We start from the raw sequence: 57671 nt of genomic DNA, 5'->3' as shown, positions 1-57671 counted from the left end.
CACCGAGGTGGTGGGCGTCGACGAAGGCGTCCCGCAGGCCCCGGCTGCCGCTGATGTGGTCGACCACCGCGCGCAGCCACACCGGCAACGCCGCGCCGGCCGGTTCGGCGGCGCGCATCTGTTCGGCCAGCACACAAAGCGCGCCGATGCGCGCTTCGTAGACGGCGTCGATCAGCTGCTGCCGCGTCGGGAAGTGGCGGTAGAGCGTCGCGTTGCCGACGCCGGCGGCGCGGGCGATGTCGTCCAGGGACGCGCCCGCGCCGCGGGTGTTGAAGGCGCTTTCGGCGGCCGCCAGCAGGTTCCGGCGGTTGCGCTGGGCGTCGGCGCGGGGCTCGGGCATCGGACACCTCTTGCCGATCCGGGGACAGTCCCCGTATCGTACCGGCAGCGTACCGGGGACAGTCCCCGTTACCTGCTTCCCGTGAGGAGACCGAGCCGATGACCCCACCGTCGAGCCCCGCCGAGGTGAACCGGGCGATCCTCGCCGCCCGCGCCGCGGGCGACCTGGACACCGCGTTGAGCTACATCGCGCCCGAATCGCGGGACCAGGGCCACCGCGTCACCCACGCGGACTGGCGGCGGAAGTGGGAGGGCCTGCTGGCCGGGGTTCCGGACTTCGACGTCGTCGTCGAGGCCGACGTCGAGAACGGCGAGTGGGTCGCCCACCGCTACACCGTCCGCGGCACCCACACCGGCGACTTCTTCGGCAGGCCACCGACCGGTGACCGGTTCGAGGTCGCGGGCATGGACATGATCCGGGTGGTCGACGGCCGCCTGGTCGAGCACTGGATGGTCGCCGAACCGTTCTGAGCCGAGCGATCGCGCCGCCGCCTCCTCTTCGGAGACGGCGCCGCGATCAGTTCGGCGTGGGTCAGGCCAGAGTGAGGCCGTAGGACGAAAGCTCACGGGTCAGCGGGTAGAAGTAGCTGACGGTCGTGTTCCCGCCGGACAGGGTGCCGAGGCCCTTGGAACCGTCGTAGGCCGGGCCGCCGGAGTCACCGTGGTCGGTGTGGGCGGTGGTCCCGAACTCGTGGTTGAGCACACCGACGTCGAAGTTGACCGACTGGTCGACCGACGTCACCTGGCCGGTGCCGCCACCGGTGGTCGAGCCCTGCTTGGAGATGCGCTCGCCGACCCGCGGCGCGGCCGCGCTGGTGATGGTCTGGCCGGTGTTGATGCGGCCGGGACCGGAGCCGTTCGGCCGGGTCAGCAGACCGGAGTCCGCGCCGGGGCAGTCACTCCGGACGACCCGCGCGCCGCTGACGTCGCCGCCGGACCAGGTGCCGCCGAGGTTGGTGCAGTGCCCGGCGGTGAGCAGGTACGGGGTGCTGCCGCTCTTGACGTTGAACCCGAGCGAGCAGCGCGCGCTGCTGTTCTGGATGGCGTCGCCGTCGGCGATGTACAGCTCGAGCTTGCCGGTCTTGTACTCGACGCGGGCGCTGTCGCCGTACTGCTTGGCGGCGGTGGCGACCTTGTCCGCGGTCGCCTTGGTGGCGGCCGAGAAGATCGTCACGACGACCTGGTTGGTGGAAGTGTCGATGCCCCAAGAGGTTTGCGGCACGTTGCGCACGTTGTCGAGGGCGTTCTTGACCCCGGTCAGCGCGGCGAAGGTGTGGGTGACCTTCTTGGCGGTGAGACCGGCCGCTTCGACTTTTTGCGCACCGGCGTCGTCCAGGACGTTGACGATCGCCTTGCCGTTGTCGAGGTAATACCCGCCCGACGCGGCACCGAGCGCACCGGTCACCTGGTCGGCCTGGGTCATGGCATTGCCCTGGGCAAGGGTGAAAGCAGCCTCGGCCGACAACGGCGCGGCGTGGGCAGCCGGAACGCAGAGCGCACAGGCCAGGGCGGCCGAGGCGAATGCGGTGAAGCCGGCGAGTTTCCGGGAAGTCATCAAAATCCTCCGGGTCGTCTTTGGGGGGAAGACTGGCGTGAGGGGTACTTGCCACGGTGGAACACTGCGTGACGATCCAGCTTCCGCGGGTGATACACCACCGACGAAGGTTTGTTTTCAACCGAAAGCCCACTTGGAAAACGGACAAACGAGAGTTTAGTCGAGTAATCCACCAGCGATTGTCCGGCGAGATCACCGGACCACTCCGTCGCGCGGTCGCTTCCCGGCAACCCCGGACGTGGCACCATCCCGGGTCGCACTTTCCTGCCGCTGCCGCAGTGCGGGCCGCAGGCAATGCGCTCAGCGATCCGAGAGCCCCGAGTCGGGAAGCGCGGGATCCAGCTCCGTCCGGGGCCATGACTCCGGCGCGGGACCGAACGCGCGTCGGGCGGCCCGGACGGCCAGGGCTGCGACAGTGGCGTTGGCGCCACCGCCGATCACCGCGCCGATGCCGAACGGAGCCACCCGGCCGAGCACGATGATGCCCTGCTTGGTGCCGTACTTGGTGACGAAGTTCTTGCCCAGGACGCCGTTGATCTGTTTCAACGCCGTCGAGGGCACCTTGCTGACCAGCTGGCGGGCCCAGTGCTGGCCGGTGCGCTCGGCGGCCTTGCCGACGATGGTCGAGGAACCCGACTGGCCGAGCAGGATCCCCATGACCAGCGTCCGCCGGCGTTCGATCTCGTCCAGCGGAACGCCGTGGACCTCGGCGACCGAGAGCACGAACAGGGCGCTCAGTTCGAGCGAAGAGAAGGCCTCGCCCGCCGACAACGCCAGTGCGATCCCGGTGCCGACGGCGGGTGCGGCCGCGGTGGCCCCGACCGCGGCCCCGCTGCCCGCCAGGGTGCTGACGTACATCCGCTCCAGAGTGCGCACGACCTCCGCCGGCGTCGCCTCCGGGTTGCGCTGACGGGCCCGGGCGATGTTCTTGCGCACCAGCGGAGTCTGCATGCCGATGGCCTTGTCCAGCAGCGCAAGGACCGGTTGCCCCGGCCCGCTCGACGCCGGGACCGGTCCTTCGAGGGCATCAGAGGCCACAGCGAGCTCCTTCGCGTCGTCAAGTTGCCGCACAGTCTCGCACCCGCGCGGCCGGAGCCCACCGATCCCCACGCCCGCCGCGTCACGTGCCGGAGTCGCGCGGGGTTTCGCGCCGATACGTCGTCAGTCGGATTCGAGGATTTCCGCCAGCCGGAGCGTGTCTTCCAGGTAGCGCTCGTAAGGGAACCCCGCGGCGACAAGCCCAGCGCGGAACTCGTCGTAAAGCGGCTTCCCGTTGACCTGGAATGCCTTCCGGCCCGTCTCGGTAAGCGTGACCAGCCGCCGACGCGCGTGGGCGGGGTCGACGACCACCTGCACCAGGCCGTCCGCCTCCAGGGACCGCAGTGCCCGGCTGATCGCCGGGTCCGAGACCGACATCGCCTGCGCCAGCCGGTGCTGGGTTGCCGGCTCGATGGCCTCCAGGGTGCCGAGCAGCCGGATCTGGCTGTAGGTCAGGCCGTCCTGGCCATCGGTGCGCCGCCGGGCCGCGTCGCCCAGGAGCATGACCACTCGGTGCAGCAAGTCTGCGAGTCCTTCGTCCACGTGGTCAGCCTAACAGAGTGTTGACTAGTTAATGTTAACCATGCAAGATTCACGGCATGGACAACTTCGGTTACCTCGCCCAGTCAGCCTTTCCCCTGGTCTGGATCCTGGTCCCGGCCATCGGCGCCTACGTCCGCGGCCGCCACGCCGCCTCCGCCCGGGAGCGGCTTGAGATCTGGCAGCGCTGGTGGGCCATCGGCGCCTTCGGCATCGGCAGCCTGTGGATGACGGTCGCGTTCCTCGCCTTCCCGGACGTGATGGCCACCGCGATCGGCTTTCCCCGCACGCCGTTCCTGTTCGAGATCGCCTTCGCCAACCTCGGGCTGGCCATCATGGGCTTCCGCGCCGCTTCGGCGTCGGCGCGCGAGCGCATCACCATCGGCCTCGGCGCCGGCATGTTCCTGTGGGGCGCGCTCGTCGGCCACGTCTACCAGTGGTTCGCGAACGGCGACCACGCCCCCGGCAACACCGGCGGCGTCCTCGTCAACGACCTGCTGATCCCGGCGGTCATGATCGTGCTCGCCGTGCGGTCCCAGCGCCTGGCCGTCACGCCCTCGCCGACCGTCGCCGCCTGAACCCGCGGGAGCCGACCACCGTGGGAACCCAGCACAGCGAGAGCGAGACCGGCGAAGCACGCACGGCCGCCGCCGACCGGCTCACCACGTTCGTCGACGCGGTGATCGCGATCGCCCTCACCCTGCTCGCCCTGGAACTGCCCGTCCCCACCGGCGACACCACCGACGCCATGCTGAGCTCGGCGTTGGCCCACGGCAAGGAGTACCTGGCCTTCGCGCTCAGCTTCACGGTGATCGCCGCCCACTGGCGCGCCCACCACGAGATCTTCCGCTACGTCGGCTCGCTGAGCCCCCGCCTGACCAGCCTCACCCTGGTGTGGCTGTTCATGCAGGTCGTGATGCCGTTCGCCACCCGGGTGCTCACCGCCGACGGCGCCTTCCCGCCCCGGTTCAGCTTCTACGCGCTCGTCCAGGTCTTCGCGTCCGCGACGTTCGCGCTGATCATCCGGGAGATCCGGCGCGAACGCCTGTACCGCACGGACGTCGCGCCGCCGGAGTTCGCCCAGAGCCTGGTGCGCAGCATCTGCCTGGCCGCCGTCTTCGGGCTGTCCGTTCCCCTCTCGTTCCTGATCACCGGCACCGGCGCGTACCTGTGCTGGCTCGCGGCGCCGCTCGTGCTCGCCGCCGCCCGCCGCGTCCAGAGCCGCGCCGTCCGGTGACGCCCTACTCCGGCTTCCGGAAGCCGCCGATCTCCCGCTCCAGCAGTTCGGCCAGCCGCAGCGGCGTGCGGTCCTCGAACATCGGGCCGATGAGCTGCACCCCGACCGGCAGGCCCTCGGGAGACCGGCCCGCGGGGACGGCGGTGGCGGGCAACCCGGGCATGGTCGCCAGGCCCGCCCAGACGAGCTGGTCGAAGTACGGGTACTCGACGCCGTCGACGTCGACGCGCCGGTCCAGCGGATTCGGGTGGTGGTCGTGCGGGAACGCGGGTGTCGGCGTGATCGGGCACACCACGGCGTCGAACTCGGCGAACAGCCGCCGCCAGCCGTGGCGGTGGACCTCGCGGCGGTTGCTCGCCACCAGCCAGTCGCCGTGGCTGAGCACCATGGCGCGCAGCCGCACGGAGTCCAGGCTCCGGTCGTCCGCGCTCAGTCCGGCGACGCGGGTCCGCAGCTGCTCGAGCGTTTCGACGGGAAACCGCGCGGGCGAACCCGAAATCAGCAGCTGCATGTAGAGCGTCGCGGCTTCGGTCAGATCGGGCAGCAGCGGGCTGTGCCGGGCGACGCGGGCGCCGCCGTCGACGAGCGCGGCCGCCACCCGATCCACGCCCGCCCGCACGGCGGACCCGGTCGCGATGAGCGGGTGCTCGTCGAGGACCAGGACCCGGAAGTCGCCGAGCCGCTCGTGGCGGGCGGGCGGCAGGGCCAGCCGGTGGGCCACGCCGGACGTCAGCGGGTCCGGTCCGGCCATGACGTCGAGCAGGAGCGCGAGGTCGCGGGCGGTGCGCGCCATCGGACCGACGACGGCGAGGTCGAGGTCGGCCGGCAACGCCGGCTCGACCGGCGGGACCATCCCGCGACTGGCCGCCAGTCCGAGCGACGGCTTGTGCGCGTAGACGCCGCAGAAGTGCGCGGGAGTGCGCAGCGAGCCGGCGATGTCGGAGCCGATGGACAGCGCGCCGAACCCGGACGCCAGCGCCGCCGCCGACCCGCCGGAGGACCCGCCCGCCGTGCGGCCGCGATCCCACGGGTTGGTGGTGGTGCCGTAGATCTCGTTGAAGCTCTGGATGTCCTGCAGCCCCAACGGCACATTGGTCTTGCCGAGCACCACCGCGCCCGCGGCCTTGAGCCGCGACACCTGGACCGCGTCCTCGCCCGGCACGTGGTCCCGGTGCGGCGGCATGCCCCAGGTCGTGGGCAGCCCGGCGATGTTGTACGACTCCTTGACCGTCACCGGAACGCCGAGCAGCGGCCGGTCCTCCCCCCGCGCGCGGGCTTGGTCGGCCCGGCGTGCGGCCGCCCGCGCACGGTCGAAGTCCGGCACGCAGATCGCGTTGATCACCTCGTCGTCACGCTCGATGCGGGCGATGGCCTCGTCGGTCAGTTCCACCGACGTCACCGCACCGGCACACAACGCGGCAACGAGTTCTTCGGCCGGTTGAAAGCTCCATTCCATGAATTCGAAGCTATCGACCTGTCACCGAAGACACGAAATTCCGGTTCACGCAACGGGGGCTCACCTCGTTCCACCATCAAAGGTGGCCCATCGCAGGTCACAGGGCCAAAAGGGGGAAACGCAACCCGCTCAGGCCATCAAATGCCGCATCACGCAACAGGATGGATGTCTCAATTCCCGGCCGCCGGCCATTGATGTTCCCGATCACCCATGGGAATGGGACCGGCGCTGGAGCAGCGGCAGCAGGATGTCGTCGACGATGTGCTCGACGAAGCTCCGGTCGCTGGGCTCCCCCACGACCACGAGCCGGTGCACGATGAGCGCCGGGACGATCTCGGCGAACAGCTTGTCCGCGCCGGGGACGAGGTGGTCGCCCCGCGCGCCGTCGAAGGGCCGCTCGGTCATCGCCGCTTCGTCGCGCCGCAGGATCCGCCGCATCTTCGCCGCCAGGTCCGGATCGCCACGCATGCCGGCGAACAGCGCGCCGAGCAGCCCGACCTCCTGCTCGGCGATCTGCTCGGCCAGCCATCCCACGGTCCGCACCAGGTCCTGCCGCAGATCACCGGTCCCGGTCGCGGGCGGCGCACTCGCCGCGCGGTGCTCGACCGCCGCGGCCACCAGCGCGGCCTTGCCGGCGTAGCGCCGGTAGATCGTGGGTTTGCCCACGCCGGCTTCGGCCGCGACCGCCTCGATGGACAGCTGGTCGTAGCCGACCTCGACCAGCAGCCTCAGTGTCGCGTCGAGGATCGCCAGGTCCAGGCCGGTGTCACGCGGCCTGCCCCGAGCGGGCCGCGCGTCGCGGGCACCGGGCACACCCACCTCCCATTTACGAAACGAAACCGGTTCGTAATGAAATGTGGTCCCACCGCAGCGAGGCGGGAGCGCGAGCAGTTACCCGGCAGCGTCTTGGAGTCCGGCGGCGAGCAGTTCCCGCAGCGCGTCGGACAGCGACGCGAACATCGGGACACCCGCGGCCAGGCCGGTGATGCGGAACAGCCGTGCGAGCGTGCGGCTGCTCGCCACCAGCCCGAAATGACGCCCTTCGGCCCCGGCGCGTTCGGCGGCCGCCGCCAGGGCGCGGGCGCCGGCGAGGCCGACGAACGCGATCTGGGTGAGGTCCACCAGCGTCGTACCCGGTGGGGTGTCGCGCAGCTCGCGCTCCAGGATCGGGACGGTCAGGGCGTCGATCTCCCCGGCGAAGGTCAGGATCAGCAGGCCGGGACGGTACTCCGTCCGGCGCGCCGCGAGGGGGCGCGGGCCGGAGACGGGGATCGGTGGCTGAGGGGACACGGGTTCGGCAGGCCTTCCGCGCCGGCGGGCCGGCGTCGCGGGGAAGTGATCAAGGACGGGAACTTGATACCCAAACCTCCGGCCGGGAAACGCGCTATCCGGGTGGGGATTGACCACCCTAGGCTGCACACCGTGATCGCTGGTGGCTGGGACTGGGATCCGTCGCTGTATTCCGGCAGCGCGGCGTACTACGCGCGCGGCCGCGCCGCCTATCCGGACGCCCTCGCGGAGGCGTTCACGGCCGAGCTGGGCCTCGACGGAACCGGCCGGCTGCTCGACGTCGGCTGCGGGCCCGGGTCGCTGACCTTGCTGTTGGCCGGCAAGTTCGGCGAAACCGTCGGCCTGGACGCCGATCCGGACATGCTCGCCGAGGCGGCCCGGCGCGCGGCGGACGCGGAGATCGGCACCTGCCGGTGGGTGCACCGGCGGGCCGAGGAGCTGCCCGCGGATCTGGGCGAATTCCGTTTGGTCACCTTCGCCCAGTCGTTCCACTGGCTGGACCGGCCGGCGGTCGCGGCGGCCGTGCACGGGATGCTGGCCGCCGGCGGCGTCTGCGCCCACGTCCACGCCACGACGCACCAGGGCGTCGATCCGGGAGACCAAGCACCGCCGCACGACGCGATCACCGATCTGGTGCGGCGGTACCTCGGCTCGGTGCGCCGCGCGGGCCAGGGCGTGCTCCCGGACGGCACGGCGGCGGGCGAGACGGAGATCTACCGCGCGGCCGGGTTCCACGGACCACGGCGGTTCGAGGTCCCGGGCCGGGTCGTCACGAAGGACGCCGACGCCGTCGTCGCCGCGGTCTTCTCGTTGTCCAGCGCGGCACCGCACCTGTTCGGCGACCGTCGCGAAGCGTTCGAGGCCGACCTGCGGCAGCTCCTGCACGAAGCCAACCCGGCGGGCGTCTTCACCGAGCGGCTGCGCGAGATCGCCGTCGACCTCTGGTGGCCCTGAGCCGTTCGGAGCACCGCGTACGGCCAGATCGCGGGACACAACCGGCCTGCCTATGGACAGCCGTCGAACGCCTGTGCTCTGATCACCACCACCAGATTTACAACGTTGTAAGCGGTCCCGGGAACGGAGCAGCCCGTTGGCATCGAACGGTTGGCGGAGGTCCTGCGCGGTCGTCGCGGTCCTGAGCACGGTGGCGGCCTTGACGGTCGCCGGATCCGGACCGGCGGCGGGCACGTCCCGGCCGCGAACGGTGTCCGCGGGCGACGCGCGCTTCCAAGTGCTCTCCCCCACCCTGATCCGGACCGAGTACGCCGCCGACGGCAAGTTCCTCGACCGCCCCACCTTCACCGCGATCGGCCGTGACGCGTTCGGGCCGACGTCGTTCAGCTCGACCACTTCCGGCGGCTGGCTGACGATCCGGACGAGCGCGGTCACCCTGCGGTACCAGCTCGGTTCGGGGCCGTTCACCGCGCAGAACCTCGTCGTGCAGGAGAACGCCGGCCCGGCGCCGGTCACCTCGACGCCGTGGCAGCGCCTGACGTGCGCGGCCGGCGCGCTGTGCGAGGCGGAAGACCTGCAGTACAGCGGGCTGGCCGTCGCCGCGGACCACACCGGCTACACCGGCGGCGGCTTCGTGGCCGGCTTCGAAGGCACCGGCAACTCGCTCTCCGCCGACGTCGACGTCCCCACGGCCGGCGCGTACCGCTTCGACACCCGCTACGCCAACGCCGTCGCCGGGGACGGCCAGCACGTCACGCGCACCCTGTCCCTGTCGGTCGACGGCGGCGCGAGCCGGACAGTCTCCTTGCCGGTGACCGCGGACTGGGACACGTGGAGCGTGGCGTCCGTCCCGCTGCAGCTCGCGGCGGGCCGGCACACGGTCACCCTGACGCGCGCGGCCGCGGATTCGGGCAACGTCAACGTCGACAGCGTCGCGCTCCTGAGCCCCGACGCAAGTTACCCGCCGGCGTCGGCGAAAGCGATGCTGGACTGCCGTTACGGCGTCGACTGCGAGGCGGAGTCCGCGCGCACCGCGGGCTCGGCGAAGCTCGCGTCCGACCACGCCGGGTACGCCGGCCAGGGCTTCCTCGCGGAGCTGAACCAGGGCTCGAGCCTGACCCAGCGCGTGGTCGCCGTGCCCGCCGACGGCGCGTACTCGCTGCAGGTGCGTTACGCCAACGGCGTCGGCGGCGACGGCCTGCACCAGACGCGCACCGCGACGGTCTCGGCCGGCGGCGCCACGCAGGTGCTTTCCCTGCCCGCGACGGACAACTGGGACACCTGGGGCACCGCGTCCGTCCCGGTCGCGCTCAAGGCCGGCACGAACGACGTCACCCTCGGCTGCCCCGACCCCGCCAGCTGCCACGTCAACCTCGACACCCTCGCGGTGACGCCCGCCGGGGCACCCGCGCCGGCGCCGCACCTCGCGCTCGGCGGCTACCGCCGCGGCCTCGACGGCGTGAACGGCGACAACGGCGACCCGAAGACGGTCCCCGGGCTGCTCTACCGCGACGGCTGGTACCTCCTCGACGACACCGTCTCGGCGGTCTACGACCAGCGGGCCGGCAAGCCGACCCCGCGCGGTGACCACGGCGGCAAGCCGTACCGCGACGGCTACGTCTTCGGGTACGGCCACGACTACCAGCGGGCGCTGGGCGACCTGGCCACCCTCACCGGGCCGCCGGAGCTGCTCCCCCGCTGGGCCTACGGCGTCTGGTACTCGGAGTACATCGACCGCACCGCGGCGGACTACGAGAACACCATCCTGCCGCGGTTCCGCGCGGAGGGCGTCCCGCTGGACGTCCTGGTCACCGACACCGACTTCAAGGCGCCCGACACGTGGAACGGGTGGGATATCGATCCCGCGAAGTTCCCCGACCCGAAGGCGTTCTTCGACTGGTCCGCGGCGCAGGGCCTGCACAACACGTTCAACACGCACCCGAGCATCCGGAGCACCGACCCGCAGTTCGCCCAGGCGCAGGCGACGGCCAAGGGCAAGCTCACGAAGACGGCCAACTGCGGGTCCGGCGGGGGCGGCGGCGGCTGCTACTCCTTCGACTGGGGCGACCCGAACCAGCTCAAAGCCTACCTGGACCTGCACAAGACGATGGACCGCCAGGGCGTGGACTTCTGGTGGCTGGACTGGTGCTGCGACGGCTCGCAGTCCTCTTTGGACGGTGTGACGCCGGACGCGTGGATCAACCAGCAGTACGCCGACGACGCGGACCGCGCGATCGGCCGCGGCTTCGTCATCTCCCGCGCCTACGGTTCGCTGCAGTCGGGCGGCTACGGCAACCCGGCCGCCGTGCCGACCGGCCCGTGGGCCGACAAGCGCTCGGCGATCCACTTCACCGGCGACACGTCGTCCACCTGGGGCACGCTGCGCATGGAGGTCGGCTACACCCCCGGCGAGGCGGCCGCGACCGGGATGTCCGCGGTCAGCCACGACATCGGCGGGCACAACGACACCACCGGCCTGCCCGGCTCCGAGACCTACGACGGCGGGCGCACCAAGAAGCTGCCGGACGACCTGTACGCGCGCTGGGTGCAGCTCGGCACGTTCCAGCCCATCGATCGCCTGCACAGCAACCACAGCGACCGGCTGCCGTGGCAGTACGGGCCCGAGGCGAAGGCGTCGGCGACGAAGTTCCTCAACCTGCGCGAGAACCTCGTGCCCTACACCTACACACTCGCCCAGCAGGCGGCCACGACCGGCATCCCGGTGACCCGGCCGCTCTACCTCGACTACCCCGAGGAGCCGAACGCCTACCAGCTGGCCGGCAGCGAATACCTGTACGGGCCGGACGTGCTGGTCGCGCCGGTCACCACCCCGGGCACGACCGCGACCACGAACGTCTGGTTCCCGCCGGGTCAGTGGACGGACTACTTCACCGGCAAGACCTACGCCGGCGGCACGACCCAGGCGGTCACCACCGACCTGAGCACGATGCCGGTGTTCGTCAAGGCGGGCGGGATGGTGCCCAGCCGGACCAGGAACGTCACCGACGACGTCCGCAACCCGCTCGACGCCCTGACGCTCACCGTCGCCGAAGGCGCGTCGAGCACGTTCACCCTCTACGACGACAACGGCAGCAGCGGCCGGAGCGCGACCACCAAGGTCCGCTACAGCGCGGGCAACCACACCGTGCGGATCGACCCGTCCGACGGCTCTTTCCCCGGCCAGGTACGGGATCGCCGGTGGACGGTCACGTTCCTCGGGGCCACCGCACCGAAGACGGTCACGGCCGGCGGTGACCGGCTACCGGCCAGCGCGTACCACTGGGACGCTGTAACGCACACCCTGACCGTCACGCTCCCGCCGCGGAGCGTCCACGCGCCGGTGACGGTCGCCTACCGGTGAGTAGACTGTGCCGACAGCGGGGTCGTCATGAAGGTGTAGTCGCCGGCCGGGCGCTGACGGCGTCCAGGCTGTCTTCGAGCACGGTCTCTTCATTCCTAAGCGACATCAGGGAAGTCGGCACCACGGGACACGGCCTCATCCGCGCGGACGGCGTCGAGGGTCTTTTGCAGCTTCGACGTGACCTTGTCGAAGGCCGGGCCGCCGAGGACGAGCCGGTGCGGCGGGTCCGGCCGTTCCATGGCCGCCAGCACCGCGCGCACGCCGCGGGCGGGATCGCCCGGCTGACGGCCATCCTGCTCGACGAAGGCGGTGCGCACGGCGTCGAGCAACGGCGCGTAGGCGTCGACGGTCTCGCGGACCGGCTCGGCCGAGAAGCCGGCGTAGGCGTGCGTCCGAAAGGCCCCGGGCTCGACCAGGAGAACCTTGACCCCGAACGGCTCGACCTCCTGGCGCAGCGCGTCGGACAGGCCTTCGACCGCGAACTTCGCCGCGCTGTAGTAGCCGAAGCCCGGGACGGCGTCCATCCCCGCGGCCGACGACATCGTGACGACCCAGCCGGAGCTGCGGGCGCGCATGCCCGGCAGCACCTCGCGCAGCACGGTCACCACGGAGAAGAAGTTCAGCTCGAACGAGGCGCGCACGACGTCGTCGCCGGTGCCCTCGACCGAGCCGTACCAGCCGCGGCCGGCGTTGTTGACCAGCACGTCGATCTCGCCGAAGCGTTCGCGCGCCGCGGCGACGGCCCGCCGGACCTCATCGGGCGCGGTGACGTCCAGCCGCACGGCGTGGGCGCGATCGCCGTGCTCGGCGACCCATTCCTTCAGTTCCTCGGGACGCCGGGCCGTCAGCACAACCCGATCGCCCGCTTCGAGCGCGGCGTCGGCGTACGCCATGCCGAACCCGCCCGGCGTGCCGCCGGTGATGAACCAGTTCCTCATGTACCCACCTCCACTACAGACGCTATAGAGTTTACTATAGCACCGTGTAGCTTCACGGTCGAGACGTCAGCTCACAGGACGAACCCGGTCGGGAACGGGTCGGCCGGATCGAGCAGGTAGGTCGCGGTGCCGGTGATCCACGCGCGGCCCGAGAACTCCGGCACCACCGCGGGCACGCCGCCGACCGTGGTCTCGGCGACCAGCTCGCCGGTGAACTTCGTGCCGATGAACGAGCTGTTCTCGAACGGCGTGTGCAGCGGCAGCTCGCCGCGCGCGTGCAGCTGCGCCATCCGCGCCGACGTGCCGGTGCCGCACGGCGACCGGTCGAACCAGCCCGGGTGGATGGCCATGGCGTTGCGCGACGCGCGGGCGTCCGACCCCGGGGCGAGGAACTGGACGTGCTTGCAGCCGCCGATCAGCGGGTCGGCCGGGTGCTTCGGCGGCCGCTGCTCGTTGATCGCGTCCATGATGGACAGCCCGGCCTTCAGGATCCTTTCCTTCTCCGCTCGTTCGAACGGAATGTCCAGTGTGGACAGGTCGAGGATGGCGTAGAAGTTCCCGCCGTAGGCCAGGTCGTAGCGCACCTCCCCCAGCCCGGGCACGTCCACGACGGCGTCCCGCTCGGCCAGGAACGACGGCACGTTGCGGAGTTTGACGCGCTCGGCATGGCCGTCGCGCACGGTGACCTCGGCGTGCACGAGCCCGGCGGGGGTGTCGAGGCGCACGACGGTCGTCGGCTCGGTGACCGCGACCATGCCCGTCTCGACCAGCACGGTGGCGACGCCGATCGTGCCGTGGCCGCACATCGGCAGGCAGCCGGAGACCTCGATGTAGACGACGCCCCAGTCGGCGTCCGGGTGGCACGGCGGCTGCAGGATCGCGCCGCTCATCGCGGAATGGCCACGGGGCTCGTTCATCAGGAACAGCCGCAGGTCGTCGAGGTGCTCCAGGAAGTACCGGCGGCGTTCGGCCATCGTGTCGCCCGGGATGACGGCGACGCCACCGGTCACGACCCGCGTCGGCATGCCCTCGGTGTGCGAGTCGACGGCGGTGATCGCGCGCGAGGACCGCATCACGCCACGCCCAGCGCACTCAACGCGCGGTTCATGTCTGCCTCGACCTGCGCGCGGTTCTCGTCGGTGAGCGGCCCGCGCGGCGGGCGGCACGGGCCGCCGTACCGCCCGACCAGGTCCATGCCCAGCTTGATGGCCTGGACGAACTCGGTGCGCGAATCCCAGCGGAACGCGGCCACCAGCGGCTCGTAAAGCGCTTTCGCCTCGGTGAGCTTGCCGGACGTCGCCAGGTCGAACAGGCGCGCCGACTCGGCCGGGAAGACGTTCGGGAAGCCGGCGAACCAGCCGGTGGCGCCCATCAGCAGGCTCTCCAGCACGACGTCGTCGGCGCCGCTGACCACGGCCAGCTCCGGTGCGCGTTCGCGGATCTCCAGCACGCGCCGGACGTCACCGGAGAACTCCTTGACGGCCACGACGTTGTCGATCCGCGCGATCTCGGCGAGCAGGTCGGGCGTGAGGTCGACCTTGGTGTCGAAGGGGTTGTTGTAGACCATCACGGGCAGCCCGACCGAGGCGACGGCCTCGAAGTGGGCCAGCACTTCGCCGCGGTTGGCGCGGTAGAGCGTCGGCGGCAGGCAGAGCACACCGTCGGCGCCGTCCTCGGCGGCGGCTTCGGCCCACTGTTTTGCTTGGTGCGCACCGGGCCCGTGGACGCCGACGACCACGATCCCGTCGTCCCCGACGGCCTCGATCGCGGTGCGGGCGACGCGGCGGCGTTCGACGTCGGTGAGCGAGGAGTACTCGCCGAGGGAGCCGTTGGGCCCGACGCCGCGGCAGCCGTTGGCCACCAGCCAGCGGCAGTGCTCGGCGTAGGCGTCGTAGTCGACGGCGAGGCCGGCGGGGGCCGCGTCGTCCGGCCGGTAGGGCAGCGCGGTGGCGACGACGACGCCACCGAGGTCACGGGTGCTCATGGGGCTCCTTGGGTTCGTGCTCGTGCTCGGGCTCGGCGAGTTCGCCGAGCCGGATCGGCTGGGCGATCGGACGGTGATGGCGTTCGGTACCCCCGCAGAGTTCGGCGACGGCCGGGCCGCACATCCGGCCCTGACACGGTCCGAGCCCGGCACGGGTGCCGAGCTTCAGCGCGTGCGAACCGGCTCGAACGGGATCACTCGCGGCCTTGCGCAGATCGGCAACCGTGGTCTCCTCACAACGGCAGACGATCGTGTCGGGCCGCAGCCACCCGGACCAGCCGTCGCCGATCGGATGGGCCGCTGCCAGCCTCTTGGCGAACTCCCGGGCGTGATCCCGGGCGCGACGCAGGCCCCGATCCGGCCCGCCTCCCGCAGCCGCGTGCCCCGCGACCGCCCCCTCGGCCGCGGCGGCGATCGCCCCGCCGATCCCGGTGATCTCCCCGGCGACGAAGACGCCTGCCACGGTGGTGCGCTGCTCGTCGTCGACCCGCACGAAGCCGCCGTCAAGCACACAACCCGCGGCGACGGCGAGTTCGGGCTGCGGGACGAAGCCGTGCCCGACGCAGACCGCATCGACCTGGTAGATCCGTTCGGTGCCGGGGATGACCGACCAGTCGGGGTTGAGCCGAGCGGTCACGACCTCACGGACCCGGTCGTCCCCGCGGGCTTCGATGACGGCGCGGCCCATCCGGTACGGCACGCGATGCCGGGCGAGCGTGGCGGCATAGCGGAGGAGTTCGGTGGCTTTGGTTAGGTGACGCGCCAACCGCCACGGCTGCCTGGACCATCCTTTTCGGACAGTCGCGTTGGGATTGGCCTCCAGTATCGCGACGACCTCAGCCCCGACGCCCAGCAGCGACTCGGCAACGGGCAGCAGAAACGGCCCACTCCCGGCGACAAGCACCCGCCGCCCGACGGCGACACGCTCACCTTTGGCAAGGGCTTGCGCCGCACCGGCGGTGAAGACGCCCGGAAGTTGCCAGCCGGGAAAGGGCAGAGTCCGGTCGTGCGCACCGGTGGCCAGAACAAGCGCATCGGGGGCGAGGACGTGCCGCTCCCGGGCGGAACCGTCGGCGGGACCCCGAAGCACGTGAACCCGAAGCGCGAGATCGGCTTCCAAACGAACGAGAGCCCAGACCGTGCTGTTCGGCCACCACCGGCACCTCGGGTGTTCCAGCACCCGCCGCCGCTGCGCGAAATCGGCCCCGTCGTGCGGCTTTCGGGTCTCGTACGCCTCCGGCAGCGTTCGGTGGTATTGCCCGCCCGGGACCTCGGCCTGGTCAAGTACCGTGACCTCCGCACCAGCCCGCAGCGCCTGTTCGGCCGCGGCCAAGCCCGCGGGGCCCGCGCCGATGACGACCACGTGGCGGGTCATGACTTCTCCTGGCGGGTCTGGGTGCGGATCTCGTCACCGTCGGTTGCGCGGCGGCGGCAGGCTCGGACGTCCGGGACTCCGTTCACCGTCAGCACGCAGTCGAAACACGCGCCGATGCCGCAGAACACGCCCCGTGGTGCGCCCGATCGCGTGGTGCGCCACGACAATCGGCCCGACGCCAGCAGGATTCCTGCCACCGTCTGGCCTTCGATGCCCGAAAGCGGCTCGCCGTCCACCACAATGCGGATCGGGCGGCTCATGCCAGCACCGCCGGACGGTCCACCGTGAACTCCTCCACCGGGCAAGAAGGGGCAACTCCGGTCAGCATCTCCCGCAGCAGCAGCGCCGTCCCCACGCTCAGGCCGATGCCCGCCCCCTCGTGGCCGGTCGCGTGCCACAGGTTCGGCAGCCTCGGATCGGGGCCCAGCACCGGCAGGTGGTCGTCCACGTACGGCCGGAACCCGCCGTACGCGCGCATCACCGCCGCGTCCGCCAGCGCCGGGAACAGGCGCAGCGCCTTCGCCGCGATCGCGCCCAGCACGTCCGGCCGGAGCGTGTCGTCGAACCCCACCTGACGCCGCGACGAGCCGATCAGCACCGTGCCACCCCACGTCGACTCCACGACGGCGGACGTCTGCAGCTCGCCGCTGTCCGCCCCGACCGCGCCGACGTAGTCCGCGTCGTACACCTTGTGCCGCACCACTCCCGGCATCGGCGTGGTCACCAGCACCTCACCCCGCCGCGGCCGGACGGCGATCGGGGCACCGAGCCGCGCGGACACGATCCCGGCCCACGGGCCCGTCGCGTTCACCACGACGTCGGCGTCGATCACCTCGCCCGGGACGCGGACGCCGGTGATCCGCCCGCCGGTCACGACCGCGCCGATCACCTCGGTGTCCGCCCGCAGCCGGGCGCCGTGCGCGAGGGCCGAGCCCAGCAGCGCCAGTGTCGCGCCGGCCGGCTGCACCTGCGCGTCCTCCGGGTAGTGGACGGCCGCGACGACCGACCGGGTCAACGCGGGCTCGAGAGCAGCCACTTCAAGAGCAGTCAACGACTTCGTGACTACTCCGGCGGCGGACTGCGTCTCGGCGAACGCCGTGAGCGCGGCGGCGCCGGCCGACGTGGTGGCGACGACGATGCCGCCCTTGGCGTCGAACTCCGTCGCGGCCGCGGCACGCGGGTCGTCGGCTGCGATCTCGGCGACGACGCGCGGCCACAGCCGGGCCGACAGCCGCGCGAGCGCCAGCTCGGCACCCGGCCCCTTGTCGGAGACGAGCACGTTGCCTTCGCCGTGCGAAGTGGTCCCGCCGGCCGGCCGGCCCCGGTCCACGACCACGACGTCGAAGCCGGCCAGGCTCAGCTCCCGGGCGCACGCGGCACCGACGACCCCGGCCCCGAGCACGACCACCCGCGTTCCGTTCATCGATCCTCCGCGTTCGTCAAACCGAACGCTAGGTTCTCGGACGGACCGTGTCAACGCCCGGTCGGCAGCACCGGGTGCGGGCGGCCGTCGAGCCGTTCGTCCGCGCGGTACTGCAGCAGCAGCACCGAGTGCACCGGGGCCGCCAGCGCGGTGTAGCAGTGCGGCTCGCGGGCGTCGAACGCGACGTAGTCGCCGGGGCCGGCGTCCACCGTCCGGCCGGCCACCTCCACGCGCAGGCTGCCGGTCTGCACGATGGTGTGCTCGATCCCGACGTGCCCCTGCGACCGCTGCGGCGCGTCCCCGCGCACGACCTGGTCGTAGACCTCGAAGACGCCGTCGCCGGTCTCGATCCGGCGCAGCGGGCGCAGGTCGACGCCCTCGCCGCGGAGCACTTCGACCTCGGCCGCCCGCACCACCGTGAGCGCGCCGCCCGCCCGCTGGTCGAGCAGGTCGGAGATGGCCACCTCGAGCACCCGCGACAGGCTGAACACGGTCTCGATCGTCGGGTTCCCGCCGCCCGACTCCAGCTGCGAGAGCGTGGCCTTCCCGATCCCCGACCGGCGGGACAGCTCGGACAGCGACAGCCCCCGTGCCGTCCGCGCGGCCCGCAGGTTGACGGCCAGCATGTCCCGGATCGACGGCGTCGAGTCCTCCACCGCAGCTCCCTTTCGTTCGGCAAACCGTACGATCGGCCCGGCGAATCGTTCGCTTTACCGATCGGACGTCATCATGCCACGCGGACCCAGGCCTCGACCTCCTCGGCCGTGGAGGGGAACGCCGAGGACAGCAGCTCGTACCCGGCCGCCGTGACCACGACGTCGTCCTCGATGCGCACGCCCAGGCCGCGCAGCTCGGGCGGCACCGTGAGGTCGCCGGCGTGGAAGTACAGGCCGGGCTCGACGGCCAGCGCCATCCCTTCGGCCAGCGGCCCCGCCCGGTAAGCCTCCGGGCTCGCGGCGGCGCAGTCGTGCACGTCCAGCCCGAGGAAGTGGCCGGTGCCGCAGACGATGTACCGGCGGTGCTGCTGCCCGTCGGGCGAGAGCGCCTCGTCCACCGACACCGGGAGCACGCCCCAGTCGTGCAGCCCCTTCGCGAGCACCCCCAGCGCGGTCGTCTGGAACGCGGCGAAGTCATTGCCCGCGCGAACCTCGGCGAGCGCGGCGACGTGGGCCGCGTGCACCAGGTCGTAGACGTCGCGCTGGGCCGCGGTGAACTTCCCGGAGACCGGGAACGTGCGGGTGATGTCGGCGGTGTACAGCGAATCCAGCTCGACGCCCGCGTCGAGCAGCACGACGCTGTCCTCGGCCACCGGCCCGTCGCAACGCGTCCAGTGCAGCACCGGCGCGTTCCGCCCGGCCGCGACGATCGACGTGTACCCGGGGCCGGTGCCCTCGGTGCGGGCGCGCCGGTCGAACGTGCCCTGCAGCCAGCGTTCCCCGCCGCCGCGCACCGCCTCCGGGAGGGCGGCGAGCACGTCGGCGAACCCGCGGGCGGTGGCGTCGACGGCGGCCCGCAGCTGGCCCACCTCCCAGTCGCCCTTGAGCCGCCGCAGCTCCGCGAGGACCGTGCGCAGCCGCTCGCTGTGGCCCTGGCCGTACGCGTCGAGCACCGGGTCGACCCCGGCGGCGACCAGCACCTGCGGGTGCCGGCCGCGCAGGCCGCGGGGCAGGTCCTCCAGCGGGCGGCACTCGAGGCCGAGCGCCTCGGCGTACGCGCCCGGCGTGGCCGCGGAGCCGACCCACAGCGGGCTGGTGTCGGCGTCGCCGATGAAGTCCGTCTCGTCCGGCTCGGCCGGGCGCGGGACGTAGAGCGTCGCGTGGTGGCTGTCGCCGGCCGGGGTCAGCACCAGGATCGCGCCTTCGCGCTGGCAGCCGGTCAGCCAGACGAAGTCGCTGTCGGCGCGGAAGCCGTGGAAGGTGTCGTTGGACCGCACCACGGCGCGGCCAGCCGCGAGCGCGATCCGGTGCCCGGGCAGCGCCGCGGACAGCCGGGCCCGGTGCGCGGCGGCGGCCTCGGCGGTGCCCGCCGGCACCTCGACGACGTCGGCGGCGGGCTCCCAGCTGTCGCGGATCCAGTTCCGGAACCCCTTCGCGTTCAGCAGCGCGCGCAGGTCGGGCCGGGTTCGGTCGCCGGTCATCGGCTCCCCTTCCAGGTAATAGCGGACAGGCTTTCGCACCGAGCCTCACACCGTGGACGCCCGGGCGGTAATGGCTCGCGGCGATAGACTCCGGCTATGGCCCTGGAGATCCGGCAGCTGCGGGCGATCTGCGCGATCGCCGAGGCGGGCAGCCTGTCGCAGGCGGCCGCCGCGCTGGGCGTGTCCCAGCCGTCGCTGACGTCCCTGCTGCAGCGCTTCGAGCGGCAGATCGGGACGCCGTTGTTCGTCCGCAGCCACACCGGCGTCACGCCCACCCCGGCCGGCGAGCAGACGCTGCGCCGGGCTTTGGTGCTGCTGCTGGACTTCGACCGGTTCGAGGCCGACCTGCTCGGCTCGACCGGCACCGGGCCGCTGCGGCTGGGATCGTCCCAAATGGACTGTCTGCCGACGTTCGTCGAGCGGCTGGACGACGCATTGCCCGGCGTCGAGGTGACCGTCCACTTGGAACCGTCGAGCGCGGTGCTGGCCCACTCGCTGGCGCGCGCGACCCTCGACGTCGCCGTCATCTCCATGTCGGACGACCAGGAGGTCCCGCTGGCCAAGCACCTCGGGCACCGGGTGCTGCTCCCCTGGATCCCGGTCTTCATCGGCCTGCCCGCGCGCCACCGGCTGGCCGGGGCGACCGAGGTCGAGCTGGCCGACCTCGCGGACGACGCCTGGATCGGCCCGCCGGGCCCCGAGGACGGTTCGCTGACGTCGTTGCGCGCGGCGGCCCACCGCGCCGGGTTCACCCCGCGGATCCGCTTCGAGTGCCCGAACGGCGGCGGCCGTCAGCTGGTCGCGGCCGGCCAGGCGGTGCAGCTGGTCGAGCCGACCGCGCCCGAACAGCCCGGCATGGTCGTCCGGCCGCTGGCCGGCGACCCGATGCGGATGCGGCTGGTGCTGGCCTGGCGCAAGGAACGCGTCACGTGGGACCAGGCCGAGCAGGTCTACCGCGCGGCGATGACGTCCTACACCCGGCACGCGATGGCGCCGGGCCCGTTCCGGTCGTGGTGGACGCGCAGGCGGGACGAGCGGTCCTGGGACAGCCTGGTCGGCTACTTCGGCGACGGCAGCTGAGCGTCAGAGGTCGAAGTCCTCGGGCCGGATCCCGTCGAGCTCGGCGCGGAAGCGGGCGACCTCGGCCTCGGTGTCGAGCGCGTCGGTCGCCGGGCCCTCGGCCTCCTGCTCCACCTCGAGCTGCACCGACGCGACGTCGAGCACCTCCTCGGCGACCCGGATCGGCGCGCCCTGGCGCAGGCCGAGCGCGACCGCGTCGCTGGGCCGGGCCGACACGCGGGTGCCGTCGACGAGCACGAGGTCGGCGTAGAAGATGCCGTCGCGGACCTCGGTCAGCTCGACGGCCGCGACGCCTTGGCCGAACGCCGCGAGGACGTCGCCGAGCAGCTCGATCGTGCCGGGCCGCGGCTGCTCGATCTGCTCGCGCGCCCGCACCAGGGCCTCGGCCTCGCCGTAGCCGATCATGATCGCGAGCCAGCGGCGCGCCCCGTCCGGTTCGCGCAACAGCATCAGCGGGGCTTCCCCCGGCACCGGGACGGCCATCCCCACGACCTCGATCGGGATCACGCTGACCACCGCTCCCTCCGTGTAAGGACTCCCCCGCGCGCGAAGTACCCAGAAAGTCCGGGTTTACACCCTGCTTTCGGCCGCAACTTTTTCACCAACTCGGCCTACCGCGCCTGACCACCCTGAACAACCGGCTCTCCTGCGCTGCGGACAACGCCGGATCCCCTTGCCGGGTGGTGCCGGCCGCTGTCACCGTCACGGGTGTGGAGCCGACGATTTCGCGCAGCATCGACGTTCCGGTGGATGCGGCCACGGTGTGGTCGTGGGTCACCGACCTGCCGCGGATGGGCGAGCTGAGCCCGGAGAACGTCGGCGGCCGCTGGCTCGACGGCACCGGCCCGGCACTGGGCGCGCGATTCCGCGGCCGCAACCGCAACGGCGAGCTGCGCTGGTGGACGCGGGTGCTGGTGGTCGCCTGCGAGCCGGACCGCCGGTTCGCCTTCGACGTCCGGACGCCGCTCGGTTCGCGCGTGTCGCGGTGGGAGTACGTGCTGACGCCGACCGCGACCGGCTGCGTGGTCACCGAGAACTGGTACCGGATCGGCAGCTGGGTCGTGCGGAAGTTCATGGGGCCGAAGGTCACCGGCCGCGTCGACCGGCCCGGGTACAACGTCGAGTCGATCGAACACACCCTCGCGGCGCTCAAGGCGCGGGCAGAGCTGCGGGCCGCGGCGTGAGCTAGGTCGCTCCGAACTGGTCAGTCTCTTGTTGAAACTCACTGTCCCGGCTAGGTTGCTTTTTCAAACCTAGGAGGGTCATGACGGACATCGCGCCGAAGCCGGGACTCGTGCTGCTGGTCGTCTCGACGGCGGCGTTCCTGGCCAGCCTCGACACGTTCATCGTCACCATCGCCTTCCCCGGCATCCGGGCCGCATTCCCGGGCGACGACCTCGCGACGCTGTCGTGGGTGCTCAACGGCTACACGGTCCTGTTCGCCGCCTGCCTCGCGCCCGCCGGGCGGCTCGCCGACCGCTACGGCCGCAAGCGGCTGTTCCTCATCGGCGTCGCGGTGTTCACGCTCGCCTCGGCCGCGTGCGCGATCGCGCCGTCGATCCCCGTGCTGATCGGCTTCCGCGCGGTGCAGGCGATCGGCGCGGCCCTGGTCATGCCGACGTCGCTGGCGCTGCTGCTGACGGCGTTCCCGCCGCACCGGCGGCCGATGGCGGTCGGCGTCTGGGCGTCGGTGGGCGCGGCCGCCGCGGCGCTCGGCCCGCCGGTCGGCGGCCTGCTCGTCGAGGCCTCCTGGCGCTGGGTCTTCCTGGTGAACCTGCCGATCTGCGCGCTGACGCTGCTGGCCGGCCCGCGCGTGCTGCGCGAGTCCCGCGACACGAGCACCGGCGTCCCGGACCTGCTCGGCGCGGCCGGGCTCCTGGTCGGCGTCGGCGCGCTGGCCTACGCGCTGGTCGAAGCGCCCGACCGCGGCTGGGGCTCACCGGCCGTCGTGGCGGCGTTCGTCGTGGCCGTCATGGCGCTGGCGTGGGTGCCGCTGCGGTCGGCGCGGCACGCCGTGCCGGTGCTGGACCTGCCCGCGTTGCGCGTCCCGACGTTGTGGCTGGCGTGCGTGACGACCGGGGTGTTCGCCGCCGGGTTCGCCGCGATGCTGTTCGGCAACGTGCTGTTCCTGACGTCGATCTGGCACGACTCGGTGCTGCTGGCCGGGCTGTCGCTGGCGCCGGGACCGCTGATGGTGGTGCCGGTGTCGATCCTCGGCGGCCGGTTCGTGCACCGCTTCGGGCCGGGCCCGATCGTCGCGCTCGGCGGCGTCTCGTTCGGGCTGGGGGTGCTGATCTGGTTGCTGTGCATGGATTCCACGCGCGACTACGCGAGTGCGATGCTGCCGGGGCAGCTGCTGACGGGCATCGGCGTCGGCCTGATCCTGCCGTCGCTGTCCGGCGTCGTGGGCACGGTCCTGCCCGCGGCCCGCTGGGGCGCGGGGTCGTCGATGGTCAACACGACGCGGCAGATCGGCACGGTCCTGGGCACGGCGGTGCTGGTCGCGATCTTCGCGGGCACCCCGGACCTGACGGACTTCCGCCACGGCTGGCTCCTGATCCTCGCCACCGCGGTGGCGACGTCAGCCGGCGGCCTCCTCATCGCCGCGCGGCGCCGGACCGACCACCACGTCGAACCACCCAGCCCTGCCGCACCGGTCGTGAGTGTTTAGGGCGGTTAGAACCGCCCTAAACACTCACGAGACCCAGGCACGGTCCAACGCCGCGAGCCCGTCGTCGATCCGCTCCACGGGGATCGCGCCGTAGCCCAGCACCAGGCCCTGCCCGGGGTAGCCGCCGCAGAGGTCGGAGAGGGTCTGGACTTCCGCTCCGGCAAGGGAAGCGCGGGCCGCGACCGGCTCGAGGTCGTCGTCGGACAGGGCGCACAGGTGCAGGCCCGCCGCCGACGGGATCAGCCGCAGGCGGCCCGCGAACACCCTTTCCAACGTCGACGTGATCCGCTCGTGCCGCTCGGCGTACACCTTCGTCGCGCGGCGGATGTGGCGGGCGAACAGGCCTTCGTCGATGAACCGGGCCAGCGCGGCCTGCGCGGGCAGGTCGCCGTGCCAGTCCGAGAGCTGACGCGCGTGGCGCAGCGCGTCACGCAACGACGCCGGCGCGACCAGGAAACCCAGGCGCAGCATGGGAAGCAGCGTCTTGGAGAACGACCCCACGTAGGCGACGCGGCCGTCGCGATCGAGGCTCTGCAACGGCTCCAGGGGCCGGTCGGAGAACCGGAACTCGCTGTCGTAGTCGTCCTCGACGATCACGGCGTCCGCGCGCTCGGCCCACGCGAGCAGCGCCGTCCGCCGCGACAACGACATCGGCGTGCCGAGCGGGAACTGGTGCGACGGCGTGACGTACACCAGCCGCGTCCGCGGGGGCAGCGCGGCGACGTCGAGACCTTCGCCGTCCACCGGCACGCCGACGACTTCGGCGCCGTGGGACGCGAAGAGGTGCTTCGCCAGCCGGTAACCGGGTTCTTCGATCGCCACCCGGTCCCCCGGCACGAGCAGCACTCGGCACAGCAGGTCGAGCGCCTGCTGGGCGCCTTGGGTGACGAGGACGTCGTCCGCGTCGGCCCGCACCGAACGCGCGACACCGGCGTGCCGGGCGATCGCCGCGCGCAGACCCTCGTACCCGCCGGGGTCGACGTAGTGCGCGAAGCCGACGGCGTCCCGCAGCTCGCTCGCGAGCAGCCGCCGCCACGTCTCGAGCGGGAACAGCGCGGCGTCGGGGATGCCGACGCGGAAGTCGTACTCCGGCGCCCGCGCCACCGGAGCGACCGGCGGCGGCAGCGACCGCCACACCGCTTTGGGCTGCGGCCCGGCCCCCGAAGGCGCCTTGCGTGACCTGGTCCGCGTGGGAAGTTCCGCGCACACGTAGGTGCCGGCGCCGACGCGCCCGGCGAGGAACCCGTCGGCGGTCAGCCGGTCGTAGGCCACCGCGACGGTGTTGCGCGAGACGGCCAGCCGCCGCGCCAGCTCGCGCGTCGGCGGCAGCCGCTCGCCCTCGCGCAGCCGGCCGTCGAGGATGGCGTCGCGCAGCTGCCGGTAGATCCGGACGCTGAGGTCGCCACGCCCGGCCAGGCTGACGTGGAAGTCCATCCGGCGACCCTACATTGGCCCAGTGCACAAGGCCATAATTGGATCTGGGATCGGGCCAACCCGGGCCCTAACGTAACTCTCATGACGGTGACTCTGGAACGCCCCGCGAAGGCCCCGAAGACGGCGCCCGGACGGCTGCTCGCGGCCGCCCAGCTGGCCGGCTCGCTCGGCGACGGCGCGTTCCTGACCTGCTCGGTCCTGTTCTTCACCCGGATCGTCGGCCTGAGCCCGGCCCAGGTCGGACTCGGCCTCACGCTCGGCTGGGCCGTCGGCTCGGTCGCGGGCGTCCCGCTCGGGCACCTCGCCGACCGCCACGGCGCCCGCGGCTCCGCGGTGCTGCTCGCCCTGGCGACGACCGTGTCGATCCTCGCCTTCACGGTCGTCCGCTCGCCGCTGCTGTTCGTCCTGGCCGCCTGCCTCTACGGCAGCTGCCAGACCGGCCTCGCCGCCGCCCGCCAGGCGCTGCTGGCCGCGCTCGCCGACCCGGAACACCGCACGCGCATCCGGGCGCAGCTGCAGTCCGCGGGCAACGCCGGTCTCGCTGTCGGCGCCGGGCTGGGCGGGCTCGCGCTGTCGGCCGACACGGCGTCGGCGTACCTCACGGTCTTCGCGCTCGACGCCGTGAGTTTCCTGGTCACCGCGGCACTGCTCTGCGGACTCCCGACCGTGGCGCCGTCAGCGCTCCCCGAAACCGGCGAGCCGAAACTGGCCGTGCTGCGCGACCGGCCCTACGCCGTGGTGACGCTGCTGAACGCGATCCTGTTGCTGCGCATGCCGTTGCTGAGCGTCGCGATCCCGCTGTGGATCGTGGAACGCACCGCCGCACCGGGCTGGACGGTGTCCGCGCTGTTCGTGCTCAACACCGTCGTCGTGGTGGTGCTGCAGGTCCGCGTGGCCGGCCGGCTGGCGAGCATCGGCTCGGCGGCGCGGATGGTCCGCCGGTCCGGGGTGCTGCTGTTCGCCTCCTGCGTCGCCTTCGCGTTCTCGGCGCTGGGCACCTCGCCGTGGGTCGCGTTCGCGGTGCTGGTCGTCGGCGCGCTGGTGCAGGTGCTCGGCGAGATGCTGCAGTCGGCGGGCTCCTGGGAAATCGGCTTCGCGCTCGCGCCGGCCGACAAACAGGGCCAGTACCAGGGGTTCTTCGGCACCGGGGTGTCGGTGGCGCGCGCGATCGGGCCGGTGCTGCTGAGTACGGTCGTCATCGGCTGGGGCCTGCCCGGCTGGCTGCTGATGGGCGCGATCTTCCTGGCCGCGGGCTTCGCGATGGGCCCGGCGGTGCGCTGGGCCCACGACAACGCTACGACTTCAGCTGCCGCGCGTTGAGCCCGTACTGCGCCATCTTGCGGTAGACCGTCGCCCGGCCCACGCCGAGTTTCGCGGCCGCGTGCACCACCGTCGCGCCCGGTTCCGACAGGCACCGCACGATCTCGTCGCGTTCCAGGGCCTGCAACCGGCTCAGCCGGTGCCCCGTCCCGCTGAAGACCTCCGCGGGCAGGTGCGGGGTGTCGACGACGTCCGAGCGCGCGGCGGCTTCGCGCATCACGCGCCGAAGCTGCTTCGCGTTCTCCGGCCAGTCGTAGGCCATCAGCGCGCGCGACGCCGCCGACGTGAAGGTGACGTCGCGGCCGCGGTCCCGCCGGGCGAAGTGGTGCGCCAGCGGGAGGACGTCGTCGGGGCGGAACCGCAGCGCCGGCACCTCTACGACGCGGTCGACCAGCGGGCTCAGCGCCGCGGGCAGCGCGTCGGCGTCCTCCGCGGTCAGCACGAACGGGACCGGGCCGCCCGCGTGCCGCGCCTCGGTGAACAGCCGCGCCAGCTCCCCCGCTGCCCACGCGGGCAGCGCGTCCACGCCCGACACGATCACGCATGTGTCGTCCTTCGTCAGTTCGGGCGTCCAGAGCGTGAGCCACGTGTCGACGTCGTCGGGTGCGGGCGGGCGCGCGTTGAGCACGCGGTCGCGGGGCCGCACCTCCCGGTGCGCGAGCGACGCCAGCGCCGTCTTGCCCGCGCCCGGCTCGCCGACGACGGCGACGACCCGGCCGCCGGTCAGCGCCGCCCGCGTCTCGGCGACCGCCGTGGTCCAGGCGGGTGAGAGCCGCGGCAGGTCACCGGGGTCGACGCGGTCGGCGTACACGCGGAACACCTCGCCGCGCGGGGTCGGGCGGGCGATCCGGCCGGACGCGCGGGCCAGCATCAGCGCCGCGGTGTTCCCGGCCGCGGCCTGGGCCAGCGCCAGCAGCAGCTCGGACGACTGCTCCGACCACGTCGTCAGGTTGACGCTCCCGGCGAGCGTGCCGGTGATCGGGTCCAGCACCGGGACCGCCGCGCACGTGTAGCCACGCAGGTCGGTGCAGTAGTGCTCGCCGCCGCGCACCAGCGACGGCGCGCGGTCGGCGAGCGCCAGGCCGAGCCCGTTGGTGCCCGCGTTGCGCTCGGCGTAGTAGAAGCCGGGCGCCAGGTGCACCTTGTCGAGCGAGCGGCTGATCGAGACGTCCGTGCACAGCCGGCTCAGCACCAGGCCTTCGCTGTCGGTGATCATCAGGCTGATCGGCTCGTTGGCCAGGGTCGCCTGCAGGCCGCGCAGCACCTCGGTGCCGCATTCGTAGAGCAGCGAACCGGTGTCGACCGCGCCCGAGAACACCGGCAGGACCTCGTCCTCGGGCACGCCGTAGCGCACGCTGCGCTGCCAGGACGCCCGCAGCCGGGGCGCGATGGCGGCGGCCCCGCGCACGTCGAACGACCGCGTGACCTGCACCTGCGGGTTCTCCACCTCGACCTCCGCTGCGTCGGACTCCCCCCAGGCTAGGGCCGCCGGCCGCGCCCGCCTGTCTCATATCGAGACACCGGGTGGGTCCCTGACCAGGGTCGACGTGCCTACCGTCGCCAGCACGGGCCAACGGCGGTCACGAACGCGGAGGACGCACATGTACAGCAAGGACGGCGAAAACTACTTCATCGTGGACGCCCACGTGGCGCTCTGGGACGCGCGCCCGGAGAACCAGCGCAACATCCACGGCAAGCAGTTCATCGACTGCTTCTACGACTACCACCGCAACCTCAGCCCGGAGTCCGAGGTGTGGCCGTACGAGGACTACCTCTACCAGGGTGGCGACCGGCTGGTGAAGGACCTGTTCGAAGACGGCTACGTCGACCACGCGATCTTCCAGCCCGCTCACCTGGGCGCGTTCTACCACAACGGTTTCGGCCAGACCGAAGAAGCTTTCGCGCTGACGCAGAAGCACCCGGGCAAGCTGACCTACAACCACAACTTCGACCCGCGGCTCGAACAAGCGGGCCTCGACCAGTTCCGGCGTGACGCCGAACGCTTCGGCCTCAAGGGCGTCAAGCTCTACACCGCCGAGTGGCAGGGTGACTCGCGCGGTTACAAGCTGAACGACCCGTGGACGTACAAGTACCTGGAAGCCTGCCAGGAACTGGGCGTCAAGAACATCCATGTCCACAAAGGACCGACGATCCGGCCGCTGGACCGCGACGCCTTCGACGTCGCCGACGTCGACCACGCGGCCACCGACTTCACCGACCTGAACTTCGTCGTGGAGCACTGCGGGCTGCCGCGGCTGGAGGACTTCTGCTGGATCGCCACGCAGGAGCCGAACGTGCACGCGGGGCTCGCCGTCGCGATGCCGTTCATCCACACCCGGCCCAAGTACTTCGCGCAGATCATCGGCGAGCTGCTGTACTGGCTGGACGAGGACCGCATCCAGTTCTCCAGCGACTACGCGATCTGGACGCCTCGCTGGTTGGTCGAGCGGTTCGTCGACTTCCAGATCCCGGAGGACCTGCCCGAGTACGCGCCGCTGACCGTCGACCAGAAGAAGAAGATCCTCGGGCTCAACGCGGCGAAGATGTACGACATCCCGGTGCCGTCGGAGCTGCAGCTCGCGCCCATCGAGACGCAGGCCGTGTCGGTGGCCTGAGGTGGACGCCTACACCGCGCTGGACGCGGTTCTCGACCCGGAGCTCGACGAGCCCATCACCGACCTCGGCTTCGTGCACACGGTCGACGTCGACGGCGGCCGGGTGACCGTCCACTTGCGACTCCCGACGTCGTTCTGCGCGCCGAACTTCGCCTACCTCATGGCGTCGGACGCGAAGGACGTGCTGACCGCGTTGCCGTGGACGACCGAAGTCGTGGTCATGCTCGACGACCACCACGACTCGGACCTGATCAACCGCGGCCTCGCCGCCGACGCCGGCTACCGCGGCACGTTCGGTCACGAGGCCGAGGAGGATCTCGAAGAGCTCCGGCAGACGTTCCGGCGCAAGGCCCACCAAGCCGCGATGGAACGCGCTTTGACGGTGTTGCTGCGTGCCGATGACGACGTCGACCTGCACGCGGTGACGCTGGCAGACCTGCCGCCGGTGCCCGCTTCGCACGCCCTGCTGCGACGTCGCGAGGCCCTCGGGCTGTCGCTCGAGCCGTCGGCACCGGTGCTGGTCGACGAGCACGGGACGCCGTTCCCGCGTGCGGAGATCCCGCTGCGGCTGCGGTTCGCGCGGTCGGTCCGGATCTCCATCGAGGGCAACGCGCACTTCTGCCGCGGCCTGCTCCGCACCCGGTACCCGGAGTCCACTGTGGAGGCTTCCTGAACGTCGCCGTCCGGAAGCGGCACGAGAGCCGTGAAGGCCTCCTTACCGGCCATAAGAGCCGGGAAGGAGGCCTTCACGGCTTTCGTCACTGGCTCGGCGGCGCCGCCGGGGCCTGGTGCAGTGCGAGATCCGGACCCGCGGCGGTGTCCTGGGCCCAGGCACCGGACTCCGCCGTCCACGTCTGGCCGGCGAAGCTCACCCTGTCGACGCCCAGCGCCTCCGCACGGCCCACCAGCCAGGTCGCGTACGTCCAGCCCTGGGCCGCCGGGTGTGCTCCGCTCAGCTTCGCGGTGCCCAGCTCCGCCGTCGCCGCTGCTGCCACGTCCGCGGGCGGCGCCAGGGTCAGGTTGCGGCAGGTCAGGGCGGCCGGCCACTGGCCGTTGAACGCCGCCGCCATGCCGCGGGCCTGCGTCTCCCACTGCGCGTACGCGTCCGGGGCGCCGGAACGCTGGATGGCCTGGGCCGCCTCGGTGATCGGCATCGTCTCCCAGCCCGGCAGCTTCTCGAGCTTCTCGTAGAACGCCGTCGACGCGTAGACCGGGTCGCGCAGCTGCGCGACCGTGCCCCAGCCCTGGCTGGGCCGCTGCTGGAACAGCCCGACCGAGTCGCGGTCACCGCCCTCGAGGTTCTGCAGCTTCGACTCCTGCAGCGCCGTGGCCAGCGCGACCGTCGCCGCGTGGGCGGGCAGGCCCAGCTTCGTGCCGACGGCCGAGATCGTCGCGGCGCTGTTCATCTGCTCCGGGGTGAACGTGAAGGCCCCGCCGCCGTCCCCCGGTGGCGTCACCGTGCACCCGGGCGACCGGACCGGGCTGCGCACGAGCACCGCCACCACGACGATCCCCGCCGTCAGCACGACGACCGCCCCCAGGAAGATGGCCACCTTCAGGCCACATCCACGCACACTGCCTCCCCATCACCCGTTCGCACCAGTCTGCCCTCTCGGAGGACGCGGGGCGCGGGCCGGGGTTCAGTGGCGGCTTTCAGTGTTCGAGCTTCAACGTTCGGGCTTCAGTGTTCGCCGCCGAGGAAGATCGGGTTCGACATCGCGACCATGGCGTTGGGCGACGTCGTGTTCGGCCCGCCCGAGGGCCGCCGCACCTCGACGCGCACCCAGCGGCTGTAGCGGGGGTAGGTGGTCCAGGTGACGGTCGCCACCCCGGCGTCGCCGACGGTCTCGACGTGCTCCGGGCCCAGCTGGTCGAGGAACGTCACCGTGGTGCCCGGCACCCCGCCGACGGCCGCGCGCACGGTCACCGGCGTGCCGATCCCGGCCGGGAGCCGCTCGCCGATACCCGCCGACCGACCGCCGCCGGTGACCGTGAAGTCCAGCCGGACCGCCGACGACTCGGCCAGCCACGACCGGCCGGCCTTCAGCCCGGCCAGCAGTTCCCTGCGCCGCAGGCGATCGGCGAGCACGACGGTGTGCGGCAGCCCGACGGTGTTGTCCGGGTTGTGCGCGTCCGAGTCGCCGATCGCCGGGATGAACCGGCCGCCGCGCAGCAGGCCGTCCCAGTGGATGACGCTCGCCTCGTCGTCCTGGGTCCACGGGCCGTTCCACACCTCGACGAGGTCGGCGATCTCGTAGGCGAACTCGTACGTGCAGCCGAAGCAGTTGGCGAACGGATGCGCGGCGGTGACCAGGCCGCCCGCGCGGTGCACCTGGTCGGTGAACCGGCGGAAGTCCTGCGGATCGGCCGCGCGGTAGCGCCAGTCGATCCAGGTGCCGGCGGGCAGGCCGATCGCCGGCCAGTGCCCGGACCGCGTCGTGACCTCTTCGCCGTTGAGGATCAGCAGGTCGTCGACGGCGTGCTCGCCCCACTGCAGCTGCGCGCTGGACGTGTTGTGGTCGGTGGAGACGATGAAGTCGAGGCCCGCGGCGCGCGCGTCGGCGACCAGCTGCTCGGGCGTGCGGCGGCCGTCGGAGTGGACGGTGTGGAGGTGGCTGTCACCGCGGTACCAGGCGCGGCCCTTCTCCCGGGCGGGCGCGGTCTCGGGCGCCGGGTTCGGTTTGAACGGCGTGCCGTCCGGCCCGAAGGTGAGCGTGACGTCGACCTGGTAGTTCAGGCCCTGCGGCGCGACGGTGTACGGGCCGAGGATGACGTGCCAGCGGCCGGGCTTCACCGGCCCGGCGAGGTAGCCCGGCGTCGCCTCGGACGCGCTGATCGAGAACCGGTCGCGGAAGCCGCCGGACCAGCCGCGGAAGCCGCGGGCGTTGCCCAGCTCGTGGCCCTCGGGCCCGAACACGCCGATGTCACAGGCGTTCCCGCGGGTGCCGGCGGGCACCGGGGGCTTGTCGTAGGAGTAGACGACGTCGATCTGCTTGACGCCGCGCGGCACGTCGACGGGCAGGTAGTACCAGTCCGGGATGTCGGGGGTGAAGGTGCCGGTGACGGTCCGGGTCTGGGTGCCGCTACCGCCCGGCTGCGCCGCGAACGCGACGCCGGGGAGCAGCCCCGCGGCCGCGGCCAGTCCGCTCGCGCGCAGGAGCGTGCGCCTGCTGAAATCCATGCCGACCTCCGCATCGGTGACGGCCCGACGCTAGGCCGCCAACGCGAACGCGGACAAGAACCGGCGGTGAACTCTTCACCGGCCGGCGCGCTTGGTGAAGACTTTCGCCACCGCGACGACGGCGACGGCCGCGACGAGCCCGAGCCGCGTCACGTCGACGGCCGGCACCCACTTCGCGGAACCGTCCCGCAGAACGAACGCCCCGGCGGGCCGCGCGAGCACCCCGAACCCGGCGCCTTCACGCAGGGGCAGCGTCTCCGCGGCGCCGCCACCCCCGCCCCCGAACACGGTGGTCGCGGGGATCACGACGACGCCGTCCTGTTCGACGGGCTCGCCGTAGACCAGCTTCGCGGAGAAGAGGTCCCGCGCCACCGAGGCCAGCTGTGCGAACTCCATCCGGCCAGCCTGCCCGCGGTTCCCGGGTGGCCGCGTCTCATGCGCGGCGGACTCCTGACGCCTCCAGCGAGGCAGGACGGCCGCCGTTCGTCCGTTCGGGCGAAACGGGCGGGATACGCGAGCAATCCGCCACCGCCGCGCGACATGGAGGCTGGATTCCGAGAGCGCTGGACGAGGCAAGCCGCGACCCGCTCGACCACCGCGTCAAGACCACGAGGAGACACCGATGGGCCTGTTCGGCGGCAAAACCAAAGCCACATCCTGCTTCTTCTGTTCCGCCGATGTCGAGAAGTCGCGCCTGATGGCGCACTACAGCGTTCATCTGATCGAAGTCGAAGACAACAACGGCCAGCAGGCCTACACCTTCACCTGCCCGCGCTGCGGCACGATGGACCAAGCCTGGGGCGGCGGCCGGCCCAACCCGCTCTCCAACGCCACCTCGGCCGTCGCCGTGCACCTGATGGATCGCCACAGCATCCCGCTGCCCTGAGTCCGCGAGCGCGGATCGGCGGTGGACCTGTTCGGCGGCAAACCCGGAATTCCGGCCGTCCGGGGTGTGAACCGGGTGTATCCGGGGCATTAAACCCCGACACCTGTGCTCGGGGAGAACGCCCGCACCGAGGGAGGACGCCATGACCTTCGACTTCGTCAGCCGCTGGCTGGGCCGGCAGCACGACCGGCCCGGGGTCTCCGTGGACCTGTCGTGCGGGGGCCGCGTCACCCTGCGGGAGGTCGACGGGAAGCCCGTTCTCGCGATCACCACCGCGCCCGGGCCGGACGGGCGGTGCAGCGTGGCCGCGGTGCCGTTGTCGGCGGCCGAACGGCGGGAACTGGGGCAGGTACTGGAGTCGGACGTGCTGCTGGCCTCCTGAACATAGGGGTCGCAACAAGATGTTTTCCTAGTCACCCTCGGCGTAGGGTTCCCGTGTGCTTTGTGGCAGACCTCGCGAGAATCCGGCACCGCGCAGTGTGGCGCGGGTCGCCTTTTGTAGGGTTCCCACAAAGCATCGCCTCCGGCATGCGCCATGCCGGACATTGGCCCACCCGTCGGTGATCGACCAGGGTGTAAGCAAGTGCAGGCGACGCTCCGGGACCCGGACGTCGCCTTCTGTGCGTGGGTACTTGGGAGGCTCAGCCGGTGTTCAGTCGTGTCGCCATCGTCAACCGCGGAGAGGCCGCGATGCGGCTGATCCACGCCGTCCGGGATCTCTCCGCGGAAACCGGGGAGCGGATCGAGACGGTCGCCCTCTACACCGACGCGGACCGCACCGCGACCTTCGTCCGCGAAGCCGACATCGCCTACAACCTGGGCCCGGCTTCGGCCCGGCCGTACCTCGACCTCGAGGTGCTGGAGAAGGCGCTCGTCGACACGAAGGCCGACGCCGCGTGGGTCGGCTGGGGCTTCGTCGCTGAGGACCCCGCGTTCGCGGAGCTGTGCGAGAAGGTCGGCGTCACGTTCGTCGGCCCGAGCGCGGACGCGATGCGCAAGCTCGGGGACAAGATCGGCGCGAAGCTGATCGCCGAAGAGGTCGGGGTCCCGGTCGCGCCGTGGAGCCGCGGCGCGGTCGCCACCCTCGAAGACGCCCTGCGTGCCGGCGACGAGATCGGCTACCCGCTGATGCTCAAGGCCACCGCGGGCGGCGGCGGGCGCGGCATCCGCATGGTCGCCTCCGGCGAGGACCTCGCCGACGCCTACGAGCGCACCAGCCAGGAAGCGCTGCGCGCGTTCGGCTCCGGCGTCGTGTTCCTGGAGCGCCTGGTCACCGGCGCCCGCCACGTCGAGGTCCAGGTGATCTCCGACGGCGGGACGGCGTGGGCGCTGGGCGTGCGCGACTGCTCGGTGCAGCGCCGCAACCAGAAGATCATCGAAGAGTCCGCCTCCCCCGTGCTGAGCCCCGAGCAGACCGCCGAGCTGAAGGCCTCGGCCGAGCGGCTCGCCGTCGCCGTCGGCTACCGCGGCGCCTGCACCGTCGAGTTCCTCTACCACCCGGGCGACCGGCTGTTCGCCTTCCTCGAGGTCAACACCCGGCTGCAGGTCGAGCACCCGATCACCGAGATCACCACCGGCACCGACCTGGTCAAGCTGCAGCTGCACGTCGCCGACGGCGGCAAGCTCGAAGGCGACCAGCCGGCCGAGAGCGGCCACGCCGTCGAGGCGCGGCTCAACGCCGAGGACCCCGACCGCGACTTCGCCCCCTCCCCCGGCCGCATCGCCCGGCTGGCGCTGCCCGCCGGCCCCGGCATCCGCGTCGACACCGGCGTCAGCGAAGGCGACACCATCCCGGCGGACTTCGACTCGATGATCGCCAAGATCATCGCCTACGGCCGCAACCGCGACGAGGCCCTCGGCCGGCTGCGCCGCGCGATGGCCGAGACCACCGTGATCATCGAGGGTGGCGCGACCAACAAGAGCTTCGTGCTCGACCTGCTCGACCAGCCCGAGGTGATCGACGCCAGCGCCGACACCGGCTGGATCGACCGCGTCCGCGCCGAAGGCCGCCTGGTGACCCACCGGCACTCCGCGATCGCACTGGCCACGGCCGCCATCGAGGCCTACGAGGACGAGGAAGAGCTCACCGTCCAGCAGCTGCTGAACACCGCGCACGGCGGCCGCCCGCAGGTGCAGCACGAGTCCGGCCGCCCGCTGGACCTCAAGCTGCGCGGCGTCGGCTACCGCGTCGGCGTCGCCCGCATCGGGCAGCAGCGCTTCCGCGTCGGGATCTCGGCCGGCGGCTCGGACGTCCACCACGCCGACGTCGAGGTCAAGCGGTTCGACGCGCACAGCGGCCGGATCGTCGTCAACGGGCAGCGCTTCCGGATCACCGCCGCCACGCACGGCCCGACCCACCTCGTCGAGGTCGACGGCGTCACCCACCGGATCAGCCGCGACGAGGGCGGCGTCGTCCGCTCCCCCGCGCCCGCGCTGGTCGTCGCGACACCGCTGTCGGTCGGCGACGAGGTCGAGGCGAACGCGCCGATCCTGGTGCTGGAGAGCATGAAGATGGAGACGGTGCTGCGCGCGCCGTTCCGCGCCCGCGTCCGCGAGTGTCCGGTGTCCGTCGGCAGCCAGGTCGAAACCGGCGCGCCCCTGATGCGGCTGGAGCCGCTGGCCGAAGGCGCCGAGGAAGAAGACACCACCGAGGCCGAGACGGTCGAGATCGAGCTGCCCGCCGAGCCGTCGGGCGTCTCCGCCGAGGCCCGCGTCGAGCGTGGCCTGCAGGACCTGCGCAGCCTGCTGCTGGGCTTCGACGTCGACCCGGCCGAGCGCAAGCGCGTCCTCTCTGGGTACCTGGCCGCCCGCGCCGAGCTGAGCGGCCGCCCGGTCGAGGGCGAGCTGGAACTGCTCACCGTGTTCGCCGACCTGTCCGAGCTGAGCCGCAACAAGCCGGGCGGCGAGCTGGACACCGAGCCGGACAGCCCGGTGCACAGCCCGCGCGAGTTCTTCCACAGCTACCTGCAGAGCCTCGACATCGAGCGGGCGGCCGTGTCGCCCGGCTTCCAGGCCAAGCTGACGAAGGTGCTCGGCCACTACGGCGTCACCGACCTCGACCGCACGCCGGAGCTGGAAGGCGCGGTCTTCCGGATCTTCCTGGCGCAGCAACGGATGCCGGGCGATTCAGGAGTCGTCACCGAGCTGCTGCGGCAGTGGCTGGCCGGCGCGCCGCCGCTGGAAGCCGACAGCGAGCGCGCCGGGCTCACCCTGGAACACCTCATCGAGGCGACGCAGGTGCGTTTCCCCGTGGTGTCCGACCTGGCCCGTGGCGTGGTGTTCCGCTGGTTCGCCCAGCCGCTGCTGCGTCGCGGCCGCGCCCGCACCTACGCCTCGGTGCGCGACCAGCTGCGGCACCTCGACCACCACCCGGACGCCCCGGACCGCGCCGAGCGGATCCAGACGATGGTGGCCTGCGCCGAACCCCTGGTGCGGCTCATCGGCCAGCGGATCGGCCGCCCCGGCCGCGACCACGCGCCGCTGCTGGAGGTCCTGACCCGCCGCTACTACGGCAACCGCGGCCTGTCGGGCGTCACCGCGCACGACGTCGCGGGCTGCCGGTTCGTCACGGCCGAGCACACCGGGCGCAACGGCGTCACGCGCGTGGTCACCACCGCCGTCGACATCGCCGCCCTGCCCGACGCGATCGGCGCGATCGGCACCTTCGCCGTCGACGTCCCGGACCACGGCCTGGTCGCCGACCTGTACGTCACGTGGGAGGACCAGCCCGACGCCGACGCGATGGCCGTGCGGCTCGGCGAGGTGCTCGCCGGGCTGTCGCTGCCCGCCGGGGTCCGCCGGATCACCACCACGGTGGCCGGCACCAGCGGCGCGGTGATGCACCACCACTTCACGTTCCGCCCCGACGGCGCGGGTTTCGCCGAGGACCGGCTGATCCGCGGCCTGCACCCGATGATCGCGCAGCGCCTGCAGCTGCAGCGGCTGCGCGAGTTCGACCTCACCCGGCTGCCGTCGTCGGACGAGGAGATCTACCTCTTCAAGGCCGTCGCCCAGAGCAACCCGGCCGACGAGCGGCTCATCGCGATGGGCCAGGTCCGCGACCTGACGCCGCTGCGCGAAGCCGACGGCCGGCTGGTGTCGCTGCCCGCGGTCGAGGACGCGATCACCGCGTGCCTCGATGCGATCCGCAACATCCAGGCGCAGCGGCCGCAGAACAAGCGGTTCGACACCAACCGGATCATGATGTACGTCTGGCCGTCGACCGAGATCACCGCCGAAGAGCTGAACACGCTGGTCCAGCGCATCCTGCCGACCACGGCGGGCGCCGGGCTGGAGGAGGTCCAGTTCCTGGCCCGCCAGCGCAACGGCGCGGGTGAGCTGACCGAGATCGCCGTCCGGATCACCCTCGACCCGGGCAACGGCGCGCGCCTGCACGTCGGCGCGCCGACCGACGAGCCGGTGCAGCCGCTCGACGACTACCGCCAGAAGGTGCTGCGCGCGGCCCGCCGCGGCAACGTCTACCCGTACGAGCTGACCGGCCTGCTCGCCGGGCCGGGCGGCAGCTTCACCGAGCACGACTTCGACGGCTCCGGCGCGCTGGTCCCGGTCGATCGCCCGAAGGGCAAGAACTCCGCGGCGATCATCGCGGGCGTCGTCACGACGCCGACCCAGCGCCACCCCGAGGGCGTCACCCGCGTCGTGCTGCTCGGCGACCCGACGAAGGCGCTCGGCGCGCTGTCGGAGCCGGAGTGCTCGCGCGTCATCGCGGCGCTGGACCTGGCCGAGCGGATGCAGGTGCCGCTGGAGTGGTTCGCGGTGTCCGCGGGCGCCCGGATCTCGATGACCTCGGGCACCGAGAACATGGACTGGGTCGCCGCGGCGCTCAAGCGGATCGTGACGTTCACCCAGGACGGCGGCGAGATCAACGTCGTGGTCGTCGGCATCAACGTCGGCGCGCAGCCGTACTGGAACGCCGAAGCGACGATGCTCATGCACACCAAGGGCGTCCTCATCATGACGCCGGACTCGGCGATGGTGCTGACCGGCAAGCAGGCGCTGGACTTCTCCGGCGGTGTGTCGGCCGAGGACAACTTCGGCATCGGCGGTTACGACCGCGTGATGGGCCCGAACGGCCAGGCGCAGTACTGGGCGCCGAACCTGCCGGCCGCCCGCGACGTGCTGATGTCGCACTACGACCACACCTACGTCGTGCCGGGCGAAACCGGGCCGCGGCGGGCGAGCACGAACGACCCGGTCACCCGCGACGTCTCGCCGTTCCCGCACGCGGTCGTGGGCAGCGACTTCACGACCGTCGGCGAGATCTTCTCGGCCCAGCACAACCCGGACCGCAAGAAGGCGTTCGACATCCGCACGGTGATGCGCGCGCTGTCGGACCAGGACCACCCGGTGCTGGAGCGCTGGGCGGGCATGGCCGACGCGGACACCTCGGCGGTGCAGGACGTGCACATCGGCGGCTGGCCGGTCTGCCTGGTCGGCATCGAGTCGCGTTCGGTGCCCCGCCGCGGCTTCCCGCCCACCGACGGCCCGGACGCCTACACCGCGGGCACGCTGTTCCCGCGGTCGTCGAAGAAGACCGCGCGGGCGATCAACGCGGCGTCGGGCAACCGGCCGCTGGTCGTGCTGGCGAACCTCTCCGGGTTCGACGGCTCGCCGGAGTCGCTGCGCAAGCTGCAGCTGGAGTACGGCGCGGAGATCGGCCGGGCGATCGTCAACTTCGCCGGCCCGATCGTGTTCTGCGTGATCTCCCGCTACCACGGCGGCGCGTTCGTCGTGTTCTCCAAGGCGCTCAACCCGAACATGACGGTGCTGGCGCTGGAGGGCTCGTTCGCCTCGGTGCTGGGCGGCGCCCCGGCGGCGGCGGTGGTGTTCTCCGGCGACGTGAACAACCGCACGGCGACCGACCCGCGGGTGACCGAGCTGCAGACCCGCGTCTCGGAGACGAGCGGCGCCGAGCGCGCGGCGTTGAACGCCCAGCTGGCCGAGGTCCAATCCTCGGTCCGCGCGGAGAAGGTCGGCGAGGTGGCCGCGGAGTTCGACCGCGTGCACAACATCCAGCGAGCGGTCGAGGTCGGCTCGGTGGACGCGATCATCAGCGCGGCCGAGCTGCGGCCGCGCATCATCGAGTCGATCGAGCACGGCCTGAAGAAGTAGGTTTTCCGGAACCGGGGCCGATCACCGAGGTGGTCGGCCCCGGTTCCGTTTCCGGCGTAACGGCCCGGGCGAACCGCACGACTGTCCCCTTGCGACGCACACTGTGCCGTACCGGAGGGAGGACCGAACCGCCGTGACACCCGCCGACGCCCGATTCCCGGACATCGCGCTGGATCCCGCACGGCTGCGGGAGATCTCCGGCCGGCTCGCGGACGCGGCCGAGCTCTTGCGCCGCGCGGGATCCGCGCACGCCGTCCCGGTGGCCTCTCCCGCGGACGATCCCGCCAGTCTCGGGTACACCGCACGGCTCACGCCGCTGTTCGCCGCGGGACAGGAGCACCTCGAGCGGGAAACCGCGTACCTGAACGAGCTGGCCGCGAAGGCCGGCGAAGCGCTGCGGCGGCTGAGCGGGCAGGACGCCGACGCGGCCCGAGCGTTCCCGCCGGTCCGGCCCAGCTGACCCGCGCAGGCCCGGATTCGGAGGCATTCTTGTTGTTCCCCTGGTCGAACCATCATGTGCAGGCCATCGCCCACCGGAGCGCCCCCGCGTCCGTGCGGACGACGGAGGAGGCCGTCGCGTGGTCCGCCGACCTCGTGCGCCAGGGCACCGAGGCCCGGGTGGTCTCCGTCCAGGACCTGACGGGCATGGTGACGCGGGGCGGCGGAAGTGAGTGGGCCCGGGCCGCGAAAGCGACGCAGGAGGCTGCGATCGCACACCGCGAAGCCGCCGACATCCTCTACTCCGTGCTCGCGCAGCTCGACTCGGCCTGGCAGGGCAGCGGGGCCGACGCGGCCGCCGGCAGCGCCCGGAAGTTCGGGCGGACCGTCGAGACGACCGAGTCGACGTTCGCCCGCAACTGCCTCAACATCACCGAGGCCGACCTGGCGTTCCAGAACCTGAGGACCCAGCTGGCTCGCTTGGGGCCGCGGCCGGAGAAGAACCTGTTCGACAGCCTGTCGTTCTGGGACACCGACACCGAGAAGGCGATCACGGCCTACAACGAGAAGGCGGCGCAGTACCTGGAGCGTTACCACGCCTACGCCACCCACCTGGACGACCAGGCTCGCGCTCTCCGGCACGACTGGGGCACGGAGGAACCCGGCGGCGCCACGACGTCCTCGGCTCAAGAGGTCCGAAGTCCGCTGGGCACCAGCGGGGCATCGGCATCGGCCGCCGCCGGGACGCCGATCGGCCATCCGCCCGGCGCGCCGGAACAGGCCGCGCAGCCGGGCGCGGCCGGCCCGCAGCTCGGTGCCGCGCCGGTGCCCAGCGGAGCAGACTCCCGGATCGCGGCCGGTCCCCCGTCGCTCGCCGGTGCGTCCTCCTCCGGGACGACCTCGACCACCGGTTACGTGGCGACCGGCACCCCGGCGTCCCCGATGGCCCCGCAGTGGCCCGGTGGCGGCCCGGCGGCTTCGGCTCCTTCGCCGTCCGGCCCGACCGTCCCGGGGGTCGGTGGGAACTTCCGCGGAAACCTGCCCGGCGGACCGGCGGGAGCGCCTCGCGGCGGCTCGAGCGGGGTGCGCGAAGGGACCCGTGGCGGCGGGCGCCCATCCTCCCCCGGCTCGACCGCGCCGGGCACGCGGTCCCGGCGCGAGGACGACCGGGTGCACGAACGCAAGTACGTCCTCGACGACGGCTCCCTGTTCTCCGACGACGAGCGGCACGCCCGCGTCGACCCCGAAACCGGCCTGACCACCGTCGATCCCACCATCGGCGCCTGAGCACTCGACCGGAGAACCGCCCATGCCCGTCCTCGACGAGCCCGTCGTCCTGCCCCGGCTCGCGTTCCTCACCGCCTGGCGGATGCTGGACCTCGGCGACGCCCCCGCCGTCCTGGGCACCGATCGGCACCACTGGATCCGCGAAGACGCGGTGCGGGAGCTCGAAGACCGCACGATGGCCGCGCTCACCCGGCTCGGGCTCGCTCGCAACCACCGCCTCAACGACCTCTGGCGCGGGTCGTTGCGCATCCTCGCGCACGCCGACCACGAGTTCTATTCGTGGAGCGAGCACCGGGACGGCGGATGCGGTGCGGTCCTGATCGCCGCGCGCGGCGAGGAGGCGGTGCGGCTCGTCGCCGACGACGCGGCGGTGCTCGTCGAGCCCGTGCGACCCACCTGGCTCGCGACGAGCCTGCTCGACACCCTGCCCGACGCCGACGGCGCGAGCGTGCCGGACCAGCAGCTGCCGGACCACGCCCTGCCGGCCTGGCTGGAGCAGGCCCCTCGAGACGCCGTCCACCAGCTCTACACCGCGCGGCGCACTCGAGACGGCCGGATCCGCTCCCGCCCGCTCACCGCACTCGACCTCACCGACGGCGGCCGCGTGCTGACCTACCCCGCCGAAGACCGGACTGTCGTGATGACTTCGGGAACGCCCCAGGCGATCGTCGCCCTGCTGAACGAGACCCACACCGGGCTGGGCTGACCGGGCGCGCCGTCGTTGGGCGGTTTCGCGACTTTCGGGGGTATGGCGGGTTTGTCCCGCACCGACACACTGTGCGTGCCGGTTCGGTGACCGTGGGCTGCCGAGCCTGGCGCCCATCCGTGCGGCCGTGAGGAGATCCCCCGATGGCGTCAAGGTCCCTGTCCCGGCTCGCCCTGGTGGCGGCCGGCACGCTGCTCGCTTCCCTGCTCGGGAGCAGCGCCACCGCGCAGCCCGCCGACACGCCCGTCTTCTGGCGCGTCCCGGCGACCGCCGCGCAGGCCGCCGCCCTGACGAACGCCGGTTTCGACGTCGAAGAAGGTGACGCCGGCTCGGTGTACGTCGTCGGCGGCAAGGCCGTCGCCGCGCGGCTGCAGGGCCTCGGGTACCGGCCGAGCTTCTACGACACCGTCTACAAGGAACTGCCCGCGCAGGCGAATTCCCTGGCCGCGGACACCTTCTACGGCGGATACCGCACGGTCACCGCGCACGAGGCCCACCTCACGAGCGTCGCGGCCGCGCACCCCGACCTGGCCACGAAGTACACGATCGGCCAGTCGTGGAAGAAGCAGCAGGGCCAGGGCGGGCACGACATCCAGGCGATCTGCCTGACCAAGAAGCAGACCGGCGACTGCACGCTGTCGACGACGTCGAAGAAGCCGAAGTTCTTCCTGATGGCCCAGATCCACGCGCGCGAGCTGTCGACCGGTGAGCTGGCCTGGCGCTGGATCGACTACCTCGCCGACGGCTACGCCACCGACGCCACCGCGAAGTCCATTTTGGACACCACCGAGGTCTGGGTGGTGCCGATCTCGAACCCGGACGGCGTCGACATCGTCGCCTCCGGCGGCAACTCGCCGAAGCTGCAGCGCAAGAACGCCAACAACACCCGCGGCGGCTGCTCCGGCACGAACATCGGCATCGACCTCAACCGCAACTCGACGTTCAAGTGGGGCGGCGACTCCAACTCCCCCTGCGCCGAGACCTACCAGGGCGCGAGCGCCGGCTCCGAGCCCGAGGTGAAGGCCCTGGAAACCCTGGCCCGCTCGATCTTCCCGGACCAGCGCGGCACCGGCAACAACGACCCGGCGCCGACGTCGGCCAAGGGCACGATGATCACGTTGCACAGCTACGGCAACGACATCATCATCCCGTGGGGCTTCACGCAGGCCACCTCGCCGAACGACGCGCAGTACCGCAAGCTGGGCGCGAAGTACGCCGCGTCGAACGGCTACCTCGTCGGCACCAACGAGGAGACCGTCGGCTACGACACCAGCGGCACCACCGACGACTTCACCTACGGCGAGCTCGGCGTCGCCAGCGTGACGTTCGAGGTCGGCGGCTCCAGCGGCACCTGCGGCGGGTTCCTGCCGCGCTACACCTGCGTCGACAGCACGTTCTGGCCGAAGAACAAGGGCGCGCTGATCACCGCCGCGAAGGCCGCGGCGGCGCCGTACCAGCAGTGACTCACACGCGGCAGACGTAGATGCAGTTCTGCGGACGCGGGGACCCGAGCACGTCGACGTGCCGGAACCCCGCGTCCGCGAGCATGTCGCGGGCCGTTTCGGTGCCCCACATGGCACCCAGCGCGGCCCCGCCCTCCGCGAGCGATGTCGTGGTGCAGTACATCAGGCTGATCGAGTAGCAGAGCGCGGCGAGCGGGTTGCCGACGTTCTTCGCCACATCGCTGGAGAAGAACGTGTCCACCATGAAGAACAGCCCGTCCGGGGCGAGCGCGCCCCGGATCCGCCGCAGCACGACGTCCGGCCGGTCCTGGTCGTGGATCGCGTCGAAGGCGGTGATCAGGTCGTACGGCGGATCGGCCGTCAGCTCGGCGGCGTCCCCCACGGCGAACTCGGCGTTGGGCAGGCCGGCGTTGGTCTCGTTCGCTTGCGCGACGACGCCGGGGTTGATGTCGAGGCCGGTGAACCGCGACGCGGGGAACGCCCGGGCGGCGACGGCGATCGCGTTCCCGGTGCCACAACCGAGGTCGAGCACCCGTGCGCCGTTGCGCAGCTTCTCGGTCAGACCCGGCACGGCGCCGAAGAAGCCGTCGACCAGGTGCTCGCGGTAGATGTGCTTCCAGCTGTCGCCGGTCTTCGCCCCGAGCGTCTCGAGGTAGGGCCCGTACGCCGAGCGCGGCACGCCCCCGCCTTCGGCGAAGCTGCGCTCGAGGTCGGGCAGGATGCCGGTGAACGCGGTGAGCGTCAGCAGCGACGGCATGAGGTTCGACGCCGTGTCGCCGAGCAGGAACTTCGCGTGCTCGGGCGGGAATGCGTACTCCCCCGCGTCGAAGGTGAAGATCCCGCCGGTGACCATCGCGCCCAGCCACTCGCGGACGTACCGCTCCTGCAATCCGGCCCGTTCGGCGAGCCCCGCGCTGGTCGCGGGCCCACGAGCGGCGGCTTCGAAGAGCCCGGTCCGGTGTCCGAGCCCGATGAGCATGGTGAGCGCGCCGCCGGTCATGGTCGCGGTCAGGTGCGCAGCGAAGTCCTTTTCCTCCATACGGTCCGACCTTACCCGCCCGGCCCATTGTCCGATGTGGACGGTCGCCGTGAGGGGCACCTTCAGGGCTTGTACGTCCCTGAAGGTGCCCCTCACGGCTTTCGCGCTCGGCGGGTCAGTCTTCCTCGTCCTCCAGGCCGGCGTCGGCGAGGACCGCGTAGACCCGGCGGCGCGCGTCGGCGAGGATCTTCTTCACCTCTGCCACCTGGGCTTCGTTGCCGCTGTAGCCGACCTGGGCGGCCGCGCCGGAGAGTTCACCCAGCGCGTTCCACAGGGCGGCGAAGCGGTCGGCACCCGGCTCGTCCTCGGGGGCGCCGTCGGCCCACAGCGCGGCGAACTCCTCTTCACGACCGGCGACGTGCTCCCGGCCCGCGTCGGTCAGCTCGGCGACGCGACGGCCGCCCGAGTCGGACGTGCGGACCAGGCCCTCGTCCTCCAGCTGCTGCAGGATCGGGTACACCGAGCCGGGGCTGGGCCGCCACCGGTCGTGTGTGCGACGGCGGATCTCCTGCATCAGCTGGTAGCCGTGCCGCGGCTCCTCGGCCAGCAGCGCGAGCACGGCCGGACGCACCGGCCGGGCCGCCGGCCGCCCACCACCGCGGAAGTCCCGCACCCGCTGGAAGGCGCCACCACCCCAGCCCCCCGGACCGCCGAACGACCCCGGACCGCCCGGGAACCCGGGGAAGCCACCGGGACCACCGGGCACTCCCGGCGGCTGCGGCGGGTGGGGTGGGTGCGGCGGAAAACCGCCCGGCGGCCCGCCGCGCGCCAGGTCGGGGCCGCCGTCCCAGTCCTCGTGCCCCGGCATGCCGTGGCCGTCCCACTCGTCGTGATCCGGGTGCCCCGGCACCCCGCGACCATGATCCGGCAGCCCCGGTAGCCCGTCGCCGAGGTCGGGGTGCCCACGGTGCCCGTGCCCCGGCATCCCGTGGCCGTGGTCCGGGTGACCGCGGTGCCCGGCCGGCCCGTGACCGCCGAAGGGGTCACCTCCGAAGCCGCCGAACATCCGTCCCGCTCCCGCGTTCATCACCATGGTTGCCTCCTCAGGCTCATCGTATCGCCGACATTCACACGATATATCGCCGTTGGATCGGCGGCAACCCGCCAGGTCAGCTCACTCGAAGTAGTGCCCGGCTTCCAGGTCCGCGACCAGGCCCTGGTGCTCCGGAACCCAGCCGAGCCGCTTCTGCGTCAGCACGCTCGACGCCGGCGAGTCCTCCCCGGCGAACTTCGCGAGCCAGCCGAAGTGCGACGCGGCCGCCGACGCCACCGGCAGGTCCAGCCCACGCCCGATCCGCTCGGCGACGACCCGCAGCGGCACCCCCTCGTCGCCGACGGCGTGCAGCCGGACGCCCGACTGCCCCGTCTCGACGGCCAGCCGGTACGCCCGCGCCGCGTCGAGCCGGTGCACCGCGGCCCACCGCCCGGAACCGTCGCCCGGGTACGCCGAGACGCCCTTCTCGCGCGCCAGCCGGATCAGCGCCGGTACGAACCCGTGACGGTCCCCTTCGGCGTGCACCGACTGCGGCAGCCGCAGCACCGACGCGCGCACCCCGCGCTCGGCGAACCCGAGTGCTGCGGCCTCGGACCCGGCGCGTGGGAACGCCGGGTCGGCGACGTCGTCCTCCGCGGCGAGCCGGCCGGGCGCCACCGGGCCGGTCGCCGCGGTGACGACCAGCGGTTTCCCGGTCCCTTCGAGGGCCGCGCCGAGGGCGGCGATGGCGGCCGCGTCCGTCGCGGCGGCGGCCGTGAGGTCGGCGAAGTTGTCGTGGACGTAGGCGGTGTGGATGACGGCGTCCGACGCGGTGGCCGCCTCGCGGAGACCGTCGAGGTCCTCCAGGACGCCGTGGCGGACCGAAGCGCCGGCGGCCGCGAGGGCCGCGGCCTTCTCCGTCGAGCGGGCTAGGCCCACGACCTCGTGCCCCGCGTCGAGCAGGTCGCGGACGACCGCGCTCCCGACGAACCCCGTCGCACCGGTGACGAACACACGCATTTCAAGCTCCTCGTGCTGGACCGACTGTGCTTCCATGGTTCGGCCGGGCGAGCGGGAACGTCCAACGCCTGTCCTTCATCGAGCCATACGCCTCAGGCATCACCACAGCTCAGCGGCCTACACTGGGGGCATGACCGACCTCGACCTGCGGCTGGTGCGGTACTTCACCGCCGTCGCCGAACACCGGCACTTCGGCCGGGCCGCGGCCGCGCTGCACACGACGCAGCCGTCACTGAGCCGGCAGATCCGCCGCCTCGAAGGGCAGCTCGGCGCGCGATTGCTGGACCGCACGCCGCAAGGCAGCCGGCTCACCGAGGCCGGCGAGGTCTTCCTGCCCCGCGCCGAGGCGCTGCTGCGGTCGGCCGCGCAGGCGGCGGCGAGCACCCGCGCCGCGGCCACACCCGGCCGGCTCACCATCGGCTACCTGACCAACCTGTTCGTCACCCCGGCCGTGCGGGACCTGCGCCGCCACCACCCGGACGCCGAGTTCGTGACGCGCCACCTCGGCTGGAACGAGACGGCCGCCGCGCTGCTGGAGCACCGCATCGACGTCGCGGTCACCCGCTTGCCGCTGCCGGCCGAGGGACTCGACGTCACGCCGCTCTACGACGAGGAGCGCGTGCTGGTGGTCGCCGCCGACCACCGCCTCGCCGGCCGCGCGTCGGTCACCCTCGACGACATCGCCGACGAACCGCTCCCCCGGCTGGCCGACCCGGCCTGGAACGCGTTCTGGCGCGTCGACCCGCGCCCCGACGGCCGCCCCGCGCCGGACGGCCCGCTCCTCGAGAGCTACGAGGAGAAGTACGAGCTGATCGCCGCCGGCCAGCTGGTGGCGATCGCCCCGGCGGTCGTCCGCCGCAGCCGGCTCCGGCCGGACGTCACCACCGTGCCGATGGAGGGAGTCGAGCCGTGCCACGTCGTGCTGGCGACCCGCACCGGCGACCGCACCCGGCTGCTCGCCGACACCTGCGAAACCCTCGAAGCCCACCTCACGCCCGGGACTTGACCGCCAGCGCCAGCAGATCCGCGGCCGGCCCGGCCAGCCGCCGCCCCGCCGGCCACACCGCCCGCAACACCCGCCCGAGGTCGACACCGTCCACCGCCACCGGCACCAGCCGGCGCCCGGCCACCTCGCGCACGACGTCGAGATCACTGATCACCGCGGGACCCGCGCCGGAGATCACGGCGTTGCGCACCGCCGACGCCGATCCCAGTTCCAGCAACGGTTTCACCGGCCCGGTGCCCGCACGGCGCAGCGCCGCCTCGACGGTCTCGCGGGTACCCGACCCGGGTTCGCGCACCACCAGCGGCGTCGCGGCCAGCTCCGCGGCGGTGAGCGGACGACGTCGTCGCGCCCAGCGGTGCCCGGGCGGGACGACGACCACGAGCCGGTCCGTCGCGACCCGGCGCGTGCTCAGGCCCGGCCACGGTCCCGGCGACTCGACGAACCCGAGGTCCACCCGCCCGTGCGTCACCAGGTTCGCGACGTGCTCGGAGTTGACCACCTCGAGCCCGACGTCGGTGTCCGGCTCGGTCCGTTTGACCTCGCCGATCCACGCGGGCACGAAGTGCTCGGCCAGCGTCATGCTCGCCGCGACGCGCAGTTTCGCGCCGCGCTGGGTGCGCAGCGCCGCCGCGCCGGTCCGCAGCCCGTCCACTTCGGCCAGCACGCGGTGGGCCCAGCCCGCGATGACCCGGCCGTCCGGGGTCAGCGCCGAACCACGCCGCGTCCGGTCCACGAGGGACAGTCCCAGCTGACGCTCCAAAGTGGACAACCGTTTGCTGGCCGAGGGTTGCGCGATGCCCAGCGCCGTGGCCGCCTGGCCGACGCTGCCGAGGTCGTCGACGAGCACCAGCAGGCGCAGCGAGTCCAGATCCGGTCCGGTCATAGCCCCAGTCTATGACCTACGTCGTCACGGACGGCTACCGCGACGGCCACGACCGGGCGACGCTGGGTACATGGCACTCACGACGGCGAAACCGCTCCTGCCCGGCCTCGTGATCACCGGACTGGGCGTCGCGGCGGCGTACGCGCTGAGCTCGGCGTGGCCGGTGGCCGGCGCGCTCACCGTGGCCGTCGTGCTGGGCATCGCCGTCGGGAGCACGCCACTGCTGGCCGACGAGCACCGCCAAGCCGTCGCGCGCGTCACGAAGCGCCTGCTGCGCGCGGGCGTCGTCCTGCTCGGCCTGCAGCTCGCGCTGCCGACGGTGCTCAGCCTCGGCCCCGGCACCCTCGCCGCCGTGGTGGTGACGGTCGCGGTCACCTTCCTCGGCACCCTCGGCCTCGGCAAGCTGGTGCGGGTGCCGCGCGGGCTCGCCCTGCTGGTCGCGACGGGGTTCTCGATCTGCGGCGCGTCGGCGATCGCCGCCATGGAGGGCGTCGTCGACCGCGAGGACTCCGACGTCGCGACGGCGGTCGCGCTCGTCACCTGCTACGGCAGCCTCGCCCTCGGCGTGCTCCCGCTGCTCGCCCACTGGCTCGGCCTGGACGCGGTCCGCACCGGCAGCTGGGCCGGGATCTCGGTGCACGAGGTCGCCCAGGTCGTCGCCGCGGCCGGGCCGGCGGGCGCCGGCGCCGTGACGATCGCGATCGTGGTGAAGCTGAGCCGGGTCGTGCTGCTCGCCCCGATGGTCGCGATCGTCGGCGCCACCGAACGCACCCGCCGCGGCGGCCACGCGCCGCTCGTGCCGCTGTTCGTCCTCGGTTTCCTCGCGATGGTCGCCGTCCGCAGCACCGGCCTGGTCCCGGCGTTCGCGCTCGACGTCGCGAAGACCGCGTCGACACTCCTGCTCGCGGGCGCGCTGTTCGGCCTCGGCTGCGCCGTCCGGCTCGGCCCGCTCCTGCGCGGCGGCGGCCGGGCGCTGCTGCTGGGTCTCCTGTCGACGCTGCTCGTGTTCGCGACCGGGTTCGGGACGCTGGCCGCGTTCACCTGACGTTTCCCTACCGGTCACGTATAGGTCGTTATACGCCGGGTTGTACGGGTCTTGTACGGGCCGGGTCGAGGCTACCGCCGAGACGTAGGACGTAGAACGAATTCGTAGGGAGTCCCCACCGTGAAGTTCACCCGTATCGCCCGAGGCCTGCTGGCCGGGCTGCTGGGGTGCGCCGCCGTTGTCGCCGTCCCGGCCGCCATCGGCACCGCGCAAGCCGACGTGGCGAGCACCCTGGTCTTCGCCAAGAACACCGAAGGCCATGACTGCTACCGCATTCCCACCATCGTGAAGGCCAACGACGGCGCGCTGCTCGCGTTCGCCGAGGGCCGCAACGACGGCGCCAGCGTCTGCAACGACCTCGGCGCGATCGACCTCGTCATGAAGCGCTCGACCGACGGCGGCAAGACGTGGAGCGCGCTGCAGGTCGTCATCAAGGCCAACGGCGACACGAAGGGCAACCCGGCGCCGATCGTCATCCCGGGCAGCAACCGCGTCGTGCTGCTCTCGACGATGCAGTGCTACACCAACCCCGCCTGCGGCCGGATCCCGCGCGTCTCGATCAGCGAGGACAACGGGAAGACGTGGGGCGCGCCGAAGGTGCTGACCACCGAGCTGGGCTTCGCGAGCGCGCCGAGCTGGCTGGCCACCGGGCCGTCGCACGGGATCGTGCTCACCCGCGGCACGCACAAGGGCCGGCTCGTCGCCGGCCTGGGCTACTCGAACATCGGCGCCCTGATGTACAGCGACGACCAGGGCAGCACCTGGCACCTCGGGGCCACCGACAAGCCGACGTCGAGCGCGCTGAACCCGCAGGAGATCAGCGTCACCGAGCTGGCCGACGGCCGGATCTACGCCGCCGCCCGCAACCAGGCGAACGACGACGACAAGTGCCTGGCCGACGGCACGCACAACCGCGCCTACGCGATCAGCTCCGACGGCGGCGCGACCTTCAGCACCAAGTTCACCTTCGCCACCGACCTCGTCACCCCGGTCGTCGAGGGTTCGACGGCCCGGATGAGCGCCACCGACACCGGCGGCAAGTACGACCGGATCCTGTTCACCGCACCGTCCACGTGCGACCGCCGCAAGCAGCTGCGGGTGCACTCGTCGTTCGACGAGGGCGGCAACTGGACGGGCACGGACGCGAGCCTCCTCGTCTGGGGCCAGGACGCGGCGTACTCGGACATGGTGCAGCTGTCCCAGACATCGGCCGGCGTGCTGTTCGAGGCAGGCCCGGAACTGCACGCGAACGACACGATCCGCTACGCGACGATCACCGAAGCAGCGCTGGGCGCCCCGGCCTGCGGCGGCGGTTACGCCGTCATCGACTCGCAGCCGCTAGGCACAGCGGGCACGGCGTACCTGTCGTACAACGCGGCCAACGGCCAGAACTGCGTCAGCACGATGAAGAGCGCATCCGCCGGGACGCCCACGGCGACGTCGGCGTTCCTGGAGGTCCAGGGTTCGGCGCGACAGACGGATTCGGGCGCGTTCTCCTACTTCGCCGGCCCGGTAAAGGCCGCGGCGGCGAACAAGTGCGTCAAGTGGGGCGGCACAGCGGGCGGAGTGTTGTACACGAGCGACTTCGAACACTGCGGCTGAGCGGACGCGAACACGCCTGGGCCGGCGCCGGTCATGACCTGACCGGCGCCGGCGCGTCGTCGGCGGTCAGACCGAAACCGGCACGATCCGCGGCAGAAGCCCGGTCAAGGCGACCCCACGCTTGCGCACGCGCGGCGGAAGGGGCGGCACGGTCAAGGCCAGAGCCTGGTTCCAACCCTGGACGTACAACTGGAACTTCAGCAGAAAACCCGACTTCGGCTCGGTGATCGCCACGAGGTGCCGCGGCGCGCCGAAGATGTGCTTGCCCGGCGACCCGCTGTAGGACCGGAAGAACAGGATCTGCCGGTCCGTCAGCACGACATACGCCTCAGCCTGAACCGGCAGCGCCATCATGGTGCCACCACTGAGCACCCCGACGGCCACCCCGAAGGCAACGGACTTCCCGACCGACTTCGCCACCGAGCCCACTTTGGCCATGGCGACCAGTTCCACCTGCTCGCCGGCCCGCATGAACGGAGCGGCGTTCTCGAGCAGACGTCTTTCTTGACGAGCACCCACGGAATTCCTCCAGAACGGAAACGCGCCACGACCCCGGACGCATCGCACACGCTACTGGAAGCGGGGTCACCGCGTTCCCTTGCCCTGTAACAAAATTCAACGGAAACAGTCAAGCGCGACAAACCAGGCACAGGTCACTTTCCGACACAGTCGCCGCGATTCGGCAAGAATCATGTCCGACAACACACGCGGAGCAGTTCAGATTTCAGGAGAAGCAGGTCGTGGAATCTGGCGCGCGCATAGTCCGAAACATCGTCCGCCAACGCGGCCAGCACTACAGAAGTGCCGAAGTCGCCCGACTCGTCGGCAAGCGCGAACCGCCCCCAGCTCTTCCGCGACGTATTTTGCCGATCGGCCGCGGGCGCAGTGTTCCCGCGACCAGTTGAGCCGCGCGATTCGAGTTCCACGTTTCACGGCAGTGTCCCATGCGTCATCATCCCACACACCTCCCGGCGCACCGGTGACGCCCGGAGTGAACGCGAATCGGTTCGGGCAGTCGCTCTGGCACGCGACACAAGCCGGCTTCGGCATGGCATCAACGCCTCCGCCCGCCCCACGGTTCACTCCATGGCGGGTATTCGAATATCCTCGAACCGATGGTACTTGCCTGGAATTTCACCGCTATCTCTTTGTCGCCGGATTCCAATCTCATCGAGCGCTCCGACATCTCCATCAACCGAGGCCGGCCCATCAGTGCCGGTAATGATGAGCTTGCCGTTGATAAAGGTCAGCCTGCAGCCACTCGGAAATAGACTGCATCATATGAAATGATGCCAGATATACTCCGCCCACCTCCAAGACCGACGCGCAATGACCCGGTCGTCACGCAAAGAAACGACAGTGCAGAGCTCCAGCCGCACGAAGGTGTCACAAACTCCTCGTAGGTCCTACTTTACTCGACCTCGGATATCAGCCGGAAGAAATTGCCGTTCCCCACACCCGGCCCGCGCCAGATCATGACGCAATGAACTGGTTCGCGCATCGCCGGCAGTCAGAACCATCACTTGCCGAGACGGTTCCCGTCCGGGATTGAGGAAGCAGTGACAAACAACTGCAACATCATCGCCTGACCACCACGAAGACAGACTGCCCGAAAGAGACTCTTCGAGCTCAAGTAGAGCAGGAATTTCACCGAGTGAATCTACATCCGCATCCACAATCGCCACATATCGCCACGTACGAACCAAGTTCCAACGGGTGCAATCTTCGATGAAATCGGCCACGGAGTCGAAAAGTGGATGAAACTCGTCCGACCATGAGCAACCCAGTCGACCGTCCGTCGCCATCACTATGGAACATTGGGCAGAATCATGGCGTGCGACCCGGGCAAACAATCCCCCATCAGGCTTCCGTCGCAGAACAGTCTCGCCTGCACCACAGCCCAATTCGAGCTCACCTTCCAAGACGCCACCATAAATCGGAACGACCCGACCACCGAAGCTGGAGTCGAATTCAATCAACTCGTCCCCGAATCGCTTAGCGATTTCCTTCATTTCTTCGCCTATGGAATTATCGATCACCACTTCGGAGGCCGTAACCCCCCGACTCCAACGTGGCGACAAGATGCCATCCCCCAAGAATGACCGAGCACGATCGGTTAACGCCGCACTATGATCGATGGTCACTTCATTGTCCCCCCGCCGAGGTAGTCGAACAATTTTCACACGCGGGACAGAACGGCTTTACCATGCCGTGTACTTCCGGCCCGTATCCCTGCGAACCGCCGGCGACATGCACAGCCAAACCCTCTGCACCTTCGATGGGAACTTGCTGCTCTTCCAACCGGCAAAGCGCCCCGATTTCGGCGCATCCGCCATGGTGCCCGGTCGCCTCGACATCTGCCCGCAACACGCGGGGTCATGCTACCAAACGTTCTGGCCATACTGGTGCCCAATCCACGCACACCGTTCGGGGCCACCACTTCGGCCGCCACCGTCAAGGTGGGCTGGCGACCGGGGTCTGCCGCCAGTACCAACGCCCTCCGAACCTCGCCGATACGCGTCGAGACCCCTTCGACCGTGAATCGGCCGGCCGTCACATGAGGAGCGTTCACGTGCCCGTAGGCAGCTTGAGCCGCCAGATAAACACCGACCCCAAAGGGGTGGATGCATACGATCTGGACCTCAACGACACATCCGACCAGGCCTGGACTCAAATCACCCCATTCCTCCGGAGGAAGTTCATGGATATCTCGACCTTCTACCACGACATACCCGAACATTCCCTGGAGACCGTCAGCCGATTGAACAATAAATTTCCGTAAGGTAGTCACCCTCGCACAAACCGACCGAATGCCGACACTCACTCCTCCGCGAGGAGCGCCTGCTCACTCGCCCACAAATGCCTCGATGGCCCGAGCCACCGACACCGGAGTCGACTCGTCGCCGGGATCATCCATTCCGAGCAACGGTAGATCCAGCGCTACAGTCACCGAGTCGCCGAATTCAGCTCTCACCACCCTGAGAGACTGAAGAACGGCATAGTAAGCAAGGCTGACTTGCTTGAAATCGTCCCTGATCGACACTCTTCCATCGCTCTCGACGACCGGACGGAAGGGCGGCACGACAATCCACTCAGGCATGCCATCATCTCTGGAGTTGGGCAAGACCTGCGCCACCTCCCTGCCCGGACTACCACCGTAGCGGTCGAACGCCCAAACTCCGGACATCACGAGCACGTCAGCTCCAAGCGACCGGCTACCTCGGTTGGCGAACTCGATCATTTTCGACGCGGGCAGCAACCTCGACCAGAGGTCCAGGGTCGACTGCCGGAGGGATGACACGTAAATCTTCATCTACTCCCCCTACGGATCGGCACGGAAGGAAAATTCACCCTCGGCTGATCATACTCATCGCACCTTCCCAGAGCGCGAAGGCGTTGATTCCGCCACCGCCGTCACCAGCAAACAGGACAGCCGAGATTCCGTCCGGATACCCAAGACAGAAGCAAAAGGCGACAACAGCCCTGGAGCCAGTCCCGCGGGCGGACTCCATGCTCCGGATTCAGCGGTGTCACCAGCGCCCACAGCTCATCCGGCACCGACGCCGGGACAAATAATCCATTACGCCCCGACGAACCCCCGCTAAGACACGCTCCAAGGTTCAATGGCACCGAACATCCAGCCTAGACGCCGCAAATATTTCGTGCTGTTTGGAGCTTATCGCAGATCTCCCGGCAGCAGCTCGCCCGCAGCGGCCCGGGCGAGCTCGAGTCGATCTTCGTCTTTTTCGACCAGAGAGAGCGTCTCGTACGCGTAAGCTGCGGAATCGACCCGCCGCCCTGAGAAGACCTCCGAGTACAGCAACCAGATGCCCGGTTCGGCCGCTACTACGCACTCGGCGGCGAGATTCCGGCCAGCCTGTGCGGCCCGCTCCGATTGGCCATCGTCGCCGACCAGAAAGAGAAGCAGTTCGAGGAATCTGGTCCGCGCGTAGTCCGAAATATCGTCCGCCAACGCGGCCAGCGCTACTGAGACGACCGGAACAGCCGGCTCATGGACGAACGACGAGACGAAGACATGGCCCTCGAAGACCTCGGTGCCGAGACCGCTCGACTCGTCGGCCCTGGCAAGTCGCCTCAGATCTTCCGCTACGTGCTCGGCCGAACGGCCACAGGCACAGTGTTCCCGCGACCAGTCGTGCAGGGCAATTTCGAGTTCCACGAGTTTCACTGTCGCATCCTATCCGCCATCGCCCCACGCACCCCCCGGTGCTCCGGTGACCCCCGGAGCGAACGCCGACCGGTCCGGGAAGTCGCTCTGGCACGCTGCGCAGACTTGCTTCGGCACCGCTTGAAGATTGCCGCCCGCCCCACGGTTGACGGTGAATGCTTCGGTGAACATCACGTTGGCTGGGTCACCGCCGAGTGCCATCAACGCGTTCCCTTCGGCGCAGTGCCCGGCGCATCCTTGAGGTCCTCCTCCCGACGAAGCCAGCGCAATCTCGCCGGTGTCCGTGTTGACGCCGCCCACGTAGGTGCGGTTCGAGGTCGCCGCTGTCCGATTGAACAGCGCATATGCCGGCACTCGCTGCTGCGCGAGCTGGAGCTGTCCCTCGACCGACCAGCCGGGCCGAGCGCTATCGATATCGACAGAGGCAGCCCGGCCGGCCGGGCCACGCGCGCTGGGAACGCCACTGACACCGCAGTTGTGCACCAGCACCGGGGTGGCGCCCGCGAACACGTAGTACGTGTGCAGCGAGTCGATCGTCAGGTCGTACGTGACCTCCGTCGAGTGGTACGGCGTCACCGCCTCGACCGACGCCTCGTCGCCGTCCGCGGTCTGCAACCGGTCACCGACCTGCAGATCCACCGCCTCGACGAACGCCCCTCGCGTCACGTCGTAGAACGGGTGGTGGAACGTCGTCGTGATCGTCGCCGGTTCGGAAGCCGACGCCGGCGCAGCTCCTCCGGCCAGGACACCGGCCGCCAGTGCCAGGCCCGCCGCCACGCGACCTGCCACCCGGCGCAACGACTTCACCTTCAACGCCACGAAGTCGTGGTCCGTCGCCGTCTTGATCACCCGGTCGACCGCGTGTGACTCCACACCCGCCGTGCCCGGCTGAGAGTTCCGGACCCGATCACCGACCTTCAGCGACGAGATCGGCTTCGCAGAACCGTCCGCCAGCAGCACCTTGGTGGAAGCGAGGAAACTGTGCACCGCGCACGTCGACGGCTCCTCCGCCGAACTGCGACCACGAGCCCGCAAACCGCCCAGCGCCCCGAACGCCGCACCACCGACACCGCCGGCCAGCGCACCCGTCCCCGCCGCCGACAACGCGCCGCCCACCGAGCAGTCGCGGCCGCAGTTCATGCCGTAGCCCGCCAACGCCGTCACGCCGCCGCTGACCGCTCCGGCACCCGCGCCGATCAAGCCCTGCGTCGCCGCCTGGGGCAGCACCCCGTCCAGGGCCTCCGCCACCAGCTTGCCGCCCAGCGGGCCCGCCAGGCCCGCGCCCAGCGCACCGCCCAGCGCGCCCAGGCCGACCGCCTCCACCGCGCCGCCGACCGAGCAGTTGTGCGCCTTCGAGCAATCCATCCCGTAGGACACCGCGCCACCGACCGCGCCACCGATCGCCGCGCAGCCGACCGCTCCGATGCCCAGCGTCGCTGCCGTGCAGGCCGCGCCGACCAGCACGCCCGCCGCGATGCCCGCGATCGTCGACGCGTGGTCCTTCACGAATGTCGCCACGTGCGATGCCGCCGAAGCTGCCGCGTGGCCCACGGCCGTCGCCGCCGTCGACACCGCGTGGCCCACCGTCTTCGCCGCCGACACCGCCGCGTGCGCCACCGCCGTCGCCGCGTGGGCCACCGCGTGGGCCGCTGTCTTCACCGCCTTCGTGACCGCGTGGTACGCGGTTTTCACCACGTGCACCGCCGCGTGGTACACCTTCTTCGCGTACCGGACCACCGCGTGGTAGGCGTTGCGGACCACCCGCCCCGCCGCGTGGTAGGCGTCCCGCACGACGTGGTAGCTCGCCACCGCCACGTGCACGATCGGCTGCACCACGTACGTGTTGACGAAGTGCGCCGCCGGCTGGATCACCTGGTGGTAGACGAACGACGCCGCCGGCGCCACGACGTGGTTGCTCACGAACGACCACGCGTCGCTGAACCAGCCGTGCCCGGACGGGTCCGTGCCCGTCATCGGGTTGTCGTCGACGTAGGCGAACTTGTTCGCCTCCATCGGGTTGGGCACCGGGCTGTTCGCCACCGAGTCCCGGTTCATGAACTGCCCGACCGCCGGGTTGTACCAGCGCGCCGCCATATTGACGTTGCCCGTCGACCGGTCCGTCCAGCCCGACTGGTACCCCAGCTGCCCCTTGGCGTTCGCCGACGCCAGCACGTTGCCGAACGGGTCGTAGGTGCTCGACCCGCTCAGCGCGCCGCCGGTGGCGGTGAACGTCCCGACGACGTCGGTGTGCTGGTCCACGAAGGCGTACGCGCCGGTGCCGCCGGTGGCGACGCCGACGAGGCCGCCACCCGGATCGCGGCTGTAGGTCGACGTGCCGTCCGAGGCGATCGTGTTGCCCTGCCCGGAGAAGGCGAACGTCGTCGCCGCGCCGGACGCGATCGTCGTGTCGGTCAGGTTCCGGCCCAGTCCGTCGTACCCGAAGTTCTGCGTGCCCTGCACGATCATCTGACCGAAGGCGTCCGACGCGGACACCAGGGTGCCGGTCGAGGACGCCCGCTCCCGCAGCGTTCCGCGCGCGCTGTAGCTGTAGGTGTTCGAGCCGTCCGACGTCAGTTCGTCGCGCGCGTCGTAGGTGTAGGTCGACGAGCCCACCTGGGTCCGGTTGCCGGCCGCGTCGTAGCCGTAGGCCACCGTGCTGACGCCGTTGTTCCACGACGCGAGCCGGCCGGCGAGGTCGTAGGTGTAGGTGTTGGCCGCCGACCCGGCGAAGCCCGCGGTCGTCTTCGACGTGAGGTCGTCGTTCGCGTCGTAGCCGTAGCCGACCGACGCGACCGCCGCTCCCCCGGCGGTCTTCAGCGTGTCGCCGGTCAGCCGGTGCAGGCCGTCGTAGCCGAACGTCCGCGCGTTGCCTGTCCCGTACTTCACGCCACTGACCTGGCTCAGCGCGTTGTAGCTCAGCGTCTGCGTGCCACCGGTCGCCGCGTCGGTGACGGTCGAGAGCCGGTCGGCGCCGTCGTAGCCGTACGACGTGGTGCCCGCCGCGTCGGTGCGCGAGGTCATCAGGCCGTCGGTGTTGTAGGCGAACGACGACGACCCGGCCGAACCGCTCGCCG

Annotated in this window: 52 protein-coding genes and 1 pseudogene (2 of these 53 running past the window's edge); 22 read left to right on the top strand and 31 right to left on the bottom strand. The window is 71.4% G+C overall.

Features of this window, described 5'->3' with window-relative positions; all coding sequences use genetic code 11:
• Nucleotides 1–340, bottom strand: partial view of a TetR/AcrR family transcriptional regulator gene (locus tag OG439_RS08565; protein ID WP_326948829.1) — the 5' portion only. It extends 251 nt beyond the left edge of the window; 340 of the gene's 591 nt are visible here — the first part of the coding sequence; the start codon lies at nt 338–340; its stop codon lies beyond the left edge, outside the window.
• 98 nt (nt 341–438) lie between these two features.
• Here OG439_RS08565 and OG439_RS08560 point away from each other — a divergent pair, with 98 nt between their 5' ends.
• The gene (locus tag OG439_RS08560) at nt 439–810 is read left to right on the top strand and encodes an ester cyclase (protein ID WP_326948828.1); all 372 of its coding nucleotides are present in this window, start codon (nt 439–441) and stop codon (nt 808–810) included.
• Nucleotides 811–871: 61 nt separating this feature from the next.
• Here OG439_RS08560 and OG439_RS08555 read toward each other — a convergent pair whose 3' ends face one another.
• The 3 genes from OG439_RS08555 to OG439_RS08545 all read right to left on the bottom strand — a co-directional run bounded on the left by OG439_RS08555 (nt 872) and on the right by OG439_RS08545 (nt 3475).
• The gene (locus tag OG439_RS08555; RefSeq protein ID WP_326948827.1) at nt 872–1894 is read right to left on the bottom strand and encodes a S1 family peptidase; all 1023 of its coding nucleotides are present in this window, start codon (nt 1892–1894) and stop codon (nt 872–874) included.
• A gap of 300 nt (nt 1895–2194) precedes the next feature.
• Nucleotides 2195–2932, bottom strand: a complete 738-nt coding sequence (locus OG439_RS08550) for a hypothetical protein (protein ID WP_326948826.1) — start codon at nt 2930–2932, stop codon at nt 2195–2197.
• A gap of 123 nt (nt 2933–3055) precedes the next feature.
• The gene (locus tag OG439_RS08545; protein ID WP_326948825.1) at nt 3056–3475 is read right to left on the bottom strand and encodes a MarR family winged helix-turn-helix transcriptional regulator; all 420 of its coding nucleotides are present in this window, start codon (nt 3473–3475) and stop codon (nt 3056–3058) included.
• A gap of 56 nt (nt 3476–3531) precedes the next feature.
• Here OG439_RS08545 and OG439_RS08540 point away from each other — a divergent pair, with 56 nt between their 5' ends.
• Nucleotides 3532–4050, top strand: a complete 519-nt coding sequence (locus tag OG439_RS08540) for a DUF6790 family protein (RefSeq protein WP_326948824.1) — start codon at nt 3532–3534, stop codon at nt 4048–4050.
• Between the two features lie 20 nt (nt 4051–4070).
• Complete coding sequence (locus OG439_RS08535) at nt 4071–4709, top strand: TMEM175 family protein (protein WP_326948823.1); 639 nt, start codon at nt 4071–4073, stop codon at nt 4707–4709.
• 4 nt (nt 4710–4713) lie between these two features.
• On the opposite strand, the gene OG439_RS08530 is transcribed toward OG439_RS08535, so the two are convergent.
• The 3 genes from OG439_RS08530 to OG439_RS08520 all read right to left on the bottom strand — a co-directional run bounded on the left by OG439_RS08530 (nt 4714) and on the right by OG439_RS08520 (nt 7455).
• Complete coding sequence (locus tag OG439_RS08530) at nt 4714–6165, bottom strand: amidase (RefSeq protein ID WP_326948822.1); 1452 nt, start codon at nt 6163–6165, stop codon at nt 4714–4716.
• Nucleotides 6166–6369: 204 nt separating this feature from the next.
• A complete protein-coding gene (locus tag OG439_RS08525; protein ID WP_326948821.1) occupies nt 6370–6978 on the bottom strand; it encodes a TetR/AcrR family transcriptional regulator in 609 nt (202 codons plus the stop codon).
• 78 nt (nt 6979–7056) lie between these two features.
• The gene (locus tag OG439_RS08520) at nt 7057–7455 is read right to left on the bottom strand and encodes an STAS domain-containing protein (protein WP_247050989.1); all 399 of its coding nucleotides are present in this window, start codon (nt 7453–7455) and stop codon (nt 7057–7059) included.
• 132 nt (nt 7456–7587) lie between these two features.
• Here OG439_RS08520 and OG439_RS08515 point away from each other — a divergent pair, with 132 nt between their 5' ends.
• Complete coding sequence (locus OG439_RS08515; RefSeq protein ID WP_326948820.1) at nt 7588–8409, top strand: class I SAM-dependent methyltransferase; 822 nt, start codon at nt 7588–7590, stop codon at nt 8407–8409.
• Nucleotides 8410–8599: 190 nt separating this feature from the next.
• The gene (locus OG439_RS08510) at nt 8600–11770 is read left to right on the top strand and encodes a TIM-barrel domain-containing protein (RefSeq protein ID WP_326948819.1); all 3171 of its coding nucleotides are present in this window, start codon (nt 8600–8602) and stop codon (nt 11768–11770) included.
• 95 nt (nt 11771–11865) lie between these two features.
• On the opposite strand, the gene OG439_RS08505 is transcribed toward OG439_RS08510, so the two are convergent.
• From OG439_RS08505 to OG439_RS08470, 8 genes are all read right to left on the bottom strand, one after another.
• Complete coding sequence (locus OG439_RS08505) at nt 11866–12708, bottom strand: SDR family NAD(P)-dependent oxidoreductase (RefSeq protein WP_326948818.1); 843 nt, start codon at nt 12706–12708, stop codon at nt 11866–11868.
• A 71-nt stretch (nt 12709–12779) separates the two neighbouring features.
• Nucleotides 12780–13781, bottom strand: a complete 1002-nt coding sequence (locus OG439_RS08500; RefSeq protein ID WP_326948817.1) for a proline racemase family protein — start codon at nt 13779–13781, stop codon at nt 12780–12782.
• Entirely contained in the window at nt 13781–14692 is a 912-nt protein-coding gene (locus tag OG439_RS08495; RefSeq protein WP_326948816.1) for a dihydrodipicolinate synthase family protein, read from the bottom strand. Before OG439_RS08495 ends, OG439_RS08500 begins: the two co-directional genes overlap by 1 nt.
• Nucleotides 14679–16067: an FAD/NAD(P)-dependent oxidoreductase gene (locus OG439_RS08490; protein WP_326948815.1), complete on the bottom strand. Its 1389-nt coding sequence runs from the start codon at nt 16065–16067 to the stop codon at nt 14679–14681. Before OG439_RS08490 ends, OG439_RS08495 begins: the two co-directional genes overlap by 14 nt.
• Nucleotides 16064–16327, bottom strand: coding sequence for a (2Fe-2S)-binding protein (locus OG439_RS08485; RefSeq protein WP_326948814.1), 264 nt, complete (start codon nt 16325–16327; stop codon nt 16064–16066). Before OG439_RS08485 ends, OG439_RS08490 begins: the two co-directional genes overlap by 4 nt.
• Nucleotides 16324–17490 (bottom strand): NAD(P)/FAD-dependent oxidoreductase, encoded by a 1167-nt coding sequence (locus OG439_RS08480; protein ID WP_326948813.1) that lies wholly within the window; start codon nt 17488–17490, stop codon nt 16324–16326. Before OG439_RS08480 ends, OG439_RS08485 begins: the two co-directional genes overlap by 4 nt.
• A 50-nt stretch (nt 17491–17540) precedes the next feature.
• Nucleotides 17541–18146: an XRE family transcriptional regulator gene (locus OG439_RS08475; RefSeq protein ID WP_247050981.1), complete on the bottom strand. Its 606-nt coding sequence runs from the start codon at nt 18144–18146 to the stop codon at nt 17541–17543.
• Nucleotides 18147–18217: 71 nt separating this feature from the next.
• On the bottom strand, nt 18218–19627 hold the full coding sequence (locus OG439_RS08470) for an aminopeptidase P family protein (RefSeq protein ID WP_326948812.1): 1410 nt from the start codon (nt 19625–19627) through the stop codon (nt 18218–18220).
• A gap of 96 nt (nt 19628–19723) precedes the next feature.
• Here OG439_RS08470 and OG439_RS08465 point away from each other — a divergent pair, with 96 nt between their 5' ends.
• On the top strand, nt 19724–20707 hold the full coding sequence (locus OG439_RS08465; protein WP_326948811.1) for a LysR family transcriptional regulator: 984 nt from the start codon (nt 19724–19726) through the stop codon (nt 20705–20707).
• Between the two features lie 3 nt (nt 20708–20710).
• Here OG439_RS08465 and OG439_RS08460 read toward each other — a convergent pair whose 3' ends face one another.
• Complete coding sequence (locus OG439_RS08460; protein WP_326948810.1) at nt 20711–21223, bottom strand: bifunctional nuclease family protein; 513 nt, start codon at nt 21221–21223, stop codon at nt 20711–20713.
• Between the two features lie 194 nt (nt 21224–21417).
• Here OG439_RS08460 and OG439_RS08455 point away from each other — a divergent pair, with 194 nt between their 5' ends.
• Both OG439_RS08455 and OG439_RS08450 read left to right on the top strand, forming a co-directional pair.
• On the top strand, nt 21418–21891 hold the full coding sequence (locus tag OG439_RS08455; RefSeq protein ID WP_247050976.1) for an SRPBCC family protein: 474 nt from the start codon (nt 21418–21420) through the stop codon (nt 21889–21891).
• Between the two features lie 80 nt (nt 21892–21971).
• Nucleotides 21972–23378 carry an MFS transporter gene (locus OG439_RS08450; protein ID WP_326948809.1) on the top strand — a complete coding sequence of 469 codons (1407 nt, stop codon included), beginning with the start codon at nt 21972–21974 and terminating at the stop codon, nt 23376–23378.
• Nucleotides 23379–23402: 24 nt separating this feature from the next.
• Here OG439_RS08450 and pdxR read toward each other — a convergent pair whose 3' ends face one another.
• Nucleotides 23403–24812, bottom strand: coding sequence for a MocR-like pyridoxine biosynthesis transcription factor PdxR (pdxR, locus tag OG439_RS08445; protein WP_326948808.1), 1410 nt, complete (start codon nt 24810–24812; stop codon nt 23403–23405).
• A gap of 81 nt (nt 24813–24893) precedes the next feature.
• On the opposite strand from pdxR, the gene OG439_RS08440 reads away from it, so the two are divergent.
• The gene (locus OG439_RS08440; RefSeq protein ID WP_326948807.1) at nt 24894–26132 is read left to right on the top strand and encodes an MFS transporter; all 1239 of its coding nucleotides are present in this window, start codon (nt 24894–24896) and stop codon (nt 26130–26132) included.
• Here the strand turns inward: OG439_RS08440 and OG439_RS08435 are convergent.
• Nucleotides 26107–27579: a helix-turn-helix domain-containing protein gene (locus OG439_RS08435; RefSeq protein WP_326948806.1), complete on the bottom strand. Its 1473-nt coding sequence runs from the start codon at nt 27577–27579 to the stop codon at nt 26107–26109. The genes OG439_RS08440 and OG439_RS08435 overlap by 26 nt on opposite strands.
• 154 nt (nt 27580–27733) lie before the next feature.
• Between OG439_RS08435 and OG439_RS08430 the strand changes: the two genes are divergently transcribed.
• Entirely contained in the window at nt 27734–28747 is a 1014-nt protein-coding gene (locus OG439_RS08430) for an amidohydrolase family protein (protein WP_326948805.1), read from the top strand.
• A gap of 1 nt (nt 28748) precedes the next feature.
• On the top strand, nt 28749–29420 hold the full coding sequence (locus tag OG439_RS08425; protein ID WP_326948804.1) for an iron-sulfur cluster assembly protein: 672 nt from the start codon (nt 28749–28751) through the stop codon (nt 29418–29420).
• An 85-nt stretch (nt 29421–29505) separates the two neighbouring features.
• Here the strand turns inward: OG439_RS08425 and OG439_RS08420 are convergent, their stop codons facing one another.
• The 3 genes from OG439_RS08420 to OG439_RS08410 form a co-directional block, all read right to left on the bottom strand.
• The gene (locus OG439_RS08420) at nt 29506–30300 is read right to left on the bottom strand and encodes a hypothetical protein (protein WP_442792290.1); all 795 of its coding nucleotides are present in this window, start codon (nt 30298–30300) and stop codon (nt 29506–29508) included.
• A gap of 128 nt (nt 30301–30428) precedes the next feature.
• Nucleotides 30429–31928, bottom strand: coding sequence for a CehA/McbA family metallohydrolase (locus tag OG439_RS08415; protein WP_326948803.1), 1500 nt, complete (start codon nt 31926–31928; stop codon nt 30429–30431).
• Between the two features lie 75 nt (nt 31929–32003).
• Nucleotides 32004–32324, bottom strand: a complete 321-nt coding sequence (locus tag OG439_RS08410) for a hypothetical protein (protein ID WP_326948802.1) — start codon at nt 32322–32324, stop codon at nt 32004–32006.
• Nucleotides 32325–32550: 226 nt separating this feature from the next.
• Between OG439_RS08410 and OG439_RS08405 the strand changes: the two genes are divergently transcribed.
• From OG439_RS08405 to OG439_RS08375, 7 genes are all read left to right on the top strand, one after another.
• Nucleotides 32551–32814: a hypothetical protein gene (locus OG439_RS08405; RefSeq protein WP_326948801.1), complete on the top strand. Its 264-nt coding sequence runs from the start codon at nt 32551–32553 to the stop codon at nt 32812–32814.
• 142 nt (nt 32815–32956) lie between these two features.
• The gene (locus OG439_RS08400) at nt 32957–33196 is read left to right on the top strand and encodes a hypothetical protein (RefSeq protein WP_247050966.1); all 240 of its coding nucleotides are present in this window, start codon (nt 32957–32959) and stop codon (nt 33194–33196) included.
• 266 nt (nt 33197–33462) lie between these two features.
• Entirely contained in the window at nt 33463–38946 is a 5484-nt protein-coding gene (locus tag OG439_RS08395) for an ATP-binding protein (RefSeq protein WP_326948800.1), read from the top strand.
• A gap of 133 nt (nt 38947–39079) precedes the next feature.
• Entirely contained in the window at nt 39080–39406 is a 327-nt protein-coding gene (locus OG439_RS08390) for a hypothetical protein (protein WP_326948799.1), read from the top strand.
• Nucleotides 39407–39498: 92 nt separating this feature from the next.
• Nucleotides 39499–40671 carry a hypothetical protein gene (locus OG439_RS08385; RefSeq protein ID WP_326948798.1) on the top strand — a complete coding sequence of 391 codons (1173 nt, stop codon included), beginning with the start codon at nt 39499–39501 and terminating at the stop codon, nt 40669–40671.
• A gap of 22 nt (nt 40672–40693) precedes the next feature.
• A complete protein-coding gene (locus OG439_RS08380) occupies nt 40694–41377 on the top strand; it encodes an ESX secretion-associated protein EspG (protein WP_326948797.1) in 684 nt (227 codons plus the stop codon).
• Between the two features lie 143 nt (nt 41378–41520).
• Nucleotides 41521–42840, top strand: a complete 1320-nt coding sequence (locus OG439_RS08375; RefSeq protein WP_326948796.1) for a M14 family zinc carboxypeptidase — start codon at nt 41521–41523, stop codon at nt 42838–42840.
• A 1-nt stretch (nt 42841) separates the two neighbouring features.
• Here the strand turns inward: OG439_RS08375 and OG439_RS08370 are convergent, their stop codons facing one another.
• From OG439_RS08370 to OG439_RS08360, 3 genes are all read right to left on the bottom strand, one after another.
• A complete protein-coding gene (locus OG439_RS08370; protein ID WP_326948795.1) occupies nt 42842–43879 on the bottom strand; it encodes a class I SAM-dependent methyltransferase in 1038 nt (345 codons plus the stop codon).
• A 115-nt stretch (nt 43880–43994) separates the two neighbouring features.
• Nucleotides 43995–44912, bottom strand: coding sequence for a PadR family transcriptional regulator (locus tag OG439_RS08365; RefSeq protein ID WP_326948794.1), 918 nt, complete (start codon nt 44910–44912; stop codon nt 43995–43997).
• Nucleotides 44913–44993: 81 nt separating this feature from the next.
• Nucleotides 44994–45872 (bottom strand): SDR family oxidoreductase, encoded by an 879-nt coding sequence (locus tag OG439_RS08360; protein ID WP_326948793.1) that lies wholly within the window; start codon nt 45870–45872, stop codon nt 44994–44996.
• A 130-nt stretch (nt 45873–46002) separates the two neighbouring features.
• On the opposite strand from OG439_RS08360, the gene OG439_RS08355 reads away from it, so the two are divergent.
• A complete protein-coding gene (locus OG439_RS08355) occupies nt 46003–46878 on the top strand; it encodes a LysR substrate-binding domain-containing protein (protein WP_326948792.1) in 876 nt (291 codons plus the stop codon).
• Here the strand turns inward: OG439_RS08355 and OG439_RS08350 are convergent.
• Nucleotides 46862–47761: a LysR family transcriptional regulator gene (locus OG439_RS08350; RefSeq protein WP_326948791.1), complete on the bottom strand. Its 900-nt coding sequence runs from the start codon at nt 47759–47761 to the stop codon at nt 46862–46864. The genes OG439_RS08355 and OG439_RS08350 overlap by 17 nt on opposite strands.
• A gap of 70 nt (nt 47762–47831) precedes the next feature.
• On the opposite strand from OG439_RS08350, the gene OG439_RS08345 reads away from it, so the two are divergent.
• Together OG439_RS08345 and OG439_RS08340 are read left to right on the top strand one after the other, a co-directional pair.
• Complete coding sequence (locus OG439_RS08345) at nt 47832–48806, top strand: YeiH family protein (RefSeq protein ID WP_326948790.1); 975 nt, start codon at nt 47832–47834, stop codon at nt 48804–48806.
• Nucleotides 48807–48926: 120 nt separating this feature from the next.
• The gene (locus OG439_RS08340; protein ID WP_326948789.1) at nt 48927–50408 is read left to right on the top strand and encodes a sialidase family protein; all 1482 of its coding nucleotides are present in this window, start codon (nt 48927–48929) and stop codon (nt 50406–50408) included.
• Nucleotides 50409–50474: 66 nt separating this feature from the next.
• On the opposite strand, the gene OG439_RS08335 is transcribed toward OG439_RS08340, so the two are convergent.
• Entirely contained in the window at nt 50475–50879 is a 405-nt protein-coding gene (locus OG439_RS08335) for a hypothetical protein (protein WP_326948788.1), read from the bottom strand.
• A 644-nt stretch (nt 50880–51523) separates the two neighbouring features.
• Here OG439_RS08335 and OG439_RS08330 point away from each other — a divergent pair.
• Entirely contained in the window at nt 51524–51679 is a 156-nt protein-coding gene (locus OG439_RS08330; protein WP_326948787.1) for a hypothetical protein, read from the top strand.
• 135 nt (nt 51680–51814) lie between these two features.
• Here the strand turns inward: OG439_RS08330 and OG439_RS08325 are convergent, their stop codons facing one another.
• The 5 genes and pseudogenes from OG439_RS08325 to OG439_RS08310 form a co-directional block, all read right to left on the bottom strand.
• Nucleotides 51815–52552: a hypothetical protein gene (locus OG439_RS08325; protein ID WP_326948786.1), complete on the bottom strand. Its 738-nt coding sequence runs from the start codon at nt 52550–52552 to the stop codon at nt 51815–51817.
• 701 nt (nt 52553–53253) lie between these two features.
• Entirely contained in the window at nt 53254–53721 is a 468-nt protein-coding gene (locus OG439_RS08320; RefSeq protein ID WP_326948785.1) for a hypothetical protein, read from the bottom strand.
• A gap of 182 nt (nt 53722–53903) precedes the next feature.
• Nucleotides 53904–53989 (bottom strand): annotated as a pseudogene (locus OG439_RS50040) (IS5/IS1182 family transposase); the annotation flags it as partial.
• A 95-nt stretch (nt 53990–54084) separates the two neighbouring features.
• On the bottom strand, nt 54085–54597 hold the full coding sequence (locus OG439_RS08315) for a hypothetical protein (RefSeq protein ID WP_326948784.1): 513 nt from the start codon (nt 54595–54597) through the stop codon (nt 54085–54087).
• Nucleotides 54598–54606: 9 nt separating this feature from the next.
• Nucleotides 54607–57671, bottom strand: the 3' end of a protein-coding gene (locus OG439_RS08310) for a LamG-like jellyroll fold domain-containing protein (RefSeq protein ID WP_326948783.1). It continues 7813 nt past the right edge of the window; the window shows 3065 of its 10878 coding nt (coding positions 7814–10878); its start codon lies beyond the right edge, outside the window; the stop codon is at nt 54607–54609.

This window comes from Amycolatopsis sp. NBC_01307, from assembly GCF_035975215.1.
Taxonomy (GTDB): Bacteria; Actinomycetota; Actinomycetes; order Mycobacteriales; family Pseudonocardiaceae; genus Amycolatopsis.
Note: the sequence above shows the minus strand (reverse complement) of the source record. Positions and strands in the feature narration are given on the sequence as shown.

What these genes read in the sequence shown, in the direction of transcription:
- OG439_RS08560 (WP_326948828.1), top strand. Translation starts at nt 439, where the DNA reads ATGACCCCACCGTCGAGCCCCGCCGAGGTGAACCGGGCGATCCTCGCC.
- OG439_RS08555 (WP_326948827.1), bottom strand. Translation starts at nt 1,894, where the DNA reads ATGACTTCCCGGAAACTCGCCGGCTTCACCGCATTCGCCTCGGCCGCC.
- OG439_RS08540 (WP_326948824.1), top strand. Translation starts at nt 3,532, where the DNA reads ATGGACAACTTCGGTTACCTCGCCCAGTCAGCCTTTCCCCTGGTCTGG.
- OG439_RS08530 (WP_326948822.1), bottom strand. Translation starts at nt 6,165, where the DNA reads ATGGAATGGAGCTTTCAACCGGCCGAAGAACTCGTTGCCGCGTTGTGT.
- OG439_RS08505 (WP_326948818.1), bottom strand. Translation starts at nt 12,708, where the DNA reads ATGAGGAACTGGTTCATCACCGGCGGCACGCCGGGCGGGTTCGGCATG.
- OG439_RS08500 (WP_326948817.1), bottom strand. Translation starts at nt 13,781, where the DNA reads ATGCGGTCCTCGCGCGCGATCACCGCCGTCGACTCGCACACCGAGGGC.
- OG439_RS08495 (WP_326948816.1), bottom strand. Translation starts at nt 14,692, where the DNA reads ATGAGCACCCGTGACCTCGGTGGCGTCGTCGTCGCCACCGCGCTGCCC.
- OG439_RS08490 (WP_326948815.1), bottom strand. Translation starts at nt 16,067, where the DNA reads ATGACCCGCCACGTGGTCGTCATCGGCGCGGGCCCCGCGGGCTTGGCC.
- OG439_RS08485 (WP_326948814.1), bottom strand. Translation starts at nt 16,327, where the DNA reads ATGAGCCGCCCGATCCGCATTGTGGTGGACGGCGAGCCGCTTTCGGGC.
- OG439_RS08480 (WP_326948813.1), bottom strand. Translation starts at nt 17,490, where the DNA reads ATGAACGGAACGCGGGTGGTCGTGCTCGGGGCCGGGGTCGTCGGTGCC.
- OG439_RS08470 (WP_326948812.1), bottom strand. Translation starts at nt 19,627, where the DNA reads ATGACCGGCGACCGAACCCGGCCCGACCTGCGCGCGCTGCTGAACGCG.
- OG439_RS08465 (WP_326948811.1), top strand. Translation starts at nt 19,724, where the DNA reads ATGGCCCTGGAGATCCGGCAGCTGCGGGCGATCTGCGCGATCGCCGAG.
- OG439_RS08450 (WP_326948809.1), top strand. Translation starts at nt 21,972, where the DNA reads ATGACGGACATCGCGCCGAAGCCGGGACTCGTGCTGCTGGTCGTCTCG.
- pdxR (WP_326948808.1), bottom strand. Translation starts at nt 24,812, where the DNA reads ATGGACTTCCACGTCAGCCTGGCCGGGCGTGGCGACCTCAGCGTCCGG.
- OG439_RS08440 (WP_326948807.1), top strand. Translation starts at nt 24,894, where the DNA reads ATGACGGTGACTCTGGAACGCCCCGCGAAGGCCCCGAAGACGGCGCCC.
- OG439_RS08430 (WP_326948805.1), top strand. Translation starts at nt 27,734, where the DNA reads ATGTACAGCAAGGACGGCGAAAACTACTTCATCGTGGACGCCCACGTG.
- OG439_RS08415 (WP_326948803.1), bottom strand. Translation starts at nt 31,928, where the DNA reads ATGGATTTCAGCAGGCGCACGCTCCTGCGCGCGAGCGGACTGGCCGCG.
- OG439_RS08410 (WP_326948802.1), bottom strand. Translation starts at nt 32,324, where the DNA reads ATGGAGTTCGCACAGCTGGCCTCGGTGGCGCGGGACCTCTTCTCCGCG.
- OG439_RS08405 (WP_326948801.1), top strand. Translation starts at nt 32,551, where the DNA reads ATGGGCCTGTTCGGCGGCAAAACCAAAGCCACATCCTGCTTCTTCTGT.
- OG439_RS08400 (WP_247050966.1), top strand. Translation starts at nt 32,957, where the DNA reads ATGACCTTCGACTTCGTCAGCCGCTGGCTGGGCCGGCAGCACGACCGG.
- OG439_RS08380 (WP_326948797.1), top strand. Translation starts at nt 40,694, where the DNA reads ATGCCCGTCCTCGACGAGCCCGTCGTCCTGCCCCGGCTCGCGTTCCTC.
- OG439_RS08375 (WP_326948796.1), top strand. Translation starts at nt 41,521, where the DNA reads ATGGCGTCAAGGTCCCTGTCCCGGCTCGCCCTGGTGGCGGCCGGCACG.
- OG439_RS08370 (WP_326948795.1), bottom strand. Translation starts at nt 43,879, where the DNA reads ATGGAGGAAAAGGACTTCGCTGCGCACCTGACCGCGACCATGACCGGC.
- OG439_RS08365 (WP_326948794.1), bottom strand. Translation starts at nt 44,912, where the DNA reads ATGGTGATGAACGCGGGAGCGGGACGGATGTTCGGCGGCTTCGGAGGT.
- OG439_RS08360 (WP_326948793.1), bottom strand. Translation starts at nt 45,872, where the DNA reads ATGCGTGTGTTCGTCACCGGTGCGACGGGGTTCGTCGGGAGCGCGGTC.
- OG439_RS08355 (WP_326948792.1), top strand. Translation starts at nt 46,003, where the DNA reads ATGACCGACCTCGACCTGCGGCTGGTGCGGTACTTCACCGCCGTCGCC.
- OG439_RS08350 (WP_326948791.1), bottom strand. Translation starts at nt 47,761, where the DNA reads ATGACCGGACCGGATCTGGACTCGCTGCGCCTGCTGGTGCTCGTCGAC.
- OG439_RS08345 (WP_326948790.1), top strand. Translation starts at nt 47,832, where the DNA reads ATGGCACTCACGACGGCGAAACCGCTCCTGCCCGGCCTCGTGATCACC.
- OG439_RS08335 (WP_326948788.1), bottom strand. Translation starts at nt 50,879, where the DNA reads ATGCGGGCCGGCGAGCAGGTGGAACTGGTCGCCATGGCCAAAGTGGGC.
- OG439_RS08330 (WP_326948787.1), top strand. Translation starts at nt 51,524, where the DNA reads ATGGTACTTGCCTGGAATTTCACCGCTATCTCTTTGTCGCCGGATTCC.
- OG439_RS08320 (WP_326948785.1), bottom strand. Translation starts at nt 53,721, where the DNA reads ATGAAGATTTACGTGTCATCCCTCCGGCAGTCGACCCTGGACCTCTGG.